Origin of the sequence: Vibrio sp. 070316B, assembly GCF_013114115.1 — a bacterium.
In the GTDB taxonomy this organism is placed as follows: domain Bacteria; phylum Pseudomonadota; class Gammaproteobacteria; order Enterobacterales; family Vibrionaceae; genus Vibrio; species Vibrio chagasii_B.
This window is the reverse complement of record NZ_VTYC01000021.1, coordinates 1-57,671: the sequence shown is the minus strand read 5'-3', so window position 1 is coordinate 57,671 and position 57,671 is coordinate 1. Positions and strand designations below refer to the sequence as shown.

At 44.2% G+C, this 57,671-nt stretch carries 52 protein-coding genes (1 of these 52 running past the window's edge); 22 read left to right on the top strand and 30 right to left on the bottom strand.

The genetic code is table 11. The annotated features are described in order from the left end of the window. A protein-coding gene (gene gbpA, locus F0251_RS16085) for an N-acetylglucosamine-binding protein GbpA (RefSeq protein ID WP_171731349.1) crosses the window boundary here: on the top strand, positions 1-1,217 show its 3' portion. Its footprint begins 250 nt before the window's first position; the window shows 1,217 of its 1,467 coding nt (coding positions 251-1,467); its start codon lies beyond the left edge, outside the window; its stop codon occupies positions 1,215-1,217. 110 nt (positions 1,218-1,327) lie between these two features. Here gbpA and cyoE read toward each other — a convergent pair whose 3' ends face one another. The 4 genes from cyoE to F0251_RS16065 form a co-directional block, all read right to left on the bottom strand. Then, entirely contained in the window at positions 1,328-2,266 is a 939-nt protein-coding gene (cyoE, locus tag F0251_RS16080) for a heme o synthase (protein ID WP_116870880.1), read from the bottom strand. Continuing rightward, positions 2,256-3,311, bottom strand: coding sequence for a heme A synthase (locus tag F0251_RS16075; RefSeq protein ID WP_171731348.1), 1,056 nt, complete (start codon positions 3,309-3,311; stop codon positions 2,256-2,258). Before F0251_RS16075 ends, cyoE begins: the two co-directional genes overlap by 11 nt. A 74-nt stretch (positions 3,312-3,385) precedes the next feature. After that, positions 3,386-3,994, bottom strand: coding sequence for a hypothetical protein (locus tag F0251_RS16070; RefSeq protein WP_171731347.1), 609 nt, complete (start codon positions 3,992-3,994; stop codon positions 3,386-3,388). A gap of 59 nt (positions 3,995-4,053) precedes the next feature. Continuing rightward, the gene (locus tag F0251_RS16065) at positions 4,054-4,953 is read right to left on the bottom strand and encodes an SURF1 family protein (protein WP_171731346.1); all 900 of its coding nucleotides are present in this window, start codon (positions 4,951-4,953) and stop codon (positions 4,054-4,056) included. On the opposite strand from F0251_RS16065, the gene F0251_RS16060 reads away from it, so the two are divergent. Then, complete coding sequence (locus F0251_RS16060; RefSeq protein WP_061031236.1) at positions 4,865-5,095, top strand: DUF2909 family protein; 231 nt, start codon at positions 4,865-4,867, stop codon at positions 5,093-5,095. The genes F0251_RS16065 and F0251_RS16060 overlap by 89 nt on opposite strands. Positions 5,096-5,117: 22 nt before the next feature. On the opposite strand, the gene F0251_RS16055 is transcribed toward F0251_RS16060, so the two are convergent. From F0251_RS16055 to coxB, 4 genes are read right to left on the bottom strand one after another with little or no spacing between them, the layout of a single operon-like run. Then, entirely contained in the window at positions 5,118-6,002 is an 885-nt protein-coding gene (locus tag F0251_RS16055) for a cytochrome c oxidase subunit 3 (protein ID WP_105057991.1), read from the bottom strand. Positions 6,003-6,031: 29 nt separating this feature from the next. Beyond that, positions 6,032-6,655, bottom strand: coding sequence for a cytochrome c oxidase assembly protein (locus F0251_RS16050; RefSeq protein ID WP_171731345.1), 624 nt, complete (start codon positions 6,653-6,655; stop codon positions 6,032-6,034). Positions 6,656-6,666: 11 nt separating this feature from the next. Next, entirely contained in the window at positions 6,667-8,328 is a 1,662-nt protein-coding gene (gene ctaD, locus F0251_RS16045) for a cytochrome c oxidase subunit I (protein ID WP_171731344.1), read from the bottom strand. After that, a complete protein-coding gene (gene coxB / locus F0251_RS16040) occupies positions 8,325-9,527 on the bottom strand; it encodes a cytochrome c oxidase subunit II (RefSeq protein ID WP_116870887.1) in 1,203 nt (400 codons plus the stop codon). Before coxB ends, ctaD begins: the two co-directional genes overlap by 4 nt. 451 nt (positions 9,528-9,978) lie before the next feature. Here coxB and F0251_RS16035 point away from each other — a divergent pair, with 451 nt between their 5' ends. After that, positions 9,979-11,685 carry a phospho-sugar mutase gene (locus F0251_RS16035; RefSeq protein WP_116870888.1) on the top strand — a complete coding sequence of 569 codons (1,707 nt, stop codon included), beginning with the start codon at positions 9,979-9,981 and terminating at the stop codon, positions 11,683-11,685. A 104-nt stretch (positions 11,686-11,789) separates the two neighbouring features. Here the strand turns inward: F0251_RS16035 and F0251_RS16030 are convergent, their stop codons facing one another. The 4 genes from F0251_RS16030 to yegD form a co-directional block, all read right to left on the bottom strand. After that, positions 11,790-12,422, bottom strand: a complete 633-nt coding sequence (locus F0251_RS16030) for a LysE family translocator (protein ID WP_061031342.1) — start codon at positions 12,420-12,422, stop codon at positions 11,790-11,792. Positions 12,423-12,572: 150 nt separating this feature from the next. Beyond that, positions 12,573-13,205: a fumarylacetoacetate hydrolase family protein gene (locus F0251_RS16025; RefSeq protein WP_116870889.1), complete on the bottom strand. Its 633-nt coding sequence runs from the start codon at positions 13,203-13,205 to the stop codon at positions 12,573-12,575. 287 nt (positions 13,206-13,492) lie between these two features. Then, positions 13,493-14,566 carry a porin gene (locus F0251_RS16020; RefSeq protein ID WP_116870890.1) on the bottom strand — a complete coding sequence of 358 codons (1,074 nt, stop codon included), beginning with the start codon at positions 14,564-14,566 and terminating at the stop codon, positions 13,493-13,495. 492 nt (positions 14,567-15,058) lie between these two features. Further along, positions 15,059-16,411: a molecular chaperone gene (gene yegD / locus F0251_RS16015; protein ID WP_171731343.1), complete on the bottom strand. Its 1,353-nt coding sequence runs from the start codon at positions 16,409-16,411 to the stop codon at positions 15,059-15,061. A gap of 158 nt (positions 16,412-16,569) precedes the next feature. Between yegD and F0251_RS16010 the strand changes: the two genes are divergently transcribed. After that, a complete protein-coding gene (locus F0251_RS16010; RefSeq protein WP_081090287.1) occupies positions 16,570-16,878 on the top strand; it encodes a DUF1289 domain-containing protein in 309 nt (102 codons plus the stop codon). 99 nt (positions 16,879-16,977) lie between these two features. On the opposite strand, the gene F0251_RS16005 is transcribed toward F0251_RS16010, so the two are convergent. After that, positions 16,978-17,328, bottom strand: a complete 351-nt coding sequence (locus F0251_RS16005) for a HopJ type III effector protein (RefSeq protein ID WP_061031245.1) — start codon at positions 17,326-17,328, stop codon at positions 16,978-16,980. 194 nt (positions 17,329-17,522) lie between these two features. Between F0251_RS16005 and F0251_RS16000 the strand changes: the two genes are divergently transcribed. Next, a complete protein-coding gene (locus F0251_RS16000; protein WP_171731342.1) occupies positions 17,523-18,182 on the top strand; it encodes a PilZ domain-containing protein in 660 nt (219 codons plus the stop codon). Positions 18,183-18,261: 79 nt separating this feature from the next. Here F0251_RS16000 and luxQ read toward each other — a convergent pair whose 3' ends face one another. The 5 genes from luxQ to F0251_RS15975 form a co-directional block, all read right to left on the bottom strand. Then, complete coding sequence (luxQ, locus tag F0251_RS15995) at positions 18,262-20,832, bottom strand: quorum-sensing autoinducer 2 sensor kinase/phosphatase LuxQ (RefSeq protein WP_171731341.1); 2,571 nt, start codon at positions 20,830-20,832, stop codon at positions 18,262-18,264. After that, the gene (locus F0251_RS15990) at positions 20,832-21,926 is read right to left on the bottom strand and encodes an autoinducer 2-binding periplasmic protein LuxP (protein ID WP_061031248.1); all 1,095 of its coding nucleotides are present in this window, start codon (positions 21,924-21,926) and stop codon (positions 20,832-20,834) included. The genes luxQ and F0251_RS15990 overlap by 1 nt, the downstream gene beginning before the upstream one ends. A gap of 308 nt (positions 21,927-22,234) precedes the next feature. Next, a complete protein-coding gene (locus tag F0251_RS15985; RefSeq protein WP_061031249.1) occupies positions 22,235-22,549 on the bottom strand; it encodes a GIY-YIG nuclease family protein in 315 nt (104 codons plus the stop codon). Beyond that, the gene (locus F0251_RS15980) at positions 22,550-23,206 is read right to left on the bottom strand and encodes a YceH family protein (RefSeq protein ID WP_061031250.1); all 657 of its coding nucleotides are present in this window, start codon (positions 23,204-23,206) and stop codon (positions 22,550-22,552) included. Between the two features lie 56 nt (positions 23,207-23,262). Next, entirely contained in the window at positions 23,263-23,463 is a 201-nt protein-coding gene (locus F0251_RS15975; RefSeq protein WP_008217256.1) for a hypothetical protein, read from the bottom strand. 195 nt (positions 23,464-23,658) lie between these two features. On the opposite strand from F0251_RS15975, the gene F0251_RS15970 reads away from it, so the two are divergent. The 3 genes from F0251_RS15970 to F0251_RS15960 all read left to right on the top strand — a co-directional run bounded on the left by F0251_RS15970 (position 23,659) and on the right by F0251_RS15960 (position 25,142). Continuing rightward, positions 23,659-23,973: a DUF496 family protein gene (locus F0251_RS15970; protein ID WP_004742367.1), complete on the top strand. Its 315-nt coding sequence runs from the start codon at positions 23,659-23,661 to the stop codon at positions 23,971-23,973. Between the two features lie 140 nt (positions 23,974-24,113). Further along, entirely contained in the window at positions 24,114-24,740 is a 627-nt protein-coding gene (locus F0251_RS15965; protein ID WP_061031251.1) for a D-Ala-D-Ala carboxypeptidase family metallohydrolase, read from the top strand. 165 nt (positions 24,741-24,905) lie between these two features. Continuing rightward, positions 24,906-25,142, top strand: coding sequence for a hypothetical protein (locus F0251_RS15960; RefSeq protein WP_061031252.1), 237 nt, complete (start codon positions 24,906-24,908; stop codon positions 25,140-25,142). Between the two features lie 73 nt (positions 25,143-25,215). On the opposite strand, the gene F0251_RS15955 is transcribed toward F0251_RS15960, so the two are convergent. Continuing rightward, positions 25,216-27,780, bottom strand: coding sequence for an ATP-binding protein (locus tag F0251_RS15955; RefSeq protein WP_171731362.1), 2,565 nt, complete (start codon positions 27,778-27,780; stop codon positions 25,216-25,218). Positions 27,781-28,629: 849 nt separating this feature from the next. Here F0251_RS15955 and F0251_RS15950 point away from each other — a divergent pair. Continuing rightward, the gene (locus tag F0251_RS15950; protein ID WP_061031254.1) at positions 28,630-30,066 is read left to right on the top strand and encodes a glyceraldehyde-3-phosphate dehydrogenase; all 1,437 of its coding nucleotides are present in this window, start codon (positions 28,630-28,632) and stop codon (positions 30,064-30,066) included. A 179-nt stretch (positions 30,067-30,245) separates the two neighbouring features. On the opposite strand, the gene F0251_RS15945 is transcribed toward F0251_RS15950, so the two are convergent. Further along, on the bottom strand, positions 30,246-31,301 hold the full coding sequence (locus tag F0251_RS15945; protein WP_171731340.1) for a hybrid-cluster NAD(P)-dependent oxidoreductase: 1,056 nt from the start codon (positions 31,299-31,301) through the stop codon (positions 30,246-30,248). 101 nt (positions 31,302-31,402) lie between these two features. After that, entirely contained in the window at positions 31,403-33,064 is a 1,662-nt protein-coding gene (hcp, locus tag F0251_RS15940; RefSeq protein ID WP_061031256.1) for a hydroxylamine reductase, read from the bottom strand. Between the two features lie 273 nt (positions 33,065-33,337). On the opposite strand from hcp, the gene F0251_RS15935 reads away from it, so the two are divergent. Further along, on the top strand, positions 33,338-33,568 hold the full coding sequence (locus F0251_RS15935) for a hypothetical protein (RefSeq protein WP_017630489.1): 231 nt from the start codon (positions 33,338-33,340) through the stop codon (positions 33,566-33,568). A 47-nt stretch (positions 33,569-33,615) separates the two neighbouring features. After that, entirely contained in the window at positions 33,616-34,779 is a 1,164-nt protein-coding gene (locus F0251_RS15930) for a carboxylesterase (RefSeq protein WP_116870897.1), read from the top strand. A gap of 93 nt (positions 34,780-34,872) precedes the next feature. Here F0251_RS15930 and F0251_RS15925 read toward each other — a convergent pair whose 3' ends face one another. The 3 genes from F0251_RS15925 to F0251_RS15915 form a co-directional block, all read right to left on the bottom strand. Continuing rightward, entirely contained in the window at positions 34,873-35,487 is a 615-nt protein-coding gene (locus F0251_RS15925) for a LysE family translocator (RefSeq protein ID WP_102424705.1), read from the bottom strand. Between the two features lie 113 nt (positions 35,488-35,600). Continuing rightward, complete coding sequence (locus F0251_RS15920) at positions 35,601-36,521, bottom strand: LysR family transcriptional regulator (protein ID WP_171731339.1); 921 nt, start codon at positions 36,519-36,521, stop codon at positions 35,601-35,603. After that, on the bottom strand, positions 36,515-36,976 hold the full coding sequence (locus F0251_RS15915) for an Lrp/AsnC family transcriptional regulator (protein ID WP_171731338.1): 462 nt from the start codon (positions 36,974-36,976) through the stop codon (positions 36,515-36,517). Before F0251_RS15915 ends, F0251_RS15920 begins: the two co-directional genes overlap by 7 nt. Before the next feature lie 238 nt (positions 36,977-37,214). On the opposite strand from F0251_RS15915, the gene yjeH reads away from it, so the two are divergent. Further along, on the top strand, positions 37,215-38,480 hold the full coding sequence (gene yjeH / locus F0251_RS15910) for an L-methionine/branched-chain amino acid transporter (protein ID WP_105057977.1): 1,266 nt from the start codon (positions 37,215-37,217) through the stop codon (positions 38,478-38,480). A 15-nt stretch (positions 38,481-38,495) separates the two neighbouring features. On the opposite strand, the gene F0251_RS15905 is transcribed toward yjeH, so the two are convergent. Then, positions 38,496-39,956 carry a PLP-dependent aminotransferase family protein gene (locus tag F0251_RS15905; RefSeq protein WP_116870901.1) on the bottom strand — a complete coding sequence of 487 codons (1,461 nt, stop codon included), beginning with the start codon at positions 39,954-39,956 and terminating at the stop codon, positions 38,496-38,498. A gap of 90 nt (positions 39,957-40,046) precedes the next feature. Between F0251_RS15905 and F0251_RS15900 the strand changes: the two genes are divergently transcribed. Further along, the gene (locus F0251_RS15900; RefSeq protein WP_061031262.1) at positions 40,047-40,706 is read left to right on the top strand and encodes a pyridoxamine 5'-phosphate oxidase family protein; all 660 of its coding nucleotides are present in this window, start codon (positions 40,047-40,049) and stop codon (positions 40,704-40,706) included. A gap of 83 nt (positions 40,707-40,789) precedes the next feature. Further along, complete coding sequence (locus F0251_RS15895; RefSeq protein ID WP_171731337.1) at positions 40,790-41,713, top strand: urea transporter; 924 nt, start codon at positions 40,790-40,792, stop codon at positions 41,711-41,713. 8 nt (positions 41,714-41,721) lie between these two features. Here the strand turns inward: F0251_RS15895 and F0251_RS15890 are convergent, their stop codons facing one another. Then, positions 41,722-42,729, bottom strand: a complete 1,008-nt coding sequence (locus F0251_RS15890) for an AraC family transcriptional regulator (RefSeq protein WP_171731336.1) — start codon at positions 42,727-42,729, stop codon at positions 41,722-41,724. A 132-nt stretch (positions 42,730-42,861) separates the two neighbouring features. Here F0251_RS15890 and F0251_RS15885 point away from each other — a divergent pair, with 132 nt between their 5' ends. The 6 genes from F0251_RS15885 (at position 42,862) to F0251_RS15860 (ending at position 49,807) form a co-directional block, all read left to right on the top strand. Further along, positions 42,862-43,212 carry an MFS transporter gene (locus F0251_RS15885; protein ID WP_171731335.1) on the top strand — a complete coding sequence of 117 codons (351 nt, stop codon included), beginning with the start codon at positions 42,862-42,864 and terminating at the stop codon, positions 43,210-43,212. Further along, entirely contained in the window at positions 43,206-44,429 is a 1,224-nt protein-coding gene (locus F0251_RS15880) for an HlyD family secretion protein (RefSeq protein WP_105057973.1), read from the top strand. Before F0251_RS15885 ends, F0251_RS15880 begins: the two co-directional genes overlap by 7 nt. Positions 44,430-45,134: 705 nt before the next feature. Continuing rightward, positions 45,135-46,373: a cytosine permease gene (codB, locus tag F0251_RS15875; RefSeq protein ID WP_032498227.1), complete on the top strand. Its 1,239-nt coding sequence runs from the start codon at positions 45,135-45,137 to the stop codon at positions 46,371-46,373. 9 nt (positions 46,374-46,382) lie between these two features. After that, positions 46,383-47,660: a cytosine deaminase gene (locus F0251_RS15870; protein ID WP_171731334.1), complete on the top strand. Its 1,278-nt coding sequence runs from the start codon at positions 46,383-46,385 to the stop codon at positions 47,658-47,660. Between the two features lie 361 nt (positions 47,661-48,021). After that, on the top strand, positions 48,022-48,234 hold the full coding sequence (locus tag F0251_RS15865; RefSeq protein ID WP_004740083.1) for a cold-shock protein: 213 nt from the start codon (positions 48,022-48,024) through the stop codon (positions 48,232-48,234). 556 nt (positions 48,235-48,790) lie between these two features. Beyond that, entirely contained in the window at positions 48,791-49,807 is a 1,017-nt protein-coding gene (locus F0251_RS15860) for a GGDEF domain-containing protein (RefSeq protein WP_061031267.1), read from the top strand. Positions 49,808-49,942: 135 nt separating this feature from the next. Here the strand turns inward: F0251_RS15860 and F0251_RS15855 are convergent, their stop codons facing one another. Beyond that, positions 49,943-50,542 (bottom strand): malate synthase, encoded by a 600-nt coding sequence (locus tag F0251_RS15855; protein WP_105057972.1) that lies wholly within the window; start codon positions 50,540-50,542, stop codon positions 49,943-49,945. Between the two features lie 169 nt (positions 50,543-50,711). On the opposite strand from F0251_RS15855, the gene F0251_RS15850 reads away from it, so the two are divergent. Beyond that, positions 50,712-52,244, top strand: a complete 1,533-nt coding sequence (locus F0251_RS15850; protein ID WP_081090288.1) for a DUF3612 domain-containing protein — start codon at positions 50,712-50,714, stop codon at positions 52,242-52,244. 628 nt (positions 52,245-52,872) lie between these two features. On the opposite strand, the gene F0251_RS15845 is transcribed toward F0251_RS15850, so the two are convergent. Both F0251_RS15845 and F0251_RS15840 read right to left on the bottom strand, forming a co-directional pair. Then, positions 52,873-54,528 (bottom strand): DEAD/DEAH box helicase, encoded by a 1,656-nt coding sequence (locus F0251_RS15845; protein WP_171731333.1) that lies wholly within the window; start codon positions 54,526-54,528, stop codon positions 52,873-52,875. 163 nt (positions 54,529-54,691) lie between these two features. Continuing rightward, entirely contained in the window at positions 54,692-56,047 is a 1,356-nt protein-coding gene (locus F0251_RS15840) for a diguanylate cyclase (RefSeq protein ID WP_171731332.1), read from the bottom strand. 284 nt (positions 56,048-56,331) lie between these two features. On the opposite strand from F0251_RS15840, the gene F0251_RS15835 reads away from it, so the two are divergent. After that, complete coding sequence (locus F0251_RS15835; protein WP_116870908.1) at positions 56,332-57,516, top strand: DUF3541 domain-containing protein; 1,185 nt, start codon at positions 56,332-56,334, stop codon at positions 57,514-57,516. 83 nt (positions 57,517-57,599) lie between these two features. Here the strand turns inward: F0251_RS15835 and F0251_RS24675 are convergent. After that, the coding region (locus tag F0251_RS24675) for an IS3 family transposase (RefSeq protein WP_353057852.1) at positions 57,600-57,671 on the bottom strand (72 nt) is incomplete at its 5' end.

The following is a 57,671-nucleotide window of genomic DNA, read 5'->3' as shown; positions in this document are numbered from 1 at the left end:
GTGCGCAATCTTCTTTAGCGGCTGCGCTAGACGAGCAAACGGCAGACCGTTGGGTTAAACGCCCTATCCAATCTGGCTCTCAGTACTTTGAGTGGACATTTACAGCAAACCACGTGACTCACGATTGGAAATACTACATTACAAAACCAGACTGGAATCCAAACCAGCCTTTGGCTCGCAGTTCTTTTGATCTAACACCATTCTGTGTAGTCGAAGGCAATATGGAACAGCCACCAATGCAAGTAAGCCACTTGTGTAATGTCCCTGAGCGTGAAGGCTACCAAGTGATTCTTGCTGTTTGGGATGTGGGTGATACTGCAATGGCTTTCTACAACGTTATTGATGTGAAATTTGATGGCGATGGCCCGATCATTCCTGATTGGGACCAAGGCGGTCAAATCAACCCAACTCGCGACCTAAACATCGGTGATGCCGTTTACACTCGTGTCTTTGACCAATCTGGTGAGAACGCTTCATACAGCACAGAGCTAGTCATTGAGAACAACAAACAAGGTAAAGCGAATAACTGGTCTTATGCATTGGCATCAAAGATCAACCAAGAGCAGACGCAAATCAAAGCGGGTCAATTGAACGACCAAGGTGATTTCGCTCCTGTATACGGCTCAAATCCAGTTTACTTAAAAGCAGGTTCAGGCTTTAAGAGCGTAGAGATCGGCTACAAGATTGATACTCCAGAGCCAGAGCATGAAGTTGAAGTAACAGGTTTAGAATCAGAGTACATTATCGATGAGAGTCAACCGACTCAACTTGATCTTACTCTAGCGGCAACAGGCGATGTTCAAGCAGAACTCACGGTATACAACCACCATCGTGAAGCACTTGCGTCTCAGAAATCTGAACTTAAAGACGGACAAGTTGAAGATGTTCAGTTGACTCTGTCTAAATCTGAAGCTGGCCACCACATGCTTGTGGTTGTAACTAAGGATGACCAAGGCAACTTAGTTGACCAAAACACGCTTGATTTCCACCTTATGGACGAGCAAACACCGCCACCAGCAGGCGATTACGATTTCGTATTCCCTGAAAGCATTGAATCTTACACTGAAGGTACAAAAGTACTGAGCAGCGACGGTAGCGTTTATCAGTGTAAAGAGTTCCCATACTCTGGTTACTGTATTCAGTGGGCACCAACGGCAACTCAGTACGAACCTGGTGTAGGCTCACACTGGCAAGATGCTTGGTACAAAGTCGACTAATTGATCGCTCTGTGCTTACTTTCATGATAGTGAAACTAAGCAATCAGCCAAACAAAAACGGATGCCAAGCGCATCCGTTTTTTATTCAGTATTCATCTACAAGTCTGATCTTAAAGGAGGTAATGGTCTGCCAGCAAAGCAACAAACAAAATCATGAGATGATAAATAGAAAACTTGAATGTCTTCATCGCCATGTTAGGCTCATCACGATACTTCAATACCCAGGCATGATAAACAAACCCACCGTTGAGCACCAAAGACGCGCTCAGGTATATCCAACTGCTCATTCCAACCAATACTGGCAGCACACACACGATGCTCAGCAATAGTGTATACAGCAGAATTGAAGTCTTGGTGTAAGTTATCCCATGTGTCACAGGCAACATCGGGATATCTACCTTGGCATATTCGTCACGACGATGAATCGCAAGCGCCCAAAAGTGAGGAGGTGTCCAGATGAAGATGATCATCACCAGTAGCCATGCGTTGGAGTGCAACTCGTTAGTCACTGCCGTCCAACCCAATAAAGGTGGCATTGCCCCTGCGATCCCTGCAATGACAATGTTCTGTGGCGTCGCTCGTTTTAAATACATGGTATAGATAACCGCATAACCTAATAAGCTCGCAAAGGTTAGCCAAGCCGTAAGCGGGTTAACTAACAAGGCTAAAGTCACAAAACCAAGTAAACCGATACCTGCTGCAAAGGCGAATACTCGTACACTGCTGAGCTCACCCGATGGTAAAGGACGACGATTAGTACGAGACATTTGCCCGTCGATCTTCTTGTCGATCAAGTGATTAAATGCAGCAGCTGAACCCGCCATCAACCCTATCCCTACCATGCCAAATAATGCTTGCTGTAATGGCAATCCATTAGGCACCGCTAAACACATGCCGACTAATGCTGTTAACAACATCAAAGCAACCACTTTAGGCTTAGTCAGTGTTAAATAGACCTTCCAAGCTGCTTTGTTTTGAGCAGCAACTTCATGACTTGAAGCGGTATCTTGAACCACAATTTGATGCTGTGTTGAAGTTCTACTGACCATGATTACCTCCTTGTAATACACTGTTCTTTGCCAAGCGCTCACTTGGTTTTCGTTGCCACACTACAAAGTTTGTCGCAACCAGACTGACAAGCAGCATCGCCGCAACTAAGTTATGAAGCACTGCCACTGAAATCGGTAGATGGAACCACACGTTACTGATCCCTAAACTGACTTGCACGGCTAATACCAATGCCACAATGACACCCAGTTTTTGGTGCGCTGTTTGACCAAGCTTCCACAACTGATACACGACCATTAGCACCGTTATCGTTGCCACAATAGCGCCAAACCTATGCATGACATGTATGGTGAGCCTTGCGGGATACTCGAGCACACCAAACTCATAGTTATCATGCCCATGCTGTGCAAAGTCGAACGCATTCTTCAAATCTAGGTAGCTTATCCAATTACCTTCACAGATAGGCAGTTGAGTACATACCAGCGCGGCATAATTTGAAGACGTCCAACCGCCAAGTAAGATCTGTCCAATTACAACCATCAGGCCAAGTAACGCAGCAAACTTGCTCGTCGCCGAGTATGTCGTTTCACTGAACCGAGTCTGGAAATTAGAGAGGCGACAATACAGTAGGCAGAGCAGAGACAGCAGAGTGAACCCTCCCATCAAGTGCGCCATCACCACAACAGGCATCAGTTTGAGAGTCACTGTCCACATCCCTAACAAAGCTTGAAAGATCACCGTTGCTGCAATAAGTAACGGTAGTCCAGCAGAAGTGATGTTCTTCTTAATACACCAAGCAACTACAACAAAGATGAGAAGCCCTAATGAACCAGCAAAGTAGCGATGTATCATCTCTATCCAAGCTTTATCAGCCTCAAGAGCACGTTCAGGGAATTGGAGGTTAGCTTGGTTCACCGCTTGGGCATCTGAAGGTACCGTGAGCTTTCCATAACACCCAGGCCAGTCAGGGCAACCAAGCCCAGCATCCGATAATCGGGTATAAGCACCGAGCACAATCACTGTCAGCGTCAGTAAGATAGTCACTCGCATCACGAGCATGAGTAAATCAGGGGCTTTGTTCTGCATCGTTTATCTCCCTATACTTATTCCCTTTCGCTGCCAGAGTTCAGTCACCACAGTCAAACCGATTCGCTTATCAACTATCCAACACGTGATAGCTTTAGAAGCTTTCTGAGGTCATGAACCATGCCTTTGGACTGCCCGACTAACTGCGACGGTTCTGAGACACTTTTGTATTCCATAACGAGTTGCCCAAGGGGATCAATGATAACAATCGAAGCTGGTGCAAACTTAGTGCTCAACTGCTCCCCACCAGACAGAAATGACAAACCAGGTTTGTTAAATGCTCCTGGTAATGCATCCCCTTCAGAAACAAAAACCACAGCTGTCACTCGTTCTTTGTTCTTCCCTAGCGCTAAGTAGCTTTGGTTCAAGTAATGGAGTTGTTGTTCGCATAAGCTATCGCAGTCCGTTGGCGCAATGTAACCCACCAACCACCCTTCTCCTTCCATCGGCGTCGTCAGCCCAAAATCTTGTAGAGTCACTCTTGGCTCAACTAACTCCCCACTGTTTGTCACACCAGATGTGTACCAATTCTGCTCTAATACAGTTTTAGCAATAATGGCAGGTAAGGCGAAGACCAAGATCAACCCGATGAAGATAAGTCGACCACGTGAGCGGCGCTGTTTAAACGCAGCAAGATTAGCATCGGTACTTTCCTTTTTAGTTTGTGTTTGAGACTTATCCATTTTGATTCCCTGTATTAGTCGCTGCCGATCACTAACCGTGTTTATGTCGTTACAAGCATTTACTTCTTATTAATGTGACTATGTTTCTTCAAGTATCTGAACCCAATCAACAACATCAGCGAAAGCAATACTGCAGCCATCACAAACCATTGAAATGAGTAACCGAAGTGCTTCTCAGACTTCATCGCAGTCGGGCGCCATAGCATTTCATAAGGCCATGAATCTAAGCTCTGAGGTTGAAAAACGAACGGTAACACCTCTTGCCCTGTGTATTGTGATAACGCTTCTATGTTGATATTTTGAATCCTTTTCGGCGTCGTGTTTTCTAGCCCAAGTTCCTGACTTAACGGATTCACCGAACGTGTGTACAAGCGACCAGACATCTCGATTGGTAGCGTGATCTTTCCTATTCCTGGTAGCTCTCTTCTGTCATTACTTGCTGCAACGAATCCAAGATCGATCAAAAGCTGTTTTCTTCCATCTTGAGTTTGAACCTCGCCCAGCATGTAAATCACATACCCCACCGTTCCTTGATTGATTTGATTCTCCAGCAAGAGAATTAAACCACTCGATTTCACTAATTCGACGTCAGCTTTCAAGCCATTTAAGGTCGAAGGGGGCACCGGCTGCTGAGTTCCAATGCTTGCCTCTTGCCATTCATTGAGCACTGCATCTAGTGGTTTAGAAGGTTGCATAGCTCTCTGCGATAGCTGCTGCTCATAACGTAGTTTCTCGTTACCTCTGTCTAACTGCCATAAACCCAGCTTGATTAAAGTGCCGACTGAAACCAAAGTTAAAGCAACCGCAAACCAAAAACCTTTACTGCGGAACGTTCGTTCATCATGATTCAAACGGTTTGGAGTTATCACTATGGCGTCACCTACCTTTATCCTGTTATTCAAAGTTGTGTTAGTTGCCCTGCTGTTTTTCATTGCATTCAACTTAATGAAAGGGCTCATTCAAATCGCTTCTAGCAAACACAATGGCAAAAAGCTGAGTCACTTCTTGGGGCGTCGAGTCATGTGGTCAGCCGTTGCTGTGTTACTGCTATTGCTTGCTTTAGGGTCAGGAGTGATAACTCCCAACCCTCGTCCTTATTAAGCCCTTTAGCTCTGTCGCTTCGCTAAAGTACGTATACAAACACGAATAATCCTAACCACACCACATCAACAAAGTGCCAATACCAACTGCCGGCTTGGAATGCAAAATGGTCTTTGGGTGTAAAGTGATCTTTGGCAACCCTAGCCAACAGCACGATTAAAAAGATCGTCCCTAAGCAGACATGTAAACCATGGAAACCCGTCAGTAAGAAGAAGGTGTTGCCATAGATTCCCGATTGAAGAGTAAGGCCCATATCTTGATAAGCATGGATATACTCTTCAACTTGAAAAAATAGGAAGAACCCAGCCAGAACGATGGTGATCTCTAACCAAACGATTAATGCCATGCGCTTGTTTTGTTCGAGGCTTAGATGGGCCATATGCAGCGTGATGGACGAAAGCAATAGGATAATGGTGTTTTTGAGTGGAATTCCTTGCCATGGCATAGCTTGTGTTGTTACGCCATCCGGTGTCGTAGTCAGCGGCCACATTGATTGGAACATTGGCCACAATACTTCATGAGTCATTTCATTGTTGCCCGCCCCGCCAATCCATGGGACAGAAATCATACGAGCGTAGAACAGCGCGCCAAAGAAAGCACCGAAGAACATGATTTCAGAAAAGATGAACCAACTCATGCCTTGCCTGAAAGAGCGGGATATTTGCTCAGAATAGAGGCCGCTCAAGGATTCTGTAATCACGTTGCTAAACCAACCCGCAAGCATGTAAAGCAACACCGCAAACCCGACGAACAACACAGCCTTACCGAACACACCGCCAGCGGCATCAGTGCCCATGTTTTGCACGGTTAACCCTGCTCCAACCGCAACAAGAAATAGCGCAACGGCACCGACTAATGGCCAATGGCTTTGATGTGGAACGAAATAAACTTCCTTTTTAGAACTCATCGCTCAACTCCTTTTGTTGATTCTGGTTCCTAGTTACTCGCGATTACATTAGGCTCGGCACTACTTGATTCCCCGACCACCTCATTCGTAATGTTAAATAGCGTATAAGAGAGCGTCAGTGTGTGGATCGATTCTGGAATATCTGGCTCTATGTAAAATATCAAACCCATTTCAGCGCTTTTATACCCCTCTAATGGCTGCTGGTTAAAGCAGAAGCATTCCATCTTATTAAAGTAAGTCGCCCCCATCCCTGGAGATACTGAAGGCACAGCCTGCCCCACTAGAGAGTTTCCTGATAAATTTTTGGCGATGTAATTCGTTTGAATTACCTCACCAGGGTGAACCTCTAACACACGATCTTCAGGAACGAACTGCCAGGGCATATCAGGTTTGATGTGCGACATAAACTCCACACGAACCGTACGAGAATAATCTGGCTGCATACCCCGTGGCTGAACCGCAGACACGGTATTGGTTTTGCCATTAATACCTAAAGCCTCACACATCACATCGTAGAGTGGTACTAAAGCGAAACCGAAACCAAACATCACAACCACACTCAAGACCAAGTAGCCCGTTAGCTTTTTAGTTGATCGCTTCTTGGTTGACCGCTTTGGTTGGTTTTTATCTAGATCGCTTTGCTTATCACTCATAACTCATCCCTCTAATCGATTTTAGGTGGATGAGTAAAAGTATGATGAGGTGCAGGGCTTGGTACCGTCCACTCTAGCCCTTCAGCACGTTCCCATGGCTTGCTTGATGCTGGCTCACCACCTCTTACACATTTAATAACCAACCATAAGAAGATCAATTGAGACAAACCAAAGGCGAAGCCACCTATCGACACCACTTGGTTAACGTCGGCGAACTGGATAGCGTAGTCTGGAATACGACGTGGCATCCCCGCTAAACCTAGGAAATGCATAGGGAAGAAAAGAACATTCACTGAGATTACTGACGTCCAGAAGTGCCATAGACTGAGCTTGTGGTCGTACATATGACCAGTCCACTTAGGCAACCAATAATAAGCGGCGGCCATTATCGAGAACACGGCACCAGTCACCAGAACATAGTGGAAGTGAGCCACTACAAAATAGGTGTCGTGGTATTGGAAATCTGCAGGAACAATAGCCAGCATCAATCCAGACAAGCCACCTATCGTGAACAGAACGATAAAGGCAATGGTGAACAGCATTGGGGTTTCGAAAGTCAATGCGCCTCGCCACATGGTTGCGACCCAGTTAAAGACTTTCACTCCTGTGGGTACAGCTATCAACATGGTGCAATACATGAAGAACAGCTCTGCAAAGACGGGCATCCCCGTAGTGAACATGTGGTGCGCCCACACTAAGAAGGACAAGATTGCGATACTACAAGTCGCATACACCATTGAGTGATAACCAAACAAACGCTTGCCACTAAATGCAGGGATAATTGCTGAAACAATACCAAAGGATGGCAAAATCATGATGTACACTTCAGGGTGCCCAAAGAACCAAAATATATGCTGGAACATGACGGGGTCACCGCCACCAGCCGCATCGAAGAAGCTCGTCCCAAAGTATTTGTCGGTCAACACCATGGTCACGGCCCCTGCGAGAACTGGCATTACGGCTATCAGCAAGAAAGCGGTAATTAACCAAGTCCAAACGAACATTGGCAATTTAAACCAAGTCATACCTGGAGCTCTCATGTTCACTATGGTCACGATGACATTGATCGCCCCCATGATCGAACTGATACCCATAATATGAACAGAGAATACAAATAGTGCTGTACTATCAGGGCCATAAGTCGTTGAGAGCGGCGCGTAGAATGTCCAACCAAAACTCGGTCCGCCTCCCTCAGTAAACAAAGAGCCAATCAAGATTAAGAAAGCAAAAGGTAAAATCCAGAAGCTGAGGTTGTTCATTCTAGGTAACGCCATATCTGGAGCGCCGATCATCATAGGGATCATCCAGTTGGCGAGCCCCGTAAATGCTGGCATTACCGCGCCAAATACCATGATCAAGCCATGAACTGTAGTCATCTGGTTGAAGAAATCAGGTTCAACAAGTTGTAGACCCGGTTGGAATAGCTCCGCACGGATCACCATCGCCATCGCACCGCCGGTTAGGAACATTGCGAAACTGAACCATAGGTATAGCGTACCGATGTCTTTATGATTGGTTGAATACAACCAACGCGCCCACCCTTTTGGAGCAGCATGGGAATCGTGATCATCCATAGGTAAATCATGGCTGTCTAAGGTACCGTCTAAAGTATGACTTAGAGCCTGGTCTTCTGCAGGCGCCGATTTCACCGGCTTTTCGATTGGTGAACTCATAGCTGCTCCTTAGCATCACTTTGTGCTTCATCCGCAGAGCCTTCCGCTCCACCCGATTGTTTGACCTTATAGGCATTAACATCTGAAGCTTGAACCACATCGCCAGTATCGTTCCCCCAAGCGTTTCGTTGGTAGGTTACGACTGCTGCAATCTCTTTTTCTGTTAACTGATTGTCGAAGGCTTGCATTGCCGTGCCCCCTCGACCATAAACAATAGTGTCGATATGCACATCGACATCTCCTAAAGCAACAGGGCTTCCTTTGATACCCGGAAATGCACCAGGAATACCTTCACCATTTGCTTGGTGACATACAGCACATCGAGTTTTGTAAACCTCTTCACCTATAGTGTTCAACTCTTCCAAAGAAAGTGACGCGTCTAACGCATCTTGAGCCGCTTGTTGTGCGGCAATCGTTAGCTCTTTCTGTTCTGCTAACCATGCGTCAAACTCATCTTCTGCCATGGCATGCACTACTATCGGCATGAAGCCGTGAGCACGACCACAAAGCTCTGCACACTGTCCTCGGTAAACGCCTGGTTCATCAATTTTTGTCCAAGCTTCGTTAATGAAACCCGGAATGGTATCTTTTTTAACGGCAAAGGCCGGAACCCACCAAGAGTGAATCACATCATCTGAAGTCATCAAGAAGCGAACTTTTCGATCGACAGGAAGGACGAGTGGTTTATCAACCTCTAGCAAGTAATGAGCGCCTTTCACTTCAATGCCTTCGATTTCTTTATCACTGGTTGCCAGCAAGCTGAAGAATTCAACATCTTCGCCAAAATAACTGTAATGCCATTTCCATTGTGAGCCAGTAATTTTAACTGTGAGTTCAGATTGGGAGGTGTCTTCCATCGCTATCAAGGTTTTAGTAGCGGGAATCGCCATTGCGATGAGAATAATAATAGGAATGATGGTCCAGAGGATTTCAACTTTGGTGCTTTCGTGAAAATGAGCGGCCACCGCGCCCTTCGACTTTCGATGCCTCAGAATCGAGTAAAACATAACACCGAACACAACGAAGGCGATTGCACAGCAGATGTAGAAGATCAACATGTGAAGTTCATACACTTGACCACTGATCTCTGTTACACCTTGTGTCATGTTATATTCGCTACTCGCATTCACCCACGGCGAAATCGACAGCACAACAAAACTGTTCAAAAGCCACGCTAGCCTAACCAGTAATCTTTTCAAAAGATCTCTCCTTATCCTTCCTAATTGGATACATGCGACCTAAATGTCGTTGCGAACCCAACACCACTCATTGCTGTACCGGCTTCGCATGAAAAGGCTGAATCTCAATCTACTACTCTCGTGAGCACAGCCTATAACGGGCTGCTAGATCCTCTTAACTTACCGACTTATACGTCTATCAAAGTCTGGAGGTTTCAACGAAAGATTCAAAAACGGCGAAATTGTTCAATTTTGTTATATTTATGTAAAAGGCTAGTTAGTGATATCCAATTGTTCAAGGTAAGTTTACTTACAAAATAGTCAATTATTTAGAATGGCTTAGCCCACTTGTCTTTGTCGTTGGAATTTATTTTTAATCGAGTTTTACGATTGCTTTCATGGAAATGATAATCAATATCACTTAAATTAATCCCAACAGTAAGTCATACCGACATAAAAAGGTTCAGTGATTATGCAAGATGCTATGAATTGGTTAGCGAGAGACCCAGATCCAAGAACTCGTGAAGAGCTACAACACCTCATTGATGAGGGAATGCACGACGAATTGAAAGACCGCTTTACGCAGCGATTAGAATTCGGAACAGCGGGTCTTCGAGGTAAAGTAGGATGTGGCCCAAACAGAATGAACCGCTTAGTCATTCAAGAAACCGCGACCGGGCTTGGTCACTATCTAATTGAACATGTAGCAAACGCGACCATGAGAGGTGTCGTTGTGGGCTATGATGGCCGATTAGATTCAAAGCAATTCGCGATTGATACCGCTTCAGTACTGACGGCTTTAGGCATCAAGGTTTATCTAACATCGAATGTAGCTGCGACCCCTATCGTTGCTTTTGGTATCGAGCATTTCAACGCAGCAGCGGCCGTTGTGGTGACTGCTAGCCACAACCCACCTGAATATAACGGCTTCAAGGTATACTGGGAAAATGGCGCACAAATTATACCGCCTCATGATGCAGGTATTGCCGCTGAAATTGACTCCGCAGCGACTAAGCCAATCCCTTTGATGAGCCTCAGTGATGCAGAAACGCAAGGCAAGTTAGTGTGGCTCACCGAGGGTTACTATCAAACCTACCGCGCTGCGATCAACAAAAGCCCATTTGTAAAGAACGATATCGAGTCTGCTAATACCACCATCGCTTATACAGCAATGCATGGGGTGGGCGCGCAGATGGCAGAAGATCTTCTGCACGACTCGGGTTTCCATAAGGTATTCAGCGTTGCAGAGCAAAGAGAACCTGATGGCCACTTCCCAACGGTGAATTTCCCTAACCCAGAAGAAAAAGGGGCAATGGATCTTGTGGTTAATCTAGCAAAAAGCGTCGATGCAGATATTGCTTGTGCTAATGACCCTGATGCGGACCGATTTGCGGTTGCAGTAAGAACAGATGAAGGCTCATACAAAATGCTGACTGGCGATCAGGTCGGTGTGCTATTCGCGCATTACTTGTTATCAAAACCTCACACCAAAAATCAATTGGTGGGTAACAGTATCGTATCGTCTACCCTGCTTGAGAAAGTAGCTAACTCTCACAACGCTACCTACTTCCAAACTCTGACCGGGTTTAAATGGTTAGCTAACATTGGCATGCAGTTGGAAGATGAACAGAACGAATTCCTATTCGCCTATGAAGAGGCGCTAGGCTACACGATTGGAACTCAAGTCCGCGATAAAGATGGTTTGTCAGCCATTGTCGTTTTCGCACAACTGGTCGAGGAGCTAAAATCTCAAGGTCGAACAGTGTGGGATCTTCTGGCTCAGATTTCCTTCGAACATGGTGTTCATACCAATGCGCAGCGCAGTATCGCGCTGGACCCAGATTCACCTTCAATTGGCTCTAAGCTTCGCGCAGCACAACCAAAAACAATCAATGGCATTGCGATATCTGTGATTGAAGATCTTCACTCTTCGCTACGCTTCATTACTGGTGGTGCAACAGAGGCGATAAACCTCCCTGCGAGTGACGTACTCATCTATCATCTCGAAGATGGTTCTCGCATTATCGTCCGCCCATCGGGCACAGAGCCAAAGGTTAAGGTTTATTACGAAACCGTGACAAAATTTGAGGGGACAGAAACCTATGACGACACTCGTCAGCGAGGTGAAGAATATATGGATAAGCTCATCGAACAACACCAGAAAGAGCTCAACTCTTAACGGATTAGCGCATTAAGAATGCATCAGTTAAATTAAAAATGGACGCTCTAAGCGTCCATTTTTCTTTAAACATCTGGTTGCGGATAATCGCGTTTGGTTGTTACTTATGAAGTGAAGAAAGAAGACAGCATCCAAACCGCTAATACAACAAATACGCCACCCATCACTTTCTGTTGATAGGTACGAAACTTAGCATTTTCTACCAGTGACTTACCGATGGTACCTACCAGAGCTACAAGCAAGAAGTTGAACGTTAAGCCTAAAACATTCAGTAGTAAGCCTAGTACCAACATCTGCTCTCCTGATGTCGCCTCAATATTTGTCGACACGAACTGAGGTAAAAACATCACAAAAAACACTAGAGCTTTAGGATTGAGTAGGTTACTGATCAACGCTCTTTGGTAGTAAGCCTTTGCGGCAAAATTATCAGTCAGTTCAGGTGCGTTGCCCTGCTCTGTTCGCAGGCAGTCCCACCCCATTTTTAGCAAGTATGTACCACCTAATAGATGGAGAGCATTCAAAGCAACAGGGCTCATTGCGATTAATGCAGATACACCCATCGCCGCTAAAACAGTAAGAATGATCCCTGAAGTCGCGTTACCTAAGCTCGCAAAGACACCAACCTTGCGACCATAACTCATGCTTGAGCTAGCAATCAGCAACATATCAGGACCAGGTAAAAGAAGAAGAGCGACGACGGCAGTCAAGTAAACAGGCAGAATGGTTAAATCGATCATGAGGTTCAGCATTGATAAAAATGGAGGCGGATTTTATATCAATTACCAACACCCTTCCAGATGCAATCAGTTGTACCGCAGCCAAAATATCGAATTAAAAACCAACATCATAAAATCAGACCAAATTATTAACTAAATCGATAACAATAATTAACTCGCGACCCACTCGATCTCTATCAATGTTGTCTCACCACACTTAAGGCGACCTAGGAAAATATCACCTTGGTGCACTTCTCCGACGCCTTTCGGGGTGCCTGTCATCACAACATCGCCATCCAGCAAGGTCGTGTAAGAAGAGAGCTCTTCGAGGATAGTTTTCGGGGAATATAGCATCTGCTCAACGTGCCCTTTCTGAACACGAACACAGTTAATAAACAGCTCTAGATTCAAGTCTTCAAGATCCAAATCTGTTGTGGGTACAAAGCGGCTAAGAACGGCAGAACCATCAAACGCTTTAGCGCGCTCCCAAGGCAAGCCTTTCGCTTTCAAGCTGCTTTGCAGCTCGCGCTTAGTCAGATCTAACCCTAAACCTACTGCTGAATATTGACCGTTTTCAACGATGAAACAAATTTCTGCTTCATAGTGTAGGGCTTCCTGATGAAAAGAAGAGAGGGAAGAAGTTACGCTAGTACAGGGCTTATTGAACACCACCATAGCGTCTGGGATCGCGTTGTTAAGTTCTTCAATATGATCGACATAGTTACGCCCAACACACAGCACTTTCGTCGGTGTCGCTATTCGTTTCGAATTCATTAACTTTTCCTGATCTACCACGCTGCTCATAGTTTATCCCTGAACTATTTTTGGAATGCAGAGTTTACCTCATCACAAAGAGAGAATCTTCGACAAGCTGGCTACTGATCTCTAAATTCTGATCTTTAGCTCAATTCGCTCATTGGGAAGTTTTCATAAGGAAATCGCGGTATAAGAAATGGCCATTCAAAACAGAAGTACAAAACGAAAAAAGCCCTCTCCAACCAAAAGGTTTGAGAGGGCTTAGCATGGTGTCTAGGACAGTATCCTAAAAGGTAAACCTAAGGAGTAAACACTATGCTAAATCAGTCTGCGACTTATAGGTAGTAACGAGCACCAAGAGTCCACTTGTCATCAGTAGTGCGACCGTTGTCATCGTTTAGGTCAAATTGGTAACCAGTGTAACCTACAAAGTTGCTAGTGAAGTTGTACTCAGCTTGTAGAGCTAGCTCTTCACGAGCTGTAGTAGTTGTACCACCTTTGAATACTTCGCCTTCAACTACTTCGTAGTTCACGCTAAGGTTTAGGCTGTTTGCAAAAGCGTATGCAGCTAATAGTTCGTAAGCATCGCTCTCTTCAAGAGTAGTACCGCTTACAAGGCCAGCATTCATATTCTCGTTGAAGCCGTAGATACCAGCAAGGTATAGACCTGAGCCGTAAGAACCGTATGCTGCAGATATTAGGTGAGATTCAGCAGTCTTAGAAACACCAGAATCCGTGAAGTCACCAGTGTTGAATGCGTAGCCTAATTTAACGCCAGCAATAGAGTAACCAAGAGTTGCTTGAACACGGTCACCGTAAGAAACAGTTGAGCGAGTTGTAACAATTACACCGCCAACGTTTCTTTCTGTATCAGTAGTAACATCGTTGTCACCTTGCCAACCTAGACCAAAGCTAAACTCACCAGCTTCACCTAGCTCAAATGCATTGCGGTAGCTAAGCATTTTGTCTGCACGACCAGTACCAAGAGCACCGTGGTTGTCGTATAAGAAGTCATTCGCAAACGCGATTGGCATATCTGTCGCTGCCGCTACATCGTAGTAAGGAGACCATTGTGTACCTGCAACTGCACGACCAAACTCATCGTGAGTTAGACCAACGTAACCTAGACGAGTTGTGAATGTCTCATCACCACCATCTAGGTAGTTAAGTGCCCATTCGCCTTTAGCGTCAGCTGTGAAGCCGTTGCCTAATTCTTGAGTAGCGTTAAAGTTGATACGTGGAGAGTTAGTACCAACATCAGTCTCGCCTTCTTCTGAACCATTAACGTTCACTGAAACGTGGCCGCCAACTGAGAATGTTGTGCCGTCTTCGTTGTAAAGTTCTACTGCAACTGCCTGTGTACCAAATACTGCACCAGAAATCGCTAGCGCTAAAAGTTTCTTATTCATTGTCATATCCATTTGTAGCTGGGTGAGTTATTCACTAACAACCTCGTGCTTACGGAGAAGTTGTTACCTGCATTTAACAAGTAGGCAAACACTAATCGATGAATGACAAAAAAGTTGCATTAAAATATATAAAATAAAGAAAGCAATGCTATAAAAAACAAAAAATCAATTTAAAACAAAATTTTAACTTAGGATAAGCAAATCCTCATTGTGATTTATTTACAAAAAATGAAACTTATTTTTGCTTTTTAAATCACTAAAAAAGCATTAAAAATCAAAGCACCAAAACTACTCATCAGACCAATACATCACACAGCCCCAAAACTGAAACACTTTGTAACATCTAGAATTCGGTCGAAATATTTAGGCTCCTAAACTAATTTCGACTTTAGATTCCGAGAAGCTACTCCGTTAACTAATTTGGCCTTCGCGAATACAAAAAAGGGCAACCAATCAGCGACTGGTTGCCCTTCATAACTCATCATTGAACTCTTATTTGAAACACACCTCAGCCCAACGAGCCAAACCCGCCGTTACTGAACCAAAATAGTTGCCACTTACAATCGGTACATTCGGTACGGCTTGTTGAACCGCTTCACGAAGGATAGGCGAACGTGCCGAGCCCCCTGTCATATAGATAACATCTGGCTTTTTCTCACCTTGTTGAATGGCCTCTTTAACCAACTCAATCATCTTCGACTTTGGCGTTTCGATAGCATCGACCATCTGTTCAACTGAGATATCGACTTCTATCAACTCGGAGGCAACATTCATCGCAGCGCGATACTGAGAAGATTCTGCTAATGCAATCTTGGCTTCTTCGGCTCTCCGTACGATGCCGTAACCTAAGGTATCGTGATAAACCTTAAGTAAACGGTCTAGCTTCTGTGGCTCTGCGGCTTCTTTACGAAGTAACTTAAGCGCTGCAAGGTTTTCTCGAGAATAAAAATTCTTCTGAGCTTCTACATTGTTGATAGCAATTGGATTCCAGAATTGGGTCAATGGCATATCAATACCGGAAATGGCTTTACTGCTCATTCCGAAAGGTGACATCAGTTGTTTGAAAGCGAGGTAAATATCTAAATCATTCCCCCCAACCCTTTGACCACTGTGTGCCAATAAGCTCCGGCTACGGTCCGCTTTCCCAGACCAACTCGGGCCCATTTCCAATAAAGAACAGTCGGTCGTACCACCACCAATATCAACCACCAATACTGTTTGGTTTTCGGTCAAAGTGCTTTCATAGTCTAAGCCAGCAGCTACGGGTTCAAACTGAAAGGCAATATCAAGGAAGCCTGCACGCTTCGCAGCGCGAGATAAGATAGCTTCAGCTTGTCTGTTTGCCTCTTCACCACCTCGACCGTGGAAGTTAATTGGTCGACCAATAACCGCTTGTTTGATTTGTTCTTGAGTAGTGAGCTCAGCTTGCTGCTTGATGTTCGCCATCATGGCGCATACTAGATCTTCAAAGAAGCTGACCTGAACGTCATGTAGCCCACTTGCGCCAAGGAAAGACTTAGGAGACTTAACATAGTAGACATCACGCGGGTCTTCTAAGTAGAGATCCAACGCTGCCTGACCAAATGCCATGTCTTCTGGCACAAGGTCGATACTCTCTTCGCGGTTGTAGGCAATTGCACGTCGTAGCACTTGCTCACCGACAGCATCGCTCGGCTTGATGTTCAGGTGGCGAAATAGATGTTCAGATACACTCTCACGAGTAGGAGCAAATACGGTTGAGGGAATATAGTGGTTGCTACCTTCTAACGGTAACAAGCTTGGTTCTCCATTGACCATTGCAGCCACAGAACAGTTTGCTGTTCCATAATCAAATCCAATAAACATAATATCCCCCAGTCAACAAAAGGGGCGAGATGCTACATGAAAAGCCTTTCAATTACGAGGTCATTTACTATTTTTCAGAGTCAATTTTTAGTGAGTTTTCTCTTAAAACAGATACAAGTGTGTTACATTTCAGCCCAAACCAATCAAGGGTCAGATAGATGAAAACACCTTGCCGAGCGGCTTGTAAAAATAATGGTGGCATGTGTAGCGGCTGCTTCAGAACCATGGACGAAATTATAGGTTGGAAAGGCTTATCTGAGAGTGAAAGAGAGTCTGTGATGAATAACCTTAGTGGTATTAGCTCTACCCACCAATGTCCGCAATGTAATGAGCCAGCTCAATGCGATATCAGTGCCGGTAAAGAGACCTGTTGGTGCTTTGAGCTAGAGAAAAGAGACACGAGCTCTGTACCCAAGTTTGGAGTATGTATGTGTCGTAAATGCTTGTCTGAATTGCCAATTCAGTAGCCTGCCGTATGGAAAGATATAAAATCTGAAGCGAGATAAACTCATCTCGCTTCAGGGTCTTAATGTTAAGTAAGTATTTACTTCGCCGGTGAAACCTATTTACTTAGACTTCAATACCAACGCTGGCTGGGAGAATTCCACCCCACCCCAACCGTGAATCATAAAGTTACGGATGTTTTGGTGATCAGTATTCTCTGGGAAACCTAGTACATCATTGCGGTAGTATTGACCAAAACACGCGAGTGTTTGCTCTGCTGAAAGCCCTTGATCTTGGCCGAACGCAAAAATTTTACACGAACCGTTGTTCTGTCCAGCCTCATTCACGACATCCCCGTTGCGAAATTCACATTCACAAAAGTCATAATGTGCTTCAATCACCTGCATCGTATCTTCAAACTGCACATTCTCTGGGGACTCAGACAGGGTGTTTAACAAGGTTTCTAGTTCCATTTACCATTTCTCCATTGAGTAAATTATTGATAGCAGTGTAACGTGTTTTTCGACAAGAGTAAGCCAATGTTTGAGTAACAACCCGTTTCTAGTTTTCATCCCGCCAACCTCATTTCCTTAATGAAAGTAATGACATAGCTTTATTAGGACGTTATATTATTTCAACAGACAGTTAACATTGTTCATCGATAAATATGCATAAAGATAAAAACGTAGAACTGTTTAGATACCTGAAACCAGGTACAAAAACAGCAGGTGTATTAGAGTTTGGCCCCGACGACTCAATTCAGATCAGTACTCTATATATTGGGCACAAAGAAGAGCAGTACCTTATCCTGGAACTGTCACAAAAAGCGACCGAGGCACTGACGTTAAGAAAGCTCATCAACGTCGATATCATCGTTCGAGCGATTACAGACACAGAACTTGGGCACATCGTCGCCTTCAAAACCAATGTACTGGCTCATATCACCTCCCCTGCGCATCTTCTATTTCTTCGTCCGCCAACGAGCTTTGCAACAAAACCAATCCGCGAACACGAAAGATACAAAGTGCGCCTCAACTGCGAAGTTACCTTTGACACCTTGATGCTAAACGCTGTGTTAGTCGATTTCTCTGTTTCCGGCTGTGGTATCTACATTACACAACAATCCGATATTGATGTGGGATGGAAGGTAAAGGTGGATTCAATGTTGAGTGAGCACTTAGATAGTGAATTGGTTTACAAAGTTGTGAGTAAGAAAAGACAGGGCCAAGGTTGGGTACTAGGAATTCAATTCCCTGAACACCTAGACATGAGTGATGAGCTTAAAACATTACTGTTAGAACAAGCTTTCGTTGCTGGCTTTGTATAGTTGTTCTCGGATGTTCAGAATGCAGAGCTCGACACCGCTCGGTGTGGCACAATCTTGCATTCAAAGAGTTAAAGAAAAACTAGAGTCTGTTTTGATCCCAGTATGATTTTTTGAAATGAACAAAAGCTTGATGCAACGACTCTTCTTTAATCGGTTTAACAATCACATAGTTGGCACCTGCAGCCATAAAACTATCCCTTGTCGATTCTTGAGCATCTGCAGTACACGCATAAATCGGGGCTAATACACCGATTTCCTCTCGCAACTGTTGTGTCGTTTCAACGCCGCCAAGGTTAGGAAGTTGATTATCCATTAGAATGAGGTCATAAGTGTTTGCTTTTGCGAGCTCTATGGCCTCCAGACCATCTTTCGCCCAGGTCACCACCATGCCATATTTTTTACAAAAAGCCTGTGCGATGAAAGCATTGGTGTGGTTATCTTCCACCAGCAACACCTTCAAAGAGCGATCGAATAGCGCCTCAGGTTCAATACCTGTTTGCTGCTTAACATCAATTAGCGGCTTAGAGTGCAGTTCAACTGGGATTTCGATGATGAATTCCGAGCCTTGATCTTTAGCACTGCGAACCTGAATATCGCCTTCCAGCATGTCGACCAAGTTTTTAACAATGGTTAACCCTAACCCAGTCCCGCCGTACTCCCGTGTTGTCGTTTCTTCGGCTTGGACAAAGGGTTCAAAAACAGCATCAATTTTACTCCCATCAATACCAATGCCGGTGTCTTTCACGCGAACGATCAAGCTGGCTTTATTCGTATTGAAGATACTTTCAAGTTCGAAGCTAACGGAGATACCACCTTGATGCGTAAACTTTAGGGCGTTACTCAACAAATTAAACATAATTTGGTTCAAACGCACTTGGTCGGTATTGATTTCAATGTCATCAACAAGGTGATTAACGATAGAAAACGTGACCGATTTATCCTCACAAAGGGGGCGATAAATACTGTCTAAAGTGTTAATCAACTCCACTAAGCGGAAGTCTTTCTTCTGAATATTAAACTGCCCCTGCTCGATCTTTGAAAAGTCCAAGATATCGTTCAACACCGCTAGCAGGTGCTCCGCACTGTTACAAAGTACATCAACTTGCTCTCGGTTATCTTCACTGTGCACAGAACGCTTGAGCAGTTGAGAAACGCCTAATATACCGTTAAGTGGTGTACGAATTTCGTGGCTCATCTTTGCTAAGAAATCAGCACGAACGTTCGCAAGATGCTCTGCCTCTTCTCTGGCACGATCGGCTTGTCTCTCCGCTTCAACCAACTTGGTTATGTCTTGTCCTTGTACTACGACGCCTGTGATGCCATGTTCAACCCGAATCGCCGACATATTCCAACGGAACACCTTTTCGCCAATCGGTACGTTAATACCCGTCAACTTGGCCCCTTGAACCACCATTTGTATGTTTGGCAGCATGCGGTGTTCGAACTCATGTGCGACGGCACCATAATTATCATCTTCATCAAACAGCGCCATACGCGCTGCTGGATTCATTTGAATCAAGTCTCCTTTTTCAGACCAAACCAAAATGGGAGAATGAGCAAAGTTAAACAGGTCTTGGAATTTTTGGTTTTGTTCAGATAGACGTTCAAAGGTATCCTCAAGCGTACAGCCTATGTGGTGAAACTCGAAAATATTAGAGCCATCAAATTTGTTGTACTCTTCGCTATCACTGGCTGAGCGAGTGAAGTCCATGAGCTTATCAAGTTCAGCAGAAACTCTTCTCTGAATCCAAGAACGGGCAAAGAAAGACATGAAAACGATCACAACAATGACAACGATGATCGCACGCTCATAGTTTTCTTCTAAGGCGATGAAGTTACTGTTCTTTTGAACGGCACGAATGACAAGAGGCGTTTCTACCGCGTTGATTTTAATCGTGGTGATAGTGACAAAATGACGAGGTAATTGCTCGTAGATTCTGTAATTGAGGATGTCTGTTATCGAGTAACTTTCATCACCACTGAAGGTTGAAGTGACAGGCGTACCGTGCGCTTCAATCACGATATTTTCGCAGTTACTACCCTGCTGGATAGACTCTGCGAGAGAAAAATTATTATCAAGGACAATGGCAATATACAGCTGTCCGAGTACTTCGCCCGTTTTACTGTCAACAATAGGAGTACGACGAGCTAGCAAGTGACGCTTACCTATATCCGTCATCAGTTGAATAAAGTGCCAATTGCTACTGAACGAAACCTCTTCAGAAATATGCTTCAGGCTTTTGTCATCCAAGCCATAAAACTGACCGTTACCGTCCTCCCACGCTAAGCCGTCATGAGTAGAGACAAAGCGAAGATCTGGCGCATGATCCGGTTCACGCTGGTCGACACCAAAGAAAAAGTAGCTAAGTACCTCTTCGTCATTGGTCTTAAAATACTCACGTAGCGTATCACTGTGCGAGCTACTATCCTGGTGAATTTGCAACACAGACAAACGGTAATCAAACATATTCTGGATCAAGCTAGAAGTTTGCTTAACCGTTCTATTGGTCTCTTGTTTTACAATACTACTACTGGTCTCGTAGTTATGAATAAGCACGCCAAGCGCCATCACCCCGATCACTAAAATAATGATACGTGTAATTAATTTGGCTAGGGTGTTCCTTGGAGTATTGGCGTAGCTTTTCTTCATTATTGACCTGAGTATCTAAATGCTCGCTGTTTGAGTTCAGAAATACGTTCTGGTGAGTCTTCCTTGGTCACCACTTCAAAATCACCTGAGTAAACTGTAGGAACTTGTTGCCCTGCAAGGTCCCACTTAATCGCCTCTGCCATTGCAATGCCTGTGTCATCGTTCATACGCATAACCGTCACATCAAGGTCACCTCTAGCAATGGCTTCAAGCTCAGCAGATCCGCCGCCCCAACCATTCACTAGGATATCTCGACCAGACTCACGAATGGCATCTGCAGCGCCGAGAGCGACATCAGTTGCACAGGCATAAATAAAGTCTAGGTCTTTATCGTTCTCAATGCTGATTTTAGCGGCTTGATAACCGCTCTCTTTATCTGACTTGGTGTAAAACGACGACTTTAAAGCAAAGTTTGTATCGCTATTCACATCATGGATAAACGTATCACCTCGCGCATCGCTGATATAGCCTTCTGAGCGGTATAGAACCGAGTATTTGCTTCCTGGCTTACTCGCAGTTTTAAAGTAATCCGCTAACTTCAAACTGCCAGTTGCATGGTCAAAACCCACATACATAAACGGTTGTCTGTCAGCCCATGCACGAACAGGTGTCGTAATGTTCTGTAGAATCAACTTAGTCTCTGTTGAGGTCAATACATGTTCGATAAACTTGCGGTGACGCGTGGTATCCAGTGTGAAGATTAAGTAGTCAGTCTTGTTTTCAATGGCTTCTTGCAACGAGATGCTCTGCTGAGTGAGATCCGCATTCACTCGCGTAAACACTTGGTTAATCTGGTAGTTTATTCTCAACTTGTCGAGTCGCTTTTCAAAGGCTTGAATATTACGAACCCAGTAATCAGAGATCTGTTGCCCAGGATAAACGACGGAAATAGTGATGGGCTCGTCTTGCGCTTTCGCGAGCGGAACTGGGTGTTTTTTTACGGCCTCGACCATCTTATCGGTTAAGGTTTTTTGTTCTGGGAAGTTAGAAAGATATTCTTGGTACTCCCAATATCCATTAAGGACATGAGTACCATGGGAGAGAGCGGACGCAGAAAATACGGCAAGTCCAAACAACATCAGTAAACGTTTCATATTTTTCTCGTTTTATATGAGCTACTTTGGCTCATTTTTTAACCTAGCATGACACCACCTCTTTGGATGGCTGAAAGATATTATGTAGGACAACGAGGATAAATGATAGCGGCTAAAACTAATTAGAATGACATTCTAAATGACTAATATGTCAAATGAGATTAATGATTGGAAGATTAGAACATCAAGCGCGTAGATACACATCATTGATTTTATATTTTCAATCTAAAAATCAGGCATTTAGTAAAATTTAGCGTCGAGCTTTCACTTATTAAGATTTAATCAACAACGACAATTTTAGGTATGAATTATGAGACTTCGTTATATTGAATACTGCCATCTTGCCACTCAATCATCAGCTTGAGTGATACCAAACTTTCTTTACGCAGTTTGGGTAATTGTTTGATCGCGTATTCAGTTTTTAGTGCCTCACTTTTTGACTGTACGTTCATACTCCAAACTAGCTTTAGCGGCCCCTTACCTTTTAGGGCTTTAGCGCCTTTACCAGTTTGATGCTGTTCGAATCGGCGTTGTAGATTATTAGTGACACCACAATACAAAGCGTTATGACGATTGCGGATCAGGTACACCACCCAATCCGCGTTTTTTTCAGATTCAGACATTTATAGCAGAGATTCAACCAGAGCTTTCAACTCGGCGACTTCAGCTCTTAGACTTGCGACTTCAGACTCTAGCTCTTCCAGCTTCTCATTCGATGCAGCCGGTACAGCAACACTTGCAGGCGCCGTCGCAAACGCTTCTACATCTACTTCACCACTCAGTAAATGCTGGTAACGTGACTCACGCTTGCCAGCTTCACGAGGCAATTTAACCACAAGAGCGCCAGCTTCACGTGTCGCTAGTTTCTCAAGTGTTGCGTCCACCTCTTTCACATCACTGAAGTTCGCCAAACGCCCCGTTCGTGTGCGTAATTCGCCCGGGGTCTGTGCACCACGCAATAACATGCAGCAGATGATAGCGCGTTCTTGTTCTGTAAATTGCAGGTCACCAAACTCGGTATTGCAGAAACGATGCTGATACTTATTCACACGGCTATTGAAGCTGCTTTCGTCACTCACCATGCGACGGGCAATCAAACCGTCAACGGCATCTAATACTTCTGATTCAGACAGCGAGAGAACAGGTTCACGGTTACTTTTCTGGTTACAAGCCGTAGTTAAGCTGTTTAATGTCAGCGGGTAGTGATCAGGAGTCGTGACTTCTTTCTCGATCAAACAGCCAATGATTCTCGCTTCAATTGGGGAAAGTACTGTGTTCATCGTTATTCCTTTTTATTATTTTGGTGATTTCGTCTCAGCGCCTATTTATGCAACGTTTAGTGCTCAGATAAAATTGGTACTCGCTTCTTTCTACCCTGCTCATCAATCATTATGATCTTAGAACGGTTTAGCTCTATTTCCACGACTTCCAAATAAGTACGCTCTTTTACATACGCATCACGAAGCTTGTTTTGCTCTGCTGAAGATTCAGTCACTTTATCGCCCGAATCTTCGATTTCCAATTGTTGTTGATTCATTTCACATTTCGTATCAATGCAGTATCTACATGGGATACTAACTTGATCGGTAAGATAAAAACAATCACACATCGGCGAGAGTGACGAATAATTAAACAACCTTACTTTTGCTTTGATCTAAAGACTGTTACATCATCAATTGATGTGCTTTAATCAGAACCAGACAACGTATTTGACGAATAGGAAAAGGAATCTATGAGCAGCGTATTTGAAATTGTTAACCAAGCACGACGTAAGAACAAACTTAAGCGTGAACTTCTAGACAACGAAAAGAAAGTTCGTGACAACCGCAAGCGTGTTGACCTTCTTGATAACCTACTTGATTACATCAAGCCAGAGATGACTCACGACGAGATCCTAGGCATTATCAAAAACATGAAAGCTGACTACGAAGACCGTGTTGATGACCACATCATTAAGAGCGCAGAGATTTCTAAAGCGCGTCGCGACATCAGCCGCCGTATCCGTGAATTAACTGAAGAAGACAAGCAAATTCAAGGTAAGAAGTAATCTTATTAAATTGAATGAATTGTTAAGTAACCCACTCATTGTAGTGGGTTTTTTTGTACATAAATTCCAGTGTCTATACTTAAGCTTACGCATTTATTGAATCAAGTATCACTAGCCAACGTAAGCAATGGAGTCACCATATGTACTCAACCATTCTGATTACCTTAGCGCTATCAAGCACTCAACCCTATCCTGAAGAATTCGAAAGACTGTATACCGAAGAGACCGAAATCACTTACGATGATCTCGTGGTCGACGTTCATGGCTACAAGGTTCCGACTCGTTCGGCCTTTCGAGGCTGGATGCTACTTAATCACGCAGAAGACAAAGTAAGAGAGATTGGACAGCAGCTCAAAGATGCTGGAATCACCCAAAGCATGCCTTTGCATCTGGTACTGCTACAAGGAACAGATTGGGCAATGAGCAACACCACCTTGTTTACGCTTCCGGATAAGAAAAACGTGCCGAATATGATCAATACATTGAAATATATTCAGCAATACATTGAACCTGAAATCGGTGTTGTTATACCTGTGTCCGGTGAACGAACCCAAATCTATAACCAACAAGCTGGCGGTGCACTACGAAGTAAACACTTAGAATTCTGCGCCTTGGACCTAGTCCCAGCGAATGACATTACTCGAGAACAACTGCACGTAAAACTCAAAAAAATTCATGCTGAGTTTGGGCAGAAAAATAACGTTGGTCTGGGTTTGTATTCTGGTGTTCGTTTCCATATTGATACTTGTGGTTTTAGACAATGGTAAAAATACACTTAAAAGTCAAAAAGACACATAAATTGCAAGTGTCTTTTTGACTACAAAAGAGAAAAACCTAAAGCTAAAACACTGATAATCAAGAATTTTAAGTCTTGGAACACTAATTGCTAATAGTTAAATATCAAAACAACTATTAGTAACTAGGAATTCAATATGAAGACGATGACTCAACGCTTTCAAACTCTACTTTCTGTATCTAACTTCAGCCTAGCAATCACCACCTTGCTGATGCTACTCAGCATAATTATCGCTTACCCAATGGCGGACCATTTCTCATTACCGATTCAGATCGTTGCGCATATCAGCACTATCATTGTGGCGGCTTTCGTCAAAATCAGTTATGTCGGTCGATGCCTTGCGCAATACAACCTTGGAATGGAAGTGCGTTAAATATCGGTAGATTCGTTCTAAAACTCAAAGCAAAAAAGCTCAACGACTTGTTGAGCCTCGAGTGAGATATCCATTAAACAATATCAAGACTGCTAAACAGATCATAGAGTTGGTGAGATTTATAAGGTTTAGGTAAATAAGCATTCATGCCCGCATCAAAACAATCTTTGATGTCTTCTTCTAACACACTTGCAGTTAAAGCAATAATGGGTAGTGGTGTCGCTTGTTGTTCAAGCTCCCACTGCCGGATTGCTCTGGTCGCTGTTATCCCATCCATGACTGGCATCATGCAATCCATCAACACGGCATCAAATTGCGCGCCCTGAGTGATAACATCAACCGCCTCTTGCCCATTACTAGTAATTAGATATTCATAACCAGCTTGTTCAAGAAAGAAGCTCGCTATCTTCTGATTCATTAAATTATCTTCGACAATCAAGATACGTCGATTCAGAGGACGTACTTCTTCTTTTTCTGATTTGGCTTCAGGTACCAGTTCTTCATTCGCATCAAGAGACAATAGACTATTCAGGAAACGTCGCCCCAAGAATGGCAGTGTATGAGTTGAATGAACGGACTCTGTAATCAGATTGGTTTTGAATAAGTGGTGCTGACAAACAATCACACGGTCTAAAGGGTATTGTGTTTTCAAAGCTGCTAAATCACTCTGCAACGAGTGATGTAAGGTATGGCAATACAGGACGAAGTCGCTCCCTTTGATCTCTTCATCTAACGACGATACAGAGCCGACCACCTTGGGTTTTATGTTGAGACGCTCACACTCTTTGACTAATTGATCGAGATAGTTAAAAGAGTTGGAAATGATCGTCGCACGATTTAAATTCTCAAAGCTTTGAACTTGCGTCTCGACTACATCGACATATAGACAAAACGTAAAGGTAGAGCCTTCACCTTTTACTGAACGCGCAGTGATGTATCCACCCATTAAGTCGACAAGCTGCCTACAGATTGCTAACCCAAGCCCTGTACCACCAAACTGACGCGTGATACTGCCATCCTCTTGGGTAAAAGGCTCAAAGATGGATTCTAGTTTCTCTGGTTCAATACCGATGCCCGTATCCGAAACACTGCACTCGAGCTTACCTCTGCCCATCGACATTGGCGTATAAGCGATGTCCGTAGTAATGGTACCGTTGGAGGTAAACTTGATAGCATTCGACAATAAATTCGTCAGCACCTGCCTGACACGGTATTCATCGAAAAACAGCTGTGCTGGGGTCTGGGAGTCAATGTTTACATCAAGCTCAATATCTTTACTGATCGCCTTAGATAAAATCACGCTCACAGAGTCATAGACCGCTTCTCGTAAGTCAGCGTTATGGGGAGAGAGCATGAGATTACCTGACTCAATTTTGGACAAGTCGAGAATGTCATTCAACAGCACTAGTAATGAGTGCGATGACGACTCAATATCCCCAAGCACCTCTTGTTGGTTGGGACTCAGTTTGCTCTGAGACAGGATCTCCGCCATGCCAATAATCCCATTTAGTGGTGTGCGAATTTCATGGGACATATTGGCGAGAAACGCACTTTTCGCTTTATTCGCTGAAACCGCATCTTCTTTGGCTTCAACCAATTCTTGATTGTGCTGATAGTTACGTTCCATTACTCGATTTAACGTATCGGTAAACTCAACCAGCTCATCGTTGCCATCAATTTTGATCATCTTGGGCTTACCATCGCTATCAGCGCACTCAGATACCCCTTTTAAGATAAGTGATAGGTTTCGATTTAAGTGTATCGAAGTCATGGCGCCAAGCCACAACAACACGCCAGACACAACGAGAATCAGAAGGGAAATAACCAATGTTTGTCGCTTCTGTAGTGCGATGTTGTTTGTTAGCTCAAACTGCAACTGCTTAGTATAACTGCTAATCGCTTTGGAAATTGCTCGCTTTTTGATTTCCAAACTTTTGAGGTGTTCGTATATTTCAGGTGATAAAAAATCGCCTTTGAGGATTCGAGATATAAATTTGGCTTGAAAATCATCTTTGGCGACCGCGTTTAGCAGTTGCCTAATTTCAGGTGAACGAGTATCAGAGCGGAAAAATGTATCAAGCAACTGTTGCTGCCTCTCTAGCGCACCTACATAACTCAATAAGTATTGATTTCTTAGCTCGGGCGAGCGATACAAACTGTAGCTTAACCACGCCTCTCGCTGAGTCCAAAACACGTAGTTAGAGAGGTGGATAAACATGGCTTCAGTTTGATCTATGTTTCCATCGACTAAAGCGATGTGAAATTCAGATAGCTCCATCAACACATCTTTCAACAAACGAAAAGCGCGCTCAGTCAATTGCTCATTTTCCGCGTTTTCCGGTGAGCTCGCCAAACTCATCAGCACCGTTTTCAACTCCATCAACTGAGATTCAATACTCCAATGGGAGTCAGATTGTTGCAGTTTTATTCCATACTGATTAAGCCGACCCAACTCGGATTGCAGCGTTAAAAGTAACTGGCCTTTATCAGGAGAGTCATTAGACAGCACCAACCATCGATAAGCATCACTTGAGATCGTATTAAAAGATTGAAGAGCTTCAACCTTAATGCGTGTGGTCTCAAGGTTATTCATCTTCTTGTCATTCTTTAACACTTGATTCACTGTAAACCCAAACATGATGAGTACAGAAACGGTGGAAAGAAAAATAAGACGCCATCTAATTGACATGTTTATCATTTTTATAACTACTCCCTTCCCGAAAGTAATTTTACCTAGCCCAGTTTAAGAATAGGACATTAACAGAAGGTTATTGATCAAATTGGATATGGACAAACGATACTCTGAGCCCAAAATAAGCAATAACATTGAACACAGTGAACAATAGACGTTTGAATGGAAGAAGTGTGAAAAGAGCTAAAACCAGCTAAATCGAGTTATTATCACTCGCATAACAAGTCCATGGAACTGGGCAGTCCACATCAAAAGTCAGTCAGTAACCGCCCAAGAGACCAACGAACTCAAAAATTCCGTTAAATTTGTGAGATCCAATCGTTTGCGTTCTGCGTTTTTTTCACTCAATCATGTCTTATTCAAAAGTCGAACAACAAAAACGGCGAATTAGCTCATCTATTGTTTACCAATCACGTGTAAGTTAAGCCCTTAATCACACTTTTAATGTTAACTATGACTTTCATTACATATGATATTTTGATTTGAGTGTTTTTTAGGGAAAATTAAGTGCTACAGATTATTAAAGTCAATAGCCATTCCATACGCGAAAAACTTGATTTATGGCTAATATCACGCCAGTTGATAGAGAATTTATCTGCATTTATTTTTCCTAGCAGAATAACCAGTCGTACCTTACAATCCTGCCACATAAAAATTACAAGTTACAAACAACGCATATCAAGCATATTTAAGTGGCATTAAAGACCACCGCCTGATAGCTCAACCCCTATGCTGATTGGCTTCCCTACAACTGCCATGACTGCAGAAACTTAACGTGAAAGGTCCCGAGTAAAGATGAGTCCCGAAAAGCACCTCCTAGACTGGCAAACTAGTCAAACTATTGCTGAATCCATCGCTCCAACTTTAGGTCAGTTATACCGTCAAAAAGGCGTAGAAGTTATCCTCTTCGGTAAGACCTTAGTTAACGCAACAACGATCGACATCATCAAAGCTCACCGCATCGCAAAACGCTACACTGGTTCACCGCTAACCGCAGAACAAACTCAACCAATTATCCAACATCTTCTATCAATGCGCCTTTCTCCATGCCGCGTTGATGTTGGTCGTCTAGCAGCTAAGTACTGGGAAAACCACGAAGATCTCAGCGCGATGGATGATTTCCTTCAAACGGCTCTAATGGGTTCATTAGAAGGCGAAGCGATGTCTACGCCACGCGACGTTGTGTTATACGGCTTCGGTCGTATCGGTCGTCTACTCACTCGTATTCTTGTAGAGAAAAGCGGTCCTGGTTACCCACTTCGTTTACGTGCAATCGTGGTTCGTGGCGGTAAAGATGGTGATTTAGAGAAACGCGCAAGCCTGCTACGTCGTGACTCAGTTCATGGCCAGTTCAACGGTAGCATCGTGGTAGACCAAGAGCGTAAAGCGATCATTGTTAACGGTAACTTCATCCAAGTTATCTACGCAAACAAGCCTGAAGACGTAGATTACACCGCTTACGGCATTGATAACGCACTGGTTGTTGATAACACAGGTGTGTGGCGTGACGCGGAAGGCCTAAGCCAACACGTAGCGTGTAACGGTGCAAGCAAAGTACTGCTTACTGCACCTGGCAAAGGCGACATTAAAAACGTTGTGTTTGGTGTGAATGAAGATGTGATTCAACCTGAAGACACGATCATTTCTGCAGCAAGCTGTACAACGAATGCGATTACACCTGTGCTGAAAGCCGTTCACGATAAGTTTGGTGTTCTATCTGGGCACATCGAAACAGTTCACTCATTCACCAATGACCAAAACCTAATTGATAACTTCCACTCAGGTGATCGTCGTGGTCGTGCTGCTTCATTGAACATGGTACTGACATCAACTGGTGCTGCAAAAGCAGTATCAAAAGCAATGCCAGAGATGGAAGGTAAGCTAACAGGTAATGCGATTCGTGTCCCTACGCCGAATGTTTCAATGGCAGTAGCAAACCTAAATCTTGAGAAAGGTACTAACAAAGACGAGCTAAACGCGTACCTACGCGAAATGGCGCTGTCTTCTGCCCTATCCGCTCAAATTGATTACACCGATTCAACTGAGATTGTATCTACTGACTTGGTTGGCTCTCGCCATCCTGGCGTCGTTGACGGTGTTGCAACTATCGCGCAAGACAACCGCGCTGTTCTTTACATCTGGTACGACAACGAGTTTGGCTACAGCTGCCAAGTTGTTCACTGTATGGAACAGATGATGGGTGTTCGCTACAAGACTTACCCAGCGGTTTAATATCTCTGAGTAAAACAAGCTCCACAACATAATAACTATATCTGCGAAGCCTGTTTCAGGCTTCGCAACCCCTTTTGTTTTACTCCCCCGTATAAACAGAAGGGTTGCCACTTAGATCTGCTCTCTCTAACGGATCTGAGTGGCCTTTTTATATCAAAAGTTCTGATACACCATCTCTTCTAAAGCTCTACCTCGACATCCGACTGAATCGAGCTTGAACATGCCAGTACATAACCTTGCTCTACCTCCTCTGCTGTCAGAGTTTCTTGGCTGCTTGATTCCACCGAACCTTTGGTCACTTTGCATTTGCAAGAGCCACAAATACCGCTACGACACGCGATAATAATTGGCACACCCGCTTGCTCTAGTGAATCAGCAAGTGGCGTACCCACTTCTGCTTCCACTTCTTTGCCAAACGTTGGGACAAATACTTTAACTGCACTGTTCTCATTGTCAGCGACTTCAGTTTGAGGCTCTTCTGAATGAGCGTTCTGAGTAGCCGGTGTAAAGCTTTCCTGATAGAAGTTATCCATGTTGAACTCAAGTTCTTTTAGATAGCTTTCTATGTCTTGCATGAAACCAACTGGGCCACACAGATAGACGGTGCGCTCTAAAATATCATGGCTTAGACTGACCAGCCAATTCTTATCCAATCGACCTTGAGGAGCCGTGGTGCCTTGATTGTCTTTGAGTAATAGCTTGAGATTAAAATTAGAGTGAGTTTCATCAAGTTGGTGAAGCTCTTCAAAATAAATCGTCTCTCGCTTATTACGCGCCATATGGATGAAGTCAATCTCAACGCCGCTATCTTGACTCAGCCAATACTTCACCATCGCCATAACAGGCGTGATGCCACAACCTGCACTGACTAACGTTACCTTCTTGCTCTCAGTCGGCATGCAATCAATACAGTTAAAGCCACCAGCAGGTTTTAAAACAGCAACCTCATCGCCTTCATCAAGCTCATCGACAATAAAGTTAGACACCAAGCCACCTTCAACACGTTTAACCGTAAGCTTTAAGCGATTGTCCTCTGGACAAGAAGCCACCGAGTAAGCGCGATAATCGGTTTTTGTCGGCATATCCAAGCCCAACGTGATGAACTGGCCTGGCTTAAAATTGAAATGTAGGTCTTGTGGAATACTGCCAAGCTCGAAGCTGACCGTATCTGGCGTCTCGTGCCATTTCTTTAAGCATACTAAATTGATTGAATCGCTATCCGACCATGCATACATAGTTCACACACCTTACTGATACTAAAGAATTAAATCTAAAAAGCCCCGAAGCTGCACGTTCGAAGAGAACAGCAACAACGAGGCTTGGGAGTGGGCTTACATTAAGCCGCTAAGATTGTTTTAAGATCTTGCTCTGGCGTTGAGATAGCACGCATGTCGAACTCATCTTGAATAATCTTAAGTAGGTTTTCTGTTAGGAATGCTGGCGCTGTTGGGCCTGTGTAAATGCCTTTCACACCCAGCGCAAACAAAGTAAGCAGAATAACAATCGCTTTTTGCTCAAACCAAGACAGGACAAGCGTTAGTGGTAGTTCGTTAATGCCACAGTCAAACTCTTGAGACAGTGCAAGCGCAAGCTGAATCGCTGAGTACGCATCGTTACATTGACCCACATCTAACAGACGAGGAATGCCATTGATGTCACCAAACTGGTTTTTGTTGAAACGGAACTTACCACACGCCAAAGTTAGGATAACTGAGTCTTCTGGGGCTTGAGCAGTGAAGTCTGTGTAGTAGCTGCGCTCAGATTTGTCACCGTCACAACCGCCCACAAGGAAGAAGTGTTTGATGTTGCCTTCTTTCACTTGTTCAACAACCGCAGGTGCTGCTTCCATCAGTGCATTACGACCAAAGCCGACAGTGATCATTTGCTCGATCTCGTCATGCTTGAAGCCTTCTTGTGCAAGTGCACAATCGATTACTGCACTGAAATCGTCGCCTTCAAGGTGAGCAACACCTGGCCAGCCAACAATGCTACGTGTAAACAGACGGTCAGCATACGCCCCCACATCTGGGTTAAGCAGACAGTTAGACGTCATCACAATCGCACCAGGGAAGTTCGCGAACTCTTTCTGCTGGTTCTGCCAAGCGCTACCGTAGTTACCTGCAAGATGTGGGTACTTGTTCAATTCAGGGTAACCGTGTGCAGGAAGCATCTCACCGTTAGTGTAAACGTTGATGCCTTTGCCTTCGGTTTGCTGAAGGATCTTTTCTAGATCGTGAAGGTCGTGACCAGAGACAAGGATACAATGACCTTTCTTAGTCTTAACATTCACCGTTGTAGGCTGCGGGTGACCAAAGGTATCTGTCTCCCCCTTGTCCAACATTTCCATTACTTTGTAGTTCATCAAGCCGATCTGCATTGATGTATCCAATAGCTGTTTTAAGTCGGTTGGATCTGTACCTAGGAAAGCCATGATCTCATGATATTCAGCAAAGATAGCATTGTCTGTTTGACCAAGAACGCGAGCGTGTTCCATGTATGCTGCTGCACCTTTTAAGCCATATAGGCAAAGAAGACGAAGACCAATCACATCTTCGTGTTGAGAGTCGTGACCACGGTTAACCGCAGCTTGTGGTGCAAGCGCCAATAGCTCTGAAGAGTCCGTTGGAAGATCGAATTGCGCGGCAGGAGAAAGCGCTGGAATTTCGAAACCAATTAACGTCGCGGCTGCACGAACTTTCTGTTCTAAACGCTGTTTGAATTCGTGAGATTGCTGTGCAAATTCGATGATACGCGCAGGGTCGAAGTTCACGTTAGTGAGTGTTGCGAAGAACGCTTTTGGCGCCCACTCATCGATTTCAGTATCAATAACATCGCAAGTGCGACCTAAGTTTGCCCAAAAAGAAACACCTTGAAGAGAATACACCAACACATCTTGAAGGTCGGATACTTCCGATGTTTTTCCACACATACCTTGTGCGAAAGAACAGCCTTTTACAGTGGGTGTTTGAATAGTTTGTTCACATTGAATACAGAACATATAGGGGCTCCAGTAATTTTTATTAGCTGTAAGTACTTGGCTTACAGTGACTTATTCCAAGCCCTATAGAGCATCAACTGTGCCAACTTTTAAATCATTGATTTTAAATAACTTATCTATATTCCATATTTTTAGTGCGTGTTTATGACTACATTTACACACCCAAAGTCAACACACCCGTGTCATAGTGACTCTCGGTAATTATTTAACGGCGTTCATGTTTCGTTCAGAATAGAAGCGATAAAGTAACAACATAGAAAAAGAGGAATGAATATGAAAAATATCTTAGTTACGATTGTTGCGCTGTTTACTGGCCTTTTAGCGCTATTCACAAGCTTGATCCTTGCTATTCCTTTAGCTATTGCAGCTTTAATTACTGGCAAGCGCATTCAAAATCAAATGAAGAAACAAGGCTTCGCAGCTCATATGAACACTCGTCAGTCATCAACCAGTGATGCAGGTGTGATTGAAGGTGAATACGAAGACCTTTCAAACAGAAAATAGTCTAAGCTTTTGCTTCAAGACAACAACGATAGAGACTACACCAAACAATGCACAGAAAGACCATTCTAACTCTGCTCGCTATTACGACTTTAGGTCTCGTTGGCTGCTCTAACGAGACCACAACTCCAGCTTACGAAGCTTCACCAAACCTACCTGAATATCAACAAGAAAGCTTCGATGCCTATGTGACCGAAACACAAGACTGGCTATTAAAAAACCGTGTGTTCATCACCGAAGACAAGCAACTAGAGGTCCAACTTAATTCACCCACCGAGTACCAACCTACCTCACCAAATGGTAAAGCGGTTTTGTTGGTTCATGGATTAGGCGACTCGCCGTATTCATTTAGAGACATTGCAGAACATTTAGCCGATCAAGGTTACTTGGTCAGAACCGTGTTGCTTCCCGGTCACGGTAGTCGCGCCGGTGATTTGATGCAACCACACCTCGAAGACTGGCAAGGCGTTGTAGCTCATCATACTAAGTTGCTTGAGCAAGAGTACGATTCAGTGTGGCTTGGGGGTTACTCTACCGGAGCGAACCTTGTAACGTCACAAGCCATGAAAGATCCAAAGATCGAGGGGCTACTTCTTTTTTCACCGGCGTTTCAACCCAATTCATCGGCCGTACAATACGCTGAGCTAGCGAGCTATTTTGTGACTTGGGCAGACCAAGATCCTGAAGACAACATACTGCGTTATAACTCACTACCAATGAACGGAGCATCGGTATACTACGAGACCTCAGAAGTGGTTCGTGCAGATTTAGAAGCTCAGCAATTCGACAAGCCAGTGTTCATTATGATGAGTGAAGGCGACAGTGTGATAGACACTAGCTTTGTTCAGCAGGCGTTTACTGAGTCTATGCCAAACCCAAATAATGTGTTGGTGTGGCAAGGGGAAACTAAGCTCGATGACCCTCGCGCCGTTCAATACAGCATGAAGATCCCAGAGCAACGTATCTCGAACGGCTCACACATGGGTTTACTATTCTCGCCAAGTAACCCGTATTACGGCATCAATGGCAGCGAGAAAATTTGCTCGAATGGACAAGAAGAGGGCTTCGAGGAGAAGTGCAACGCAAACAGCGAAGTATGGTACTCAGCATGGGGGTACCGTGAAGAAGGTAAGAATCACGCTCGTTTAACATATAACCCTTACTTTTCCGACTCGATGGCCAAACTAGATTCAGTGCTAAACTCGGCAGGTTAGCGGGGCCAACGCATAAAACCTAAAAAGCTCACTAGCGATTCGCTGTGAGCTTTTTTAGTACATCTCTTTTTATTGCGAGTCGGTTGTCTAACGCTATATGGTCCACACCACGCGCACGGCAAGCAAAATCAAAACAATACCTGAAAGTCGATCAATCAGCTGCGCTTTTGAACGGATTCGTTCGACAATGAGAGGGCTAGATAGCACCAAGGTAATGAAGGTGTACCAAAGACCATCAACAATCAGCGGAGTCGAGACAATAATCACTTGGTTAGTCAGCTCATTACCGAGCGCGACAAATTGGCTAAACAGAGCGATAAAGAACAGTGCAATCTTAGGGCTCAAGATAGAGATCAAGAAAGCTTCACGAGCAGACTGCATGTAACTCATCTGCTCACCAGCTTCTAATTTCGCAGCCACTCCACCTTTCGAACGCAGGGCATTTACCCCTAAGTACAACAGATAAGCTGCACCCGCCAAGCTAATACCTTTAAATAATGTTGGAGATTGCTCCAATACCACCGCCAAGCCTACGATGGTTGCGAACGCATAAATACCAATACCTGCAGCGTGTGACCAAGCAGCGATAAGCCCATTAATACGACCACCAGCTAAGCTGTGTTTAGCGATCATTGCTAAACTTGGCCCCGGAGACATTGCTCCTAGTAGGCAAATCGCCAATAAAGAAAACCAAATTGTTACCGTCATCATTCCATTCCTAGTCAAACCATGCGTTCTTGTTGAACGCTCTACCATTGATAGTTAGCATAATTATCACTTGGTATTATTTGAAATCAAAGATAATCATCATAGCCATGACTTCAAATCATACTGATATTGTAACTCGACTTTTGCATTGCCTGGAACGCCTTTTCTCGAGCCCATTTATGTGCAGAGTCGTTGTCATACTTCGGGTGCCACATTAACCAATAGGTGTGCATTTCGGTTTCGAACGGCAATGGGAAGTACTTAACCTCAAGATGCCTACCTAGGTTATAGGCAATATGCTCAGGTACGATCATCAAATAATCGTCTTGCATTAACACATTACTTGCCGATGAAAAGAACGGAACCTTAAATGCAACTCTGCGTTTTAACCCTTGCTTTTTCAATGCAATATCGGCGTAGCTGTCTTTATCTCCTCCCCCGGTAACCTTGATATGAGAGTAGTGGACAATATCTTCGGAACTTAACACCTCGTGCTGAGCCAATGGGTGTGACTTGCGCATTAAACACACCGATTTGTCCTCTCCAAGCTTGATACTCGATACATGTTCCGGCTTTTTAGGAAACATGCTAGAAGCCAAGTGGATTCCTGATTCATTGAGTGATTCAAAGTAGTTTGGCTGCCACAAACGGTAGGCCAAATTGATATTCGGCGCATCTGCTGATACCTCGGCAACAATCACAGGCAAAATATACTGAGCAACATAATCACTCGAAGACAATACAAACTCCCCCTGCCACTCTTGCGGTTCAAATGGTTTGTCATCTAGCAAGTGGTCAAACTCACCGAGTAGGTCATCGAGTTTCTCTTTAAGCAAAATAGCTCGATTGGTTGGCACCAGCTTATTGCCATCACGCACTAACAAAGGATCACCACATAAATCTCGTAGCTGGCTAAGTTGGCGGCTCACCGCGGATTGCGTGATATGCAGACGTTGGGCGGCGCGGCTCACATGACACTCTTCAAGAAGGACATGCAGTGAGCGCAGTAGGTTTAAGTTGATATTGCCTAACATGAATGTACCGTCGTACTCAGCTTATTAAAAAACTCGGTCAACACGGTATGAGTCATTAAATGGCGAAGCTCTGGATAGCTTTGCAACTGATCGCGAACTTGATTTAGACGTTCCATACTCTCGACCTCAACGTACAGCATCATATCGGTCTCTCCACTAATTGAGTGGCACCATTGCACACCGTCAATACCATGAATTTGGTTCGCGTAAGACTCGCAACTATGGTCACTGCTCGACAGGTCGAACTTCAACGAAATATAAGCGCATACGTTCTTAATTTGGTTGGGCTCATCAACCAAAGCGCAGTATCCTTTGATGACTTTGTCACTTTCCAACTTCTTAATTCTCGCATTCACCGCCGAACGAGAGAGGCTCACTTCTCTCGCAATATCGCTCACTGAGCAACGAGCATTGGTTTTTAGGATATCCAAAATTTGGCGATCAAATTTATCCATGCTTTTGATTCTTCCCATTTATTGTTCTATTTATCACGCCTAATTTGACACAACTTTTGAACTTATAACAGTCGCTGTTTACGACAGCCGACACTTTGACACTTAATCCAACAAATACCGTTAAAATGGCGGCGGCTTACGACGTTTCGCTAGCTGTATTATTGATGACGACAATGTATGCTTTCATTCACACTCTTTTCCATTCCCAAATAAAAATCGTCACAAGCTAGGAGAGCGAATGACCCAGCTAAAACAAGAAATCACGCTAATGTCCGGCATCGGACAACTTTCAACGACCTTGCTTGGTACTGGACTATTTATGATTCCCGCTATCGCGGCAGGTATTGCAGGTCAGATATCACTGTTAGCCTGGTTAATCCTGTTTATCGCCATTTGCCCTATTGCTCTTACTTTCGCCGCGCTGGGTAAACGCTACCCGAACGCGGGAGGCACCGCCTATTTTGTTCGCCAAGCGTTTAGTGAAAGATTGGAAACGAGTGTCGCTTGGTTGTTTGTGAGTGTAGTACCCGTGGGTATTCCAGCAGCTATCGCATTGGCTGGCGGCTTTGCCCAACAGTTATTACCAGCACCGCTCGACACACCACTCGGAGCTCAGTTCTTTACCGTAGCGCTACTGATTGCGGTCAATCTTATGGGCAGTAAATCTTCCGGCCGCCTACAAACCGTGATTGCCCTGTCAATCTTTGCCTTAGTTAGTGCTTTCGTTTGGAAGGCTGAGATCACTGTAACCGATATAGCGGTACCTAGCCTATCCTCTGACTCCATGTGGTCTATTGGCGCCGCACTGGCAGTGATGTTTTGGTGTTTTGTCGGAATCGAAGCTTTTGCTCATATGGGGGAGGAATTCAAAAACCCTCAAAGAGATTTCCCTATTGCTATCGTAGTGGGTTGTTTCGTTGCTGGCTTAGTGTATTGGGCTTGTTCAGTGGTGATCCTCAAGCTAGGTGCGTATGGCTCTGCGGAATTTGACGCCGCATCAATCCCATGGGTAACTGAACAACTGTTTGGGAATGGATTTAAAGCTGTTATCAGTGTGCTTGGTTTCTTTGCCTGTTTCGCTAGCCTGAATCTATACACACAAAGCTTGTCACGAATGATCTGGGCTCAGGCTCGTCAACATCGACCTGATGGCAAAATGGCCCAGCTCAATAGCCGCGGAGTGCCACTCTACCCAACGCTAGCAATCGGCGTTATCGCACTGATTTCATGTGTGATTGGCGAGCTTTCCGATCTAGATCTTGAGTTCTTTCTAAAGCTCGCTAACGGTATTTTTGTTCTGGTTTATCTACTTGCAATGCTAGCCGCTTGCCGACTTCTGAATGGTGCTTCTAGATACACAGCGATGCTTTCATTGGTTATCTGCACTGTCGTATTTATCTGCCTAAGTTGGTCAATGCTCTATGCTGTGACGATTTTTGTGACATTGTCACTTCCTTGGCAAAGGTGGTTCGGTAAAGCCACCGTTTCTATCGACAAGTTATAAGTACTATCGACACCTTTATTGATAAAAAAGCCGAGCGATCGCTTTGATCTTCGGCTTTATTTCTGCCAAACGAATATTCCCAAAACCCAATAACGCTCCACTCCAATCACGCTCAACGCTAGAGCCATATTCGTAAAAAGAAAATGGTCGAACAATAATATTGTCGAGTTCAGCTCTTTGGCTCCATTCATGTTCAGAAATGCCACCACTCCATTTGACGGTCACATGCAGTCCCGCCGCTTGACTTATCACCTCAAGGTCGCCGTTAAACTCACTTTCAATAGCATCGATCATCGCTTCGTACTTGAGTTTGTACGAACGACGCATCTTCCTGATATGTCGTAATAAATCACCTTCACGAACAAAATCAGCCAGTGCTTCTTGGGTGTGGCTTGCGGTATCTCCACTGAGCGCATCTTTAATCTCGAGACACTTAGCAACCAAGTGTTCTGGAACCACCAAATAACCCAAGCGAAGGCCATTGAACATCACCTTACTTAGTGAGCCGACATAGATAATACGATCATCCAAGCCAAGCTTGCCCGCTAGCCCTTGCATACTGGTATATGGACGGTGAGCGAACTGAAACTCGCTGTCATAGTCATCCTCTATGATCCAAGATTGGTTTTGGTTCGCCCAATCAATCAGCTTAAGGCGCTGCTCAGTATTAAGCGTAGTCCCCATCGGGTATTGATTACTCGGAGTGACGTACAAAGCCTTGGCTTTACTGGAGAGGACTTTATCGATATCAAGCCCAACCTTTTCTCGCACCGCCACACCGTCTAATTTGAGCTTTAACAGATCAACGATTTTATGGACTTGTCGATACCCAGGTTCTTCCATCAATAGTTCATCCCCCATCATCAACGTAGCCATCAAACCAATGGAAATCGCTTGTTGCGCCCCCGCCGTGATAATAATTCGATCAGCGTGACAGCGAACTGAACGACTGCTCGCGAGATAGCCACTGAGCGCATCTCGTAAAGCCACACTCCCTTGGACGTCTTGGTTGCCTGCAATGTTTTGACGCGTTGAATGTCGCTGCAGTAGCCTTTGCCATTTCGCAAAAGGGAAAGCATTGAGATCAGGCACTCCGGGGGCAAAGCCACTATTGATATCATGCGTTGTCGCTATGGTTCTAGGTGCTACCGAAGCCTGTGCAGTCACCTGACTCGTCTTTTGAGCAAGGTTAGGTTGAGACGAGTTCAAGAAATGTTCGGGCTGTTCGACCGACACATAAAAGCCAGATCCCTTACGACTTTCGATATAGCCCTCCGTGACTAACTGCTCATACGCGTAGATCACCGTATTTCGGCTCACCGATAACTCAACAGCCAACTTGCGCGTTGAAGGTAACTTGCTGCCTTTACTCCATAAATCTTGAACGATCTTCTCTCTGATCGCATGGAATAAAGCGGTTTGACGCGTGTCATGTTGCTCACTAAGTTGTAGGTCACCGACATCGATAGGCTGCATAACTGGATCCAAGTAGTGTTTAAAAGTGGCTCTATTTAATAGACCAGTTAATCGCTACATTAATCAAAAGGCAATGATTAAGGAGCGATTATGTTATCTAACACGAAAAGAACCACGATTAAGAAAGGGGCTCATAAAGCGGTATTTGAACAAGAGAAACTGCATCAAATCATTGATGAAAGCTTAATCGCACATATTGCTTTGCAAGGCGAACAAGGGCCGATGGTGATACCAATGTTGGCATGGCGAGTCGATGACATGGTCTACATTCATGGTGCAAAAAACAGTCGCTTGCTTAGAGGGCTTAAAAAGGGTGAACCAACCTGTTTAACATTCACGCTATTTGATGGCTGGGTGTTGGCTCGTTCAGCCTTTCATCACAGCGCACACTACCGTTCAGCGGTTGTACTGGGTTCATTTTCAGTCATCGACGACAATCAAGAAAAGGATCGCTTGCTGAATATCTTCATTGAGCAGATAGCCCCTGGTAGAACCGAAGAGGTTAGGCTGAGCAATGAAAAAGAGCTCACTGCGACTGAGTTATTGGCGATACCATTAACTGAAGCATCGGTGAAAATTGGTAAGCATGGTGTGAATGACGATCTGGCTGATATGGATATCCCTGTATGGGCTGGGGTACTTCCCTATCGAACCGTTGTGGGGCCACTAGAAACGGTACCCGAGCAAGAGGGACTCATTGAAAAGCCTGACTACCAACAAGCTTATGGTGAACGTTGGTATCAGAATTAGCACGATAGGGTGGTCAGCAAAGGATAGTTGTATACAATCTGGTTTATCATAATTTTAACATCAGTAAATAACGTAGCCAGACGATGCAGACGAATAAGGGCTTTCAACAACATCAGGGCTTGCTCAATGGTATTGGGCAAGTCTATTTCACCCCTTCTCTCGTGACATCGGCTCTACTATTGTTTGCGATCTCAATGGAGTCACTTCCGCTGGCTTTACTCACCTTGCTTGGTGCGAGTTCCAGCTACACATTGGCTCGTGGTGTCCATACCTTTAGTCATACCAACAGCAAACCAAATCATCACATAAACAGTGGAATGTATGCGCTAAACGGAGCGCTGATTGCTCTGTTCATCGGAAACTTTTTTGGTGTGACGCCACTATTGGCGATAGTAACAATATTCGGTGCACTACTCACCGTACCTATCGCTAATATCGTATTCAGATTTAATAAATATCGAGGTTATACCAGCGCGTTTATCCTTATTGCCTGGCTGATTTATGTACTTCAATCGAGCTTGGCGCTTTCGGTCTTTTCTCCATCAGATTCTAATCGGATACCGCTGATGAATATTGATGTCGATTTTGGAACTCTGCTGCCCACTTTTATTCTGACCATACTTAAAGGGATCAGCCAAGTCAGCTTTATCAACAACGAATGGACAGGGCTGATTATTTTAATTGCTATCGCGCTCCACAGCGTCAAATACGCAGTTTGGATCGTGTTGGCTGCAGTCATCAGCACTCTGTTTAGCTACATGATTGGTGTTGATGACACACTGATTTCCCAAGGGTTGTATGGCTACAACGCCATTTTAGCGACATTGGCACTCGTTCTCTATCCAAGAGTTACATGGCAGTTGGTTATCGCGGGTATGCTCTGCAGTTGCCTAATCACCCTTATTTTTCATCGACTAGAACTCATCCCGTTAACGGCACCTTTCGTTCTCAGCACCTGGCTAATGGTTTATTGTTCGGGCAAATTACAAAACCCGAACGTCGACTAGTCATACAGCTATAGATCGCTCCTAAATCTCTCTATATATTGCTTTGGCGTTAAGCCTCTATGCTTTTTGAACATTCGATTAAAACTCGCGACATTGGTATAGCCTAAGCGTTTGGCAACCTCTTCAATGGACAATTTATAACTCAACAACTCCACCGCAACATTGCTTAATGCATAACCCATAATGGTAGAAAAGTTGACACCCAATTTATGCAAGCGCCGTTGAAACTGTTGCTCAGATAACCCCAGTAAACTCGATACCTTGTACAAGGTCGGCAACCCAAAGTGGCGGCTATAGTTGATCATCTCATACGTCACTTTATGTTCATCACCGGCATCTGGCATATTGAGGTAATTGTCTAGATCATGAAAATTCATCGCCAAACCCATTTTCCCAACACTCGGTGACTGATTAATCGATAGTCTCGACTTACTTGGAATCCAAACCTCGGTGCGTGGTTGGCCCCATTGAATATTGCAGCCGAAGTACTTTTCATAAAGGTCAACGTTTTCACGATACCCTGCGATAGAAACGAACGCTGGTTTGAAATCAGGCCCTAAATATCGCCTAATAATCTTCATCATGAAAATTGCGATACGCACTGAGTCATGAACCTTACCAACTTCAGAATACTCAGGATTATCGTAACACCACTTAATTAAGCTCCCAGCCTGGGTTCCATAGAGAAAAGCCCCCGACTGTAAACAGTGCAGTCCAATATTGACTCGACGAATAGTTGAAGCTAAGTCGTGTCCGGAGAAGAACCAGTTAGCAAGTGGCCCTAACCTCTCAATATCCACCCTATCGGCAAGCTTCAAAATAATGTCGGGATCGTTCGTTTGCTGCTCGAGTAAGCCGTACCATTTATCCACTTCATTGACAGGAATCAGGTTCAAAGCGTTAGCGAAGACTGACTTGGGAATACCTAAAGAATCCATATCTATGTCGCGGTTAGCCGCCGCATACTGATAAATACCTAAAATTCCTAATGCTCTTAAGAAGTTACAATTGTTCATTCGTGATAAACCCCTGAAATGCAATTACAGATCAAATCATTTACCTGTCATTATTGAAGTAATTGGTAAATTTGCAACCTATAAATCGGATATCTATCACACTCAGCGCTCAATTTAGCTTAGGGTTTATCAATGAGTTTAGTAAGTGTCCCATTTGTCGGAACTAGCGCTGATACAGCGCTACACGTAGTTGCGGGGGTTGTCTTGGTCGCAACTATTGCCGCCGCATGTTACGGGTTCTGGCGTGTTCATGAATTACCAATCAATAAAGCTCACAGTAAAGAGCATCAACAACTCGGTTTGATCACTGCACTCACATGGATTGGATTTTTATGGCACTGGGTATGGGTACTCGCCGTGATCTTAGCATTCGTTGATATGGAGAAAGCCATCATCAACCTCAGAGATACATGGAAAGCACCACCAACACCAAAAGATTCAACGACGACTAAAACTAAAGATGAGGAGAACCAAACATGTTAGAAGGTTTAGCAATTTGGGCGCTGTTCATCTATTTGTTGAGACTGATTGGTATGCCTTGGAACAAAGGCACAAAAGCGTTTGCTTACCTTGGAGGTACATCATGGCTGATGTTTGTATGGGTCGGACTGATTAACTTCACGCCAATGGATTTGTCTGGGGGCTCTGTAGTTCAATCGCCACACATTCAATTGCGTCCAGATTCAACCAATGTGTCTGGGAAAACCACGAAGGTACATATTCACCCGAACCAAGACGTGGCAGAAGGACAATTGATCTATGAGATAGATGACACCAAATATGTTATCGCACGAGACAAGGCACAGGTTCAGTTAGAGTCAGCAGAGGTCGCTCTAGATACCGCTCGTCAAGAAGTCAGTATCGCAAAAGTCAGCTATCAGTCTGCGCTTCAAGACATCAAAGCCTCTATTGCGCAGATCGAGTCAGCAAAGACCGACTTAGTTTTGCAGTCTAAGACACTGGATCGTTATCAAAAGCAAAACAGTGTGGTTGAACATACCATTACTGAGTCCGATATCGATCAGCAAACGGCTAAAGTAGACTTAGCAACACACAACGTCACTACGCTTGAATCTCAGTTGAGCAAAAAAGAAGTGGATGCGGAAAACGCCAAGTTAAACATCCACAAAGCAGAGACCAACGTTAGTAAGCAAAAAACGGAAGTCGAATCTGCAAAAGCGACACTGGCACAAGCGCAATGGGACTTAAATAGCACCAAAGTGACGGCGCCATCTGATGGCTTTGTGACAAACTTCATTCTTCGTGAAGGACAACGAGTTTCGTTGATGCCTCGTATTCAAATGTATACCGACGAGAAATACGTGTTAATGCGAGTCAACCACCAAGCGATTCGCAACATCAAAGTCGGTCAGCCCGCAGAGTTCGCAACAGCGGTATACCCAGGGAAAATCTTCTCTGCGACAGTAGAAGGAATTGTAGAAGCAACGGGTGAGGCACAAGCCAGCTTATTAGGTATCGATGAACAGGTTCGGGTAACCACAGGTCGAAACCTTCAGAACAAGCACCACTTCGTTCGTTTGAAGATTGATGAAACAGAAGGTTACGACATCCCTGTCGGCTCAGTAGGGCTTGCTTGGGTTAGTGGTGAGAAGCCAATTAGCTTTATGGCCTTCCTCGATGTTATTCGTGGCATCATCATCAGAATGAAGTCTCAACTGTACTTCTTCTACTCTATCTAGCCACCTTCATGAATTAGAAATACCAAGCCCGAGTGATCATTGATTACTCGGGCTTTTCGTTTCTTGAATACAAACTGATACGTTTAAACCGGAAAGAAGAGCCAACACCTTAAACCCCCTACTATTTGTCGTCAAACAAACACCAATTCGCAAAATGCATTTGCAAAACGCAAAGGCAAGATATTAAAATGCGAACATATCGCTCAAATACGCACCAAATTGCTATAAAACAGACAATAAATAAGAGTTTTAGAGTTGGCACACTAACTGCAATATAACTAGTGACCCTTCTTAAGCCGAGGGTCACCTAGCCAACTGACGTTGTTAGTGAACCTATTCTTGTTCACAAAATATATAAGCCAATCGCGATTATTGCGGTTGGCTATTTTTTTACCTGTCGTTTGGCTAACCAATCACCCCCTCGATACAGACACCCATTCAATCGCATAACAATCAACATTCATAGCCAACCATCGCTAGTAGATACCCAACACGCTATAGAAAACGTTTTCTATTAATTTCTACGAAATAAATCATAAAAATAACCGTATGTTTTATATAGAAATTAATAAGAAAACTGATTTTAAGTTAGCTCTATTGATAAAATTAGCATTGACTATGTGATTTATATCACCATAATGCGCACGTTTGCCTGCAATACGGCGACCGTTAATTTTAATTTTGATCATTTGCGGAGGTTAAAAAATGGCTGCTGATAATAACTACAGTCTAGGGCCGGTTCCAACATCGGCTAGGAAAGGAGTTGCTTCACTCACCATGGTAATGCTTGGACTCACTTTCTTCTCTGCAAGTATGTGGACAGGTGGTTCACTCGGGACAGGCCTTTCATTCAACGATTTCTTCCTCGCCGTTCTCATCGGTAACCTAATTCTCGGTATTTACACTTCTTTTCTTGGCTACATCGGCTCATCTACTGGCCTCTCTACTCACCTCCTTGCTCGTTTCTCTTTCGGTACTAAAGGCTCATGGCTTCCTTCTGCTCTACTTGGTGGCACACAAGTCGGTTGGTTTGGCGTAGGTGTAGCGATGTTCGCGATTCCAGTACAAAAAGCGACAGGCATTGATACCAACACCTTAATCATCGTATCTGGTTTGCTAATGACAGGTACTGTGTACTTTGGTATTAAAGCGCTCATGGTGCTGTCAGCGGTCGCCGTTCCTGCTATTGCAATTCTGGGTGGTTACTCAGTACTGACAGCCGTAGACAGTGTTGGTGGTTTAGAACAGCTACAACTTATCAAGCCAGAAACACCAATGGACTTCTCAATGGCCTTAGCTATGGTTGTCGGTTCATTTGTGAGTGCAGGTACATTAACGGCTGACTTCGTGCGCTTCGGTAAGAAACCAGCGAGCGCAGTACTGATTACCATGGTCGCGTTTTTCATCGGTAACTCGCTGATGTTCATCTTCGGTGCGGCTGGTGCAGCAGCAACAGGTCAAGCGGACATTTCAGATGTGATGATCGCTCAAGGTCTACTACTGCCTGCGATTATCGTACTAGGTTTAAACATCTGGACGACCAACGAAAACGCGCTTTACGCATCAGGCCTAGGTTTCTCTAACATCACAGGCCGCTCAAGTACTACAATGTCTATCATTAACGGCATTATCGGTACAATTTTCGCGCTGTGGTTATACAACAACTTTGTTGGCTGGTTAACCTTCCTTTCGCTAGCGATTCCACCAATTGGTGGCGTTATCATCGCCGACTTCTTCGCGAACCGTAAACGTTACAAAGATTTTGCAAATGCGGAGTTCCAAACCGTTAACTGGGCTGGCATTATCGCGGTTGCAACAGGCGTAGCAGCAGGTCACTTCCTCCCTGGCGTTGTTCCTTTGAACGCCGTGTTAGGTGGTGCAATCAGTTACCTAGTGCTAAACCCTCTATTGAATAAAAAAGCTCTGAAATCTCAGGCCGCTTAAGGACACACTATGACAACCTTATTAATCAAGAACGCGAAACTTCAAGACCAAGAAGGCTTGAAACAGATTCTGATTGAAAATGGTCAATTTTCTCGCATTCTCGATAATGACGCGCAAATCAATCATCAAGGCCATATCCTTGATGCAGAAGGCGGTATTGCGGTTTCTCCTTTCTGTGAACCGCACATTCACCTTGATACGACTCAAACTGCTGGTGAGCCAAACTGGAACATCTCTGGCACTTTGTTTGAAGGCATTGAGCGTTGGGCTGAGCGTAAAGAGCTGCTGTCGATTGAAGACGTTAAATCTCGTGCTAAGCAAACATTGAAATGGCAAATTGCTAACGGTGTTCAACACGTTCGAACTCACGTGGATGTGTCTGACCCTACGCTGGTTGCGCTAAAAGCAATGGTTGAAGTTCGTGAAGAGATGAAAGAGTGGGTCGACATCCAGATCGTTGCATTCCCTCAAGAAGGCATTCTTTCATACCCTAACGGCAAAGAACTTCTTGAAGAAGCTGTGAAGATCGGTGCTGACGTTATCGGTGCTATCCCTCACTTCGAATTCACTCGTGAATACGGTGTTGAATCGCTGCACTATGTATTTGAACTTGCACGTAAATACGACTGTCTCATCGACGTTCACTGTGACGAAATCGACGACGAACAATCTCGTTTTGTTGAGACACTGGCAGCCCTAGCTCATAAGTTCGAAATGGGCGAAAAGGTAACAGCAAGCCATACGACAGCGATGGGCTCTTACAATGGTGCTTACGCATCTCGCCTATTCCGCCTATTGAAAATGTCTGGCATCAACTTCGTTGCAAACCCGTTAGTGAACATTCACTTACAAGGCCGCTTCGATGACTACCCTAAACGTCGTGGCGTGACTCGCGTTAAAGAGATGCTAGCAGCGAACATCAACGTCTGTTTTGGTCACGATGATGTGTTCGACCCATGGTACCCACTAGGTACTGCAAACATGCTTCAAGTACTCCATATGGGGCTACATGTGACTCAAGTAATGGGCTATGACCAAATCAACAACTCGCTTGATTTAATTAGCAAAAACTCGGCTCGCACGCTGAACATTCAAAACAACTATGGTATCGAAGAAGGTAAGCCTGGTAGCCTACTGATTCTTCCTGCAGAGAATGGCTTTGATGCAGTGCGCCGCCAAGTTCCTGTGCAGTACTCAGTTCGTCACGGTAAAGTGATCGCGGAGACTCAGCCGGCGAAAACAAAAATTAATCTAGATAAGACGGAAGATGTAAGCTTTAAACGCTAATATCGTCTATAATTACTATCGAATAAAAGGAAGCTGAGATGCTTCCTTTTGTTATGTTGGCGAAGAGACAAAACTATCACTAATTCAGTGTGTTTCTTGTTAATTCGCACGGTATGACAAAAAAAACACTGATTTTGCAATCAATGTGTGTACATCTCGAAAGACTGTGTTAACATGCACTCGCTCTGTTAGCCGGAGTTATTTAAGTTAGATGAATAGTAAAAAATTGACATGTAAAATCGTTACCCGTTTTTGTAAGTAGTTTTTCCTTATTTCTTAGCAATATTAAATAATTCAATTATCAGCGCATTGCATTGAATGCAATCAACAATTTAGAAAATTTATGAATAAGGGACAAATTATGTCTAACACAAATACTGGCACTGTAAAATGGTTTAACGAAGAGAAAGGTTTCGGCTTCATTTCTCAAGACAACGGCGGCGCTGACGTATTCGTACACTTCCGTGCTATCGTTTCTGAAGGCTTCAAAACTCTGAAAGAAGGCCAAAAGGTTTCTTTCGAAGTTGAAAACGGTCAAAAAGGCCTACAAGCAGCAAACGTTGTTGCTCAATAATTAGCATTTAGCTAAAAAGAATTTTAAAGCGCTGATTTTTATCGGCGCTTTTTTCTATCTGTCGAAAAAATATTTTCCTACCCCTTCTGCCATCAAGCGCTTTCTCTATTACACGCATTACACCCTAGCCCGTCCCGACTCCAACAATCGTCACATCATTCAATACCCACTAGATTAAGATTCAAAGTTACTTTACATAACAGCATCTCATAGACTCAATGTTCCCGTTCAAACAGTTCCAGTGTAAGCAACACCGCTTCAGCTCATAATTTCATTCACCACTTTCTAGAAGTCACCACTCATCCTGAGCGTTCATCTTTTCACCTAGTTCTCACACCAATATCGACTTTGGCGACAAAGTGAATAACCAGAAATATGTTTAAAGAACAATCCATTAGATGGGCATTATAAGTACGCAATCGATATTCATAATAAAAATGAGTGATTTATCAAACCCTCATCCATTAATTATATAATTTTTAAAGCAAAGCACTTCGAAATCCGCTAACCTTGTCCACTAGTGGCTTTAGTTGGTTTGATATCTGCAGTAAAAATAATGAACAAAGACGAATTCCAGAAATCCACCGCTAATCTAAAAAAAGCGGTGCCTCTTATGATGAAGAACAGGGTGTCCACCACACCTGCAAATTACGCACTTTGGTACACCTATGTCGATAATGCGATCCCGCAACTGACTAAAGATATGGATGGGGTACTGGAACATTATGGTATCTGCCCCCCAGCAGTCGGTGAGCAACTTTACAACAACTACGTTGCCAGCAAATCTGAAACCAATATCAATGATCTGCGCGCTAACTTAGAGCTGTTGGTATCTGAAGTATCAAACTCTATGAATGATACGCTAACGGATACTTCGGCTTTCTCGGATATGATCGATAAAAGCTTTGAAGATCTGTCTCGCGTTGAAAATGAAAGCCTCTCTATCGACGAGGTGATGTCTCTAGTACGTCAGCTTGTTTCTGAATCTCGAAACATCCGTCATTCAACTCAATTCTTGAATTCTCAGCTAAACTCAGCGACCTCTGAAATCTCTAAGCTCAAAAGCCAGCTTGTTGAAGTACAGAAAGACGCACTGTTTGACAGCACCACCACCCTATACAACCGTCGCTCTTTCGACCGAGATTTAGAGACACTCTGTGAAGCCAACCAATCTCTATGTTTGATCTTGCTCGACATCGACCACTTTAAGAACTTCAACGACACCTACGGTCACTTGTTTGGTGATATGGTTCTAAAAGGTATTGCTCGCAAGCTTAAGCTAAGTTGTCGTGAGGGTATTTCAGCATATCGATTTGGCGGTGAAGAGTTCGCACTTATTGTGCCAAATAAATCCGTGCGTATCGCACGTCAACTTGCTGATACAAACCGTCGTTCGTTAGAAAAGCTGTCGATTAAAGACCGTCGCAGTGGTGAACAAGTCGGCAATATTACCGCCTCTTTTGGTGTGGCCGAGCTTGAACCTGGGGAATCCCCTCAATCGCTGATCGAACGCGCCGATAGGCTGCTTTACGAAGCCAAAACACTTGGCCGTAATCGAGTTATGCCTCTATAAGGATCATCATTGGTCCAGGCTATTTAAGCGAATTACGCGTGTTTCGCCTTTATTGAAATTAGAAAACCCCAAAGGCATTACCTTTGGGGCTTTTAGTTTATTGTGCCCTTGATTCAGAGCGCTGAAGGCTCGGCTTTAAATTTGGAAACAGTAATTTAGGCAGTAGTCCTCACCACTTTTTGCTCTAAATTCTTTATCTTCACTACACGCCTTTGGTTTACCCTTTTCATCACCTTTAACTAGGCTGATCCAGTGTCGCATCGCAGCAATAGTTTCTTGGTGTAAGATGGTATTCGTTGATTCAGCTGGAGATTGACCAAAAGTCGTGCACGACTCCAGTTGGATATCATCAATCTCAACTAGCTCAATGCACCCCGTCCCTTTATGGCAACCAAACATTACTTCTAGGTGACTGCCGCTGCCATCGCGGAACAGGATTGAATCCGGGTCACTTTTCTCTCCCATGTAAGCCACGAAGTGCTTAGGGTGCTTAAGGCCGCTGTGCTGGCCATCTTTAAAGTAAGCCATAATATGGCGGTAATCGACTACGTAGCTCGTCACATCTTGATGCGAACCATGCTCTAGAGGAAACAGGCGGTCAAGCAGTTGCTTCGCTTTCACTTGTTTCTCATTTTGTTGGTTTGCACTGATTGTCTCCACGGCAAAGACAGCTTCAGCGATAAATGGCTTTGATTGTTTTTGGATTTCTGTTTTATCGAATGTCAGCATATTCATAGTCTTTCCCTCTTGACCAGTCCGGTGAAAACCACCGATTTGTAACGCAAAAATGTGTTCTAGAGCAATTATTCCAAACTAACGTTTAATTTATTTGTCATTTTGTGAATTGCTTAGTTTGTAGATTAGCGCTTTTTTACATACAATTTCACAACAAAAATTTTACAATGTGAATTTTACAAATATGGCCTTGTCAAAAAGTTTAGTTCGTCAGTCACATTTCCTAGGTACGAAAATCCGAAATCTTAGGAAGCGTAACCATTTAACGATGGAAGACCTGTCTGCGCGTTGTATTAGAATCAACCCAGAATACGCCCCTTCCGTTTCTTACCTCTCAATGATTGAACGTGGAAAGCGGGTGCCAAGCATCGATATGCTTGAAGTGATCGCGCAGGTCTTTCAGAAAAACCCAACGTGGTTTCTCGACGATGAATCAGAACAGCAGGCCATTGCTCCCGACAAAGGTAATCGTGGCGGGATTAGCGGTATGGCTCTTGAGCCTAGCTTTCTTTTCTCCAACGACATCCTGCAAATCGCGATACCAGAGATGTTGTCACAGACCGGTATATCGGGCCGTCAGTTCGCACATCTATTGATTAGAGCGCATCAAGAGAGCCACCAGAACCACTTCCCTGACCTTGAGCGCGCCGCTGAAGAGGTAGGCCTAAAACGACTCAACCTTAGCATAGAAGACCTGATAGACATCGCTAGAAGCCTTGGAATCAATATCCGCTGGGTAACACGCACACCACAAGACGTGGTCGATGAGCTAGGAATCAATGCCAAGCAGTTAGTGACGTCGTTCTTTGAACCTCCTGGCACTATCTTCTTGAATGAAATCCTCAAAGAGTATCCAACGCGTTTGAAATACGACTTGTCGGTTTACATCGGCCATTGCATTTTGCATAGCAAAGAAGGACTAAAGAGTGTGTTATCGGTGGGAAATAACAACACATGGGACGACAACCAAGTATCAGGGTCTTCTCAACTCAACTCTCAAGATATTTTGCAAGCGTGGCGAGATTTTGAATCCAGCTTCTTTGCTGGTGCTCTGCTGTGCCCGAAGGTTCCTTTCAGACAGCTGCTTGACCGTACCGGTTATGAAATCGATGTCCACCAAAGAGCAGGGGTTTCCCCCTCTGTTGCGATGCGACGAATGACGGTAGTATCCCCCTACCCTCACTGGCACTACTTTGATGCTTATGGACCGGGGAAACTCAAGGCGGTATACCGCGGGAACGGGATTCCACTTCCTTGGGGGAATATGAGAACGGTGGCCGACCCATGTCAGCATTGGGCTGTGTTCCGTCGATTATCAGAGCCTCGTGCGGGTAGCTCAGCTCAAATCTCCATTTTAAACGTGGGTGACGAGCCAAGAATCTACTGTTGCGAATCCATCAACATGACGGATCCGGCGGGTAACAATCGCGTATTGTGTGCAGGCATAGACCTCAACCCTGCGATTGATGCCCAAGGCGGTAATTCAAGAGAAATAGCAGAGCAGCTAAAAGCTTCGTGCGTTGACAATGGAGGCTCTGTAGCGATCCCACGTAACATCAAGAAAGATCTCACGACCATCGCCAAGATTCTAAATATAAATTGGATTGAACGTGGGATAGAAACAGAGGCGAGGCTTATCTGCTCAAGAGGCGGAGAGTGCCCACGCCAACCAAGCTGTTATTCAAAGTGCGGTGAGAGTTAATAGCGAAACCGGTGGAGCATGGGCCTGAACACTCATGCTCTGCTTGTTTTGCTTAACGAAGCTGATTTTACGTAGTTAATTGAAGAATTCAGTTGATTAGGTTTATTCCGTTTCGAGAACGAGTAAAACCAATACAGACCCCAAATTCAGGCAAAAAAAAACCAATCACAACGTGTGATTGGTCATATATTTTGTGTGAACAATAAAGGTTCACTAACAACGTCAGTTGGCTAGGTGACCCTCGGCTTAAGAAGGGTCACCTCTATTAATGCAGCATACGTGCCAACTTTTAAATCACCTATTTACTACGCATCTGGACACGTATTAGCCGTAAATTCCTGTTTGTTTTGCAAACTGGAATTGCAAATTGCAAATATCAACAAAAACGCTAGTGATTATGTTGTTATTAAAAACTTATTAAAGACAGATTAACCTTGAGTTAAATTACTCTTTTTCAATAGATTCAATAAGTTTAACATCCCTTTCGACCTATCACTTTTCGATACCACACGCATAAAAAAACGCGAACATTGATCATCAATATTCGCGTTTATCTCAGTGCTGTTGCAGAGCGATTTAGACTTTCAAGAAAGCAACACTCTGCTTATGGCACTAACAGCAGAAATTCTTACTTCTGAGGCGCAGGCTTCGAACGAGATCGAGACGGTTTGTTCGCCGAAGGCTTATTTGTTGATGGCTTGTTCGATGACTTACCCGGTCCGTAACTACCACCGTATCCAGACTTCTTCGCTTTGCCAGAGCCTGTCGGTTTACCTTGATTATTTTTTGAGCCCGAACGCCCCTGTGAACCCGAATTGCTTTGTGAACCTGAGTGGCTTTGTGAATTAGAGTGGTTCGAAGCTGGCTTCTTACCTGTATTCCCACGCTTGAAGTTACTGCCATTGTTTCTTACTGACTTCTCTTCACCCGCAGCAGCTGAACCGTTTTCAGCAGGCTTTCTAGCGTGTGTAGGTTTACGTTTTGGCGCAGAACCGGTACCTGGTACATGGCGCTTGTTCTTACCTGCAGGCTTGTGACCGCGAGCATTATCGCCCGAACGTTGACCATCCGAGTGTTCACGTGGTTGTTTTGCTTTCTTCGGCTTCTTAGGTTTGATTGGACGTGTATCCAAACGCGACTCCGGAAGCTTGTTTACTGGCGAGAAACCTTCAAGTTCACGGCGCTCTAGCACTTGTTGGATTAGACGTTCAATACCGAACAGCTCACCAACTTCATCCGCACAAACCAATGAGATTGCTTTACCTACTTCACCCGCACGACCTGTACGACCGATACGGTGTACATAGTCTTCTGAAACGTGTGGAAGGTCGAAGTTAACCACTTGAGGCAGTTGTGGGATATCAATACCACGAGCCGCGATATCAGTTGCGACTAACACGCGTACCTTACCCGTTTTGAAGTTCTCTAGCGCTTTAGTACGAGCACCTTGGCTCTTGTTGCCATGAATAGGTGCAGCGGTAATGCCTTGCTCATCAAGGAAACGAGCCAGCTTATTAGCACCGTGCTTAGTTTTGCTAAATACCAACACCTGACGCCAATCATTGTCTTTGATCAGCTTCGCAAGCATTGGGCTCTTTTTCTTCTTATCGACTGGGTAGATACTCTGTTCAACCGTTTTCGCCGTCGAGTTTGCAGGGCTTACTGAGATTTCAACCGGGTTATTAACCAAGCCTTTCGCTAAGCTACGGATATCGTCAGAGAAAGTCGCAGAGAACAGTAGGTTCTGACGTTTCTTAGGTAAGAAAGCCAAGATCTTACGAATGTCACGGATGAAACCCATGTCTAGCATACGGTCCGCTTCGTCTAACACTAGGATCTCTAGTTGATCGAAACGCACTGCATTTTGGTTGTATAGGTCAAGTAGACGACCCGGTGTTGCCACCAGCACATCACTGCCTTTACGTAGTTTTTGCATCTGAGGGTTAATTTTTACGCCACCGAATACAACACTCGAAGTCAAAGGTAGATTGATACCGTACTTAACAACACTGCCATTCACCTGAGCAGCAAGTTCACGAGTCGGTGTTAATACCAATGCGCGCACTTGGTTCTGACGAACACGAGGGCCTTTTGATAGTAATTCAAGAATAGGTAGCGTGAAGCCAGCAGTTTTACCTGTCCCTGTTTGAGCAGCGGCCATAACATCTTTGCCCGTCAGGACAGCTGGCACGGCTTTCTCTTGGATTGGTGATGGCTTATCGTAACCTTGTGCTTCAATAGCTTTAAGGATTGGTTCTGAAAGGCCAAGGGAGGTAAAACTCATAGATTATTTTCTCAGTTGAATAACATTTAGTACGAGCGACAAAGTTCAAAAACGTGCCGCTGCAGCTTTTGCTGATCAAATCATTGATACGGAGCAAAGCGCGGTATTCTGAGGCTTTTCCCCACATTCAGCAACTAAATTCTAATCGCAACTGAGATTCTTTCTAGGTTATCTGACGCTTCTGCTCGTACATTTTTTCATCAGCGGCTTTCAACAGGCCATCGACATCATTAAAGCTGTTGTCATAAATGACCCACCCCACACTGATTCTGAGATAAAACGAGTGTGCTTCATAAACCACTGGCGTTTCGCATATCGCGCCTTGTAGCTTTTGCGTAATGGTTGCCACGTGTTGCTCATCAATAATGCGTGGCAGCAGTACCAAAAACTCATCACCACCAATACGCGCAACAATATCTGAGGTGCGCAGCATACTCTTGATTCGTTTGGCGCACTCAATCAATACCTTGTCACCTGCCGCGTGACCATAAGTATCGTTAATCGCTTTAAAACCATCAAGGTCGATATTCACCACGGCGAAAGTCTTCGTTCGCTGCTTCTGAACCGTTTTGAATGCTTGCTTGAGGCTATACATAAAGTAGCGTCGGTTTGGCAACATGGTCAGTTCATCATGCATTGAACGGCTATCAGCAATACGATAAAGGCGATAGATCATGAAGTAAGCGCCCATAAGAATCAGCATCAACCCATACCCAATCAGCCTAACACTATGGATTCGAGACCAAGGCACATCCATCAGTACGTGGTCGTTCCCCGATAACGCCAAATACCAACCTCCGTAAGGAAAGTTTACCTGTTCAGTTGTAAAAGCATTAGTAAACACATCTTCTGTTCCGTAGAAAACCTCGCCATTTTTACCAGCACTATTCGCCCCTCGAATGGCTAGGTTGTATTTGTTTTCAATCTTACCAACACCTACATCTTCTAACAGTGCATCTAAGTCGATAACCGCGCTCGATACGCCCCAATAGTTTTGATTAAAAGGAGGATCTCTAAAAATAGGGGTTCTTGTTATTAAGGCTTGCCCACCTTGGAACAGATCAAAAGGACCTGCAATAAAGGTGTTACCTATGTTGCGAGCAATCTCAACTGACTCCCATTGGATGGGATGGTCTCGATAATCAATGCCAAGGATCTGCTCATTGCCTTCCAATGGATAAACAAAATTAAGTACATCGTTTTCAGCAAGACCAATCAATCGAATGTGGAAGCCATCTCGAATAATGTTCTGAGCTATCTGATCCCAACCTTTTTGATCGCCATTAGGATTGATCGTTACAAGGGTTGAGAAGTTATTAAGGATATACATATCAGACACGATCGTCGCTTCTATGCGGGAGCGAATAATCGATAACTGCTTTTTAGCGACTGAATAGGATTCGTTCTTGAGGAAGGTTAATTGCTTGGCGTGAAAATACTCAATCGCACTCGCGACAATAAAGAAAAATAACAACGATATTAATTTGGCAGGCCACTGCTTGCTAAAACGACTTGGCATTCGAGAACCTCTAACACTTTTGTTCTGTTTACTGCCTTGAATCGGCTCATTTCTGGCTTGTTGTGTCAGTATGCCGACATGTTATTAAAAATCCACACTTTGAGTCTGGTCTACATTCATTATTGAGTCATTCATCACTGATAGCCAGTTAACTACCCTGATTATTCAATCAAAAAACCTAAATGAACCTTATAAAGCTTACATTGTATTGACCCAAACCTTACATTAAAGGATTCATCGGTGTTATTTTATACTTACGAACAATCAGCTTGGTACCTTAAAAAATGAAGTTAAAGACCCTCACTCTGTGCACTTTATTATCTGCCTCTGTAGCCGTTGCGTTTCAAGCACAAGCTTCCTCTGATACATATGAGGCTGTTGACGTACAACAGAATAAGCAGGAAAAAAACGTACCAAACCTCCAATCACAAGCTGATTCTCTCGATACTCAACACCAATCTTTCAAACAATCAGCCGACCTGATTCGCACCACCTATGAAAGCCAACTCTTCACTCTCCCAGCGTTCAAAGAGGGTCACTACGGTTTACGTATGTATCGCCAAACATTGGACGACAAATACGCCGCAGCGGTATGGAGCGATATGGCCCGTGTCGCTAGTAAGCTCAGCAGCCTGTCGAATGATGTTCACACCATGGAGCAAATCGTCCTTTATTCAGAGAAACGTGTTGCTTCTTACGTCGGTGATGACGATGAGCGCAGTGTACGACGTTACAATATCACCAAGCATAAGCCCGAATATCTATACCTAGGCGTTGATCTTCTTGGCTCTATGGCACGTGCCAATGAATACGGTTTGGAACACAAGAACGATGCCAAGCTACGCGAAATCATTCGTCGCTATGACTTTTCTCGTTATGTAACCAATGAAGACATGGTGAAAGCGTGGGCGGCTCAACTAGCGAATCAAGTTTACTGGCTACGTCAGTTGGGTGAACAAGATGTGGTTGATGAGTTCGTCGATACCTTCAAAAAAGCGTATCCCGACGACAAGGACAAGAAGCTTTCAAGCCAACAATACGGTAATAAGATCTATGGCATGACACATGTCATCTTTGGTGATTCCGAATACTACCAACATCAAGTAAGCGAGCAAGAGCACCAATGGATCTACGATTACTTTAGAGAAAACATCGATACCATCCTACTGCGTGCAAAAGAAGATGTGATTGCCGAAGTTGGCTTGACCTTCCTACTTGCTGGCTTGGAAGATGATCCAGTAGTAGAGAAGACCCGCCTTGCAATCCAAGCCTCTATTGATAAGAAACACGGGATGATCCCTTCTATCACGGGTGACTTTGACCTTGAGTACGGCGAACATCGCAACGTATTGGCAATCATGCTACTCGATTGGCAACAAGTGAACGAAGCGCCAACGTTCAAGGGCAACCCGAAAGTGTTTAAAACGATTCCTTACGGGCTCATTGAAAACCAACCATTGAGTAGATAGAAACTCCAAGGTTTATCTACAGAATCTAAAAAGCCGCACACCTTTCGAGGCCTGAAGTGACCCCGTAAAGTTGGACATTTCTGTTAAGCGGCTTTCAAGGCCTGAGTTCGATATTCTATCGGAGTCAGGCCTTTTAGTTTCACTTTTATACGTTT

What these genes read in the sequence shown, in the direction of transcription:
- F0251_RS15920 (WP_171731339.1), bottom strand. Translation starts at nt 36,521, where the DNA reads ATGTTAGGCAATATCAACTTAAACCTACTGCGCTCACTGCATGTCCTT.
- F0251_RS15885 (WP_171731335.1), top strand. Translation starts at nt 42,862, where the DNA reads ATGAGTTTAGTAAGTGTCCCATTTGTCGGAACTAGCGCTGATACAGCG.
- F0251_RS15845 (WP_171731333.1), bottom strand. Translation starts at nt 54,528, where the DNA reads ATGAGTTTTACCTCCCTTGGCCTTTCAGAACCAATCCTTAAAGCTATT.
- F0251_RS15985 (WP_061031249.1), bottom strand. Translation starts at nt 22,549, where the DNA reads ATGTCTGAATCTGAAAAAAACGCGGATTGGGTGGTGTACCTGATCCGC.
- F0251_RS15935 (WP_017630489.1), top strand. Translation starts at nt 33,338, where the DNA reads ATGAAAAATATCTTAGTTACGATTGTTGCGCTGTTTACTGGCCTTTTA.
- F0251_RS15855 (WP_105057972.1), bottom strand. Translation starts at nt 50,542, where the DNA reads ATGAATATGCTGACATTCGATAAAACAGAAATCCAAAAACAATCAAAG.
- F0251_RS15960 (WP_061031252.1), top strand. Translation starts at nt 24,906, where the DNA reads ATGAAGACGATGACTCAACGCTTTCAAACTCTACTTTCTGTATCTAAC.
- F0251_RS15965 (WP_061031251.1), top strand. Translation starts at nt 24,114, where the DNA reads ATGTACTCAACCATTCTGATTACCTTAGCGCTATCAAGCACTCAACCC.
- codB (WP_032498227.1), top strand. Translation starts at nt 45,135, where the DNA reads ATGGCTGCTGATAATAACTACAGTCTAGGGCCGGTTCCAACATCGGCT.
- F0251_RS16005 (WP_061031245.1), bottom strand. Translation starts at nt 17,328, where the DNA reads ATGGAACTAGAAACCTTGTTAAACACCCTGTCTGAGTCCCCAGAGAAT.
- F0251_RS15950 (WP_061031254.1), top strand. Translation starts at nt 28,630, where the DNA reads ATGAGTCCCGAAAAGCACCTCCTAGACTGGCAAACTAGTCAAACTATT.
- F0251_RS15955 (WP_171731362.1), bottom strand. Translation starts at nt 27,780, where the DNA reads ATGTTTGGGTTTACAGTGAATCAAGTGTTAAAGAATGACAAGAAGATG.
- F0251_RS15980 (WP_061031250.1), bottom strand. Translation starts at nt 23,206, where the DNA reads ATGAACACAGTACTTTCCCCAATTGAAGCGAGAATCATTGGCTGTTTG.
- yjeH (WP_105057977.1), top strand. Translation starts at nt 37,215, where the DNA reads ATGACCCAGCTAAAACAAGAAATCACGCTAATGTCCGGCATCGGACAA.
- F0251_RS15880 (WP_105057973.1), top strand. Translation starts at nt 43,206, where the DNA reads ATGTTAGAAGGTTTAGCAATTTGGGCGCTGTTCATCTATTTGTTGAGA.
- hcp (WP_061031256.1), bottom strand. Translation starts at nt 33,064, where the DNA reads ATGTTCTGTATTCAATGTGAACAAACTATTCAAACACCCACTGTAAAA.
- F0251_RS16050 (WP_171731345.1), bottom strand. Translation starts at nt 6,655, where the DNA reads ATGAGTGATAAGCAAAGCGATCTAGATAAAAACCAACCAAAGCGGTCA.
- F0251_RS16010 (WP_081090287.1), top strand. Translation starts at nt 16,570, where the DNA reads ATGAAAACACCTTGCCGAGCGGCTTGTAAAAATAATGGTGGCATGTGT.
- F0251_RS15905 (WP_116870901.1), bottom strand. Translation starts at nt 39,956, where the DNA reads ATGCAGCCTATCGATGTCGGTGACCTACAACTTAGTGAGCAACATGAC.
- F0251_RS15840 (WP_171731332.1), bottom strand. Translation starts at nt 56,047, where the DNA reads ATGCCAAGTCGTTTTAGCAAGCAGTGGCCTGCCAAATTAATATCGTTG.
- F0251_RS15990 (WP_061031248.1), bottom strand. Translation starts at nt 21,926, where the DNA reads ATGAAACGTTTACTGATGTTGTTTGGACTTGCCGTATTTTCTGCGTCC.
- F0251_RS15835 (WP_116870908.1), top strand. Translation starts at nt 56,332, where the DNA reads ATGAAGTTAAAGACCCTCACTCTGTGCACTTTATTATCTGCCTCTGTA.
- F0251_RS15900 (WP_061031262.1), top strand. Translation starts at nt 40,047, where the DNA reads ATGTTATCTAACACGAAAAGAACCACGATTAAGAAAGGGGCTCATAAA.
- F0251_RS16055 (WP_105057991.1), bottom strand. Translation starts at nt 6,002, where the DNA reads ATGAGTTCTAAAAAGGAAGTTTATTTCGTTCCACATCAAAGCCATTGG.
- F0251_RS15890 (WP_171731336.1), bottom strand. Translation starts at nt 42,729, where the DNA reads ATGAACAATTGTAACTTCTTAAGAGCATTAGGAATTTTAGGTATTTAT.
- F0251_RS15870 (WP_171731334.1), top strand. Translation starts at nt 46,383, where the DNA reads ATGACAACCTTATTAATCAAGAACGCGAAACTTCAAGACCAAGAAGGC.
- F0251_RS16000 (WP_171731342.1), top strand. Translation starts at nt 17,523, where the DNA reads ATGCATAAAGATAAAAACGTAGAACTGTTTAGATACCTGAAACCAGGT.
- F0251_RS16020 (WP_116870890.1), bottom strand. Translation starts at nt 14,566, where the DNA reads ATGAATAAGAAACTTTTAGCGCTAGCGATTTCTGGTGCAGTATTTGGT.
- F0251_RS15915 (WP_171731338.1), bottom strand. Translation starts at nt 36,976, where the DNA reads ATGGATAAATTTGATCGCCAAATTTTGGATATCCTAAAAACCAATGCT.
- F0251_RS16025 (WP_116870889.1), bottom strand. Translation starts at nt 13,205, where the DNA reads ATGAGCAGCGTGGTAGATCAGGAAAAGTTAATGAATTCGAAACGAATA.
- F0251_RS15970 (WP_004742367.1), top strand. Translation starts at nt 23,659, where the DNA reads ATGAGCAGCGTATTTGAAATTGTTAACCAAGCACGACGTAAGAACAAA.
- F0251_RS15860 (WP_061031267.1), top strand. Translation starts at nt 48,791, where the DNA reads ATGAACAAAGACGAATTCCAGAAATCCACCGCTAATCTAAAAAAAGCG.
- cyoE (WP_116870880.1), bottom strand. Translation starts at nt 2,266, where the DNA reads ATGGTCAGTAGAACTTCAACACAGCATCAAATTGTGGTTCAAGATACC.
- F0251_RS16035 (WP_116870888.1), top strand. Translation starts at nt 9,979, where the DNA reads ATGCAAGATGCTATGAATTGGTTAGCGAGAGACCCAGATCCAAGAACT.
- F0251_RS15975 (WP_008217256.1), bottom strand. Translation starts at nt 23,463, where the DNA reads ATGAATCAACAACAATTGGAAATCGAAGATTCGGGCGATAAAGTGACT.
- F0251_RS15895 (WP_171731337.1), top strand. Translation starts at nt 40,790, where the DNA reads ATGCAGACGAATAAGGGCTTTCAACAACATCAGGGCTTGCTCAATGGT.
- F0251_RS15925 (WP_102424705.1), bottom strand. Translation starts at nt 35,487, where the DNA reads ATGACGGTAACAATTTGGTTTTCTTTATTGGCGATTTGCCTACTAGGA.
- F0251_RS16065 (WP_171731346.1), bottom strand. Translation starts at nt 4,953, where the DNA reads ATGAGCCCTTTCATTAAGTTGAATGCAATGAAAAACAGCAGGGCAACT.
- F0251_RS15945 (WP_171731340.1), bottom strand. Translation starts at nt 31,301, where the DNA reads ATGTATGCATGGTCGGATAGCGATTCAATCAATTTAGTATGCTTAAAG.
- F0251_RS16070 (WP_171731347.1), bottom strand. Translation starts at nt 3,994, where the DNA reads ATGGATAAGTCTCAAACACAAACTAAAAAGGAAAGTACCGATGCTAAT.
- F0251_RS15930 (WP_116870897.1), top strand. Translation starts at nt 33,616, where the DNA reads ATGCACAGAAAGACCATTCTAACTCTGCTCGCTATTACGACTTTAGGT.
- F0251_RS15865 (WP_004740083.1), top strand. Translation starts at nt 48,022, where the DNA reads ATGTCTAACACAAATACTGGCACTGTAAAATGGTTTAACGAAGAGAAA.
- F0251_RS16075 (WP_171731348.1), bottom strand. Translation starts at nt 3,311, where the DNA reads ATGCAGAACAAAGCCCCTGATTTACTCATGCTCGTGATGCGAGTGACT.
- ctaD (WP_171731344.1), bottom strand. Translation starts at nt 8,328, where the DNA reads ATGAGTTCACCAATCGAAAAGCCGGTGAAATCGGCGCCTGCAGAAGAC.
- F0251_RS16030 (WP_061031342.1), bottom strand. Translation starts at nt 12,422, where the DNA reads ATGATCGATTTAACCATTCTGCCTGTTTACTTGACTGCCGTCGTCGCT.
- F0251_RS16060 (WP_061031236.1), top strand. Translation starts at nt 4,865, where the DNA reads ATGGCGTCACCTACCTTTATCCTGTTATTCAAAGTTGTGTTAGTTGCC.
- yegD (WP_171731343.1), bottom strand. Translation starts at nt 16,411, where the DNA reads ATGTTTATTGGATTTGATTATGGAACAGCAAACTGTTCTGTGGCTGCA.
- luxQ (WP_171731341.1), bottom strand. Translation starts at nt 20,832, where the DNA reads ATGAAGAAAAGCTACGCCAATACTCCAAGGAACACCCTAGCCAAATTA.